Here is a 57,671-nt window from a genome sequence, read left to right as displayed (position 1 = left end):
CGCCAGCACCCGCTCAGGCCGGTGCTGGCCGAGCTCGGCCGGCTGGACGGGGTCCTCCGGATGGACCTGCCCCGGCTCACCCTGCCGGAGGTGGCGGCCCAGATGGCCGGCATCCTCGGCACCGTTCCCGACTTCGTCCAGGTGAACAGGGTCTTCCAGCGCAGCGAGGGCATCCCGCTCTTCGTCGAGGCGCTGATGGAGTGCGGCGGCGACTGCGTCTTCCCCGACTCCCTGCACGACCTGATCATCGGCTCCGTCGAGCGGCTCCCCGAGGAGACCCAGCGGGTGTTGCGCATCGCCGCGGCCGGTGGCATCCGGGTGGGCCACGCCCTGCTCGCCGCGGTCAGCGGCCTGTCCGACGTCGACCTCGACGACGCGCTGCGCACCGCGATCGCGGCCAACGTGCTGCAGGTCACCGACGACCACGCCTATGTCTTCCGGCACGCGCTGATCCGCGAGGCCGTGCACGACGAGCTCCTGCCGGGTGAGCACGTACGGCTGCACGCCCGCTTCGCCGAGGAGATCGGCGGCGACCGCACGCTCGTCCCGCCCGGCCGGGCCGCCATCGAGATCGCCCACCACTGGCACTCCGCCAGAAACGACCTCTGGGCCCTCATCTCCGCCTGGGAGGCCGCGGGCAAGGCCGCGAAGACCTTCGCCTACAACGAGATGATGCAGCTGCTCGAGCGGGTGCTCACGCTGTGGAGCAAGGTCCCCGACGCCGCCGAGCGCATCGGTGTCGACCACACCACGGTCCTGGAACGCGCCGCGGAGGCCGCCGGCGCGTGCGGTGAGGTCGGCAGGGGCGGCAAGTTCGTCAAGGCCGCACTGGACGAACTCGACGAGCGGGCCGAGCCGGCCCGGGTGGCGAACCTGCTCGTACGCGGGTCGCAGTTCAAGAAGGCCAAGCGGGCGCCGGGAGTGCTCAGCGACCTTCGCTACGCCGAGCGGCTGGTCCCCGAACCTGGGCTGGACCGCGCCGGGGTGCTGTCCCAGCTCGGTTCGTACCTGATGTTCAGCGGCGAGTTGGACGAGGGGACGGCGCTCACCGAGGAGGCGGTGCGGATCGTGCGCGAGCACGGCGAGGAGCCGCTGGAGGCCGATCTGCTGCTCAACCTCGCGCTGGGCGACTCGCTCGCGGGACGCATCGACGCCACGGTCCGGCTCAACACGAGAGCGCAGGCGATCGGCGAGCGCGTCGGTTCCGGCGACATCGTGCTGCGCGCCCTCGCCAACAACGTGGACGCGCTGAACAACATGGGCCGCTCCACCGAGGCGATCGAGCTGGCGCTCGAAGGGGAGCGGCTGGCCAGGAAGTACGGCCTCTACCGGGTCCAGGGCACGTTCATCGCCAACAACCGGGCCGAGGCGCTGGACGCGCTGGGCAGGTTCGAGGAGGCGGCCCAGCTGGCCGAGCAGGCCCTGGGCATGGGTCCCATCCTGCGCACCCGCCACCACCTGCGGCGGACCCGCGCCGACGTGGCGGTCGCCCGGGGCGAGACGGACGTGCTCAGGTCCGTCCTGAACGAGGTGGGCGCCTTCGACGCCACCTCGGAGGAGTTCACCCAGGAACTGACCGCCAACTCCCGGCTCCTGATCGGCCTGCACCTGCTCGACGGGGAGCCGCCGGCCGCGCTGGAGGTCGCCGAGCGGGTCGTCCTGGAGACACGGATCATGGGCAAGCCCATGCTGGGCTGGCGGATGCTCGACCTGCTCGGAGGGGTCTGCGAGACGATCGGGGCGTTCGCCCCCGAACGGGTGGCGGCACTGCGCGCCCGCGTCGAGGAGGCGGCGGCCACGATGACCGTGGACAGCCCCGTCTCCGAGGCCTACCGGCTCGGTGTCGCCCGCGACCACGACGCCGCGGCCGCGGTCTGGGAACGGCTGGGCCGCCCTCTCCCGCAGGCGAGGTCACTGCTGCACGCCGGACGGGCGGCGGCCGGCGCGGGCGATCGCGACGGTGCCGCCGACCGGCTGCGCGCCGCCCATCCGATCGCCGTGGCGATCTCCGCCCGGCCGCTGGCGGGCGAGATCTCCTCGCTCGCCCGCCGGGTGGGGATCTCCCTCACCGACCGGACGGGGAGCGAGGAGCAGTTGCTGACCCCGCGCGAACTGGAGGTGCTCCGGCTGGTCGCCCAGGGGAGGTCCAACCGCGAGGTCGCCGCCGAGCTGTTCATCTCGGCCAAGACGGTGAGCGTGCACGTCTCCAACATCCTCGGCAAGCTGGGCGTCTCCAGCCGGGGCGAGGCCACCGCGGCCGCCCACCGCCTCGCCCTGATCGGCTGACCGCCCCGTTCCCGATCGCCGCCCCCGCCGCGGCGGCTTCCGGCCGAGGCCAGGAGATCGCCGGCAGGTGAGCGGCGCCGGACCCGCTCACCACCACGTGTGGCCTCGATCAGGTCAGCAGGGGTTCGAGCAGCAGGATCACGCCGAAGACGGCGAACGCGGCGGCGGCGCCGTACCTGATGATCTTCTCCGGCAGGTGCTTGCCGAGCATCCGCCCGACCAGGATGGCCAGGGCGTCGGCGGCGACCATGCCGACGGTCGAACCGACCCAGGTGCCGAACCAGCCGTGCTGGGTGGCGAGGGTGATGGTGGCCAGCATGGTCTTGTCGCCCAGCTCGGCGAGGAAGAAGGCGACGGTCACGGCGATGATCGCCGATCGGGTGGTGCGCTGCGCCTTCTGGGCCTCCTCGTCCGTCAGCTCGTCCCCGCGCAACGTCCACAGGGCGAAGCCGAGGAAGGCGATACCGGCGATGATCGTGATCGCCGTGGTGGGGAGGAGGTCACCGGCCAGCCCGCCGAGGCCGACACTGACCAGGTGGACCACCGCGGTGGCCAGGGTGATTCCGGCGAGGACCGGCCACGGCTTGAACCGGGTGGCGAAGGTCATGGCCATGAGCTGGCTCTTGTCGCCCAACTCGGCGACGAAGATCACAACAAGGCTGATCCAGAACGCTTCCAACGGAGGGTGCCCTTCCCGCACGTGCGGCCGGGCTGAAGGGGGCACCCGGGGAGTCTCGGGCACGACTTCGGCCCGGCGGCATCGATGATTGCCTGCCAGGCCGAAGGTCTCGTCCGCCCCGGAGCCGTGTGAGAACGGCCGGATCCGAGGCCCGCGCGACCGGGCGCCCTGGGGCGCCAGTATGTCGATCACGCGATTGGGACTACTCCCCTTCGGGTGTTTCCATCAGACCATAGCAGCCGGGGCGGGATGCTCGCCCCGCACCTCCGCCCCGCCTCAGGGGCCGATGTCCCCGCAGGTCAGAACCCCGGATGGGTCGGCCAGGCAAGGATGCGCGTCCCCTTCTCGTGGCCGGGCCCGCCTCCCGAACCGGCCGCCCGGCCCCGGGCGGAGACGGACCTCCGGCTCAGAGGCGGGTGCCGACCATCACGGGCTCGTTGACGAGGGTGACGCCGAACTTCTCGAAGACCCCGTCCCTGACCTCGCGGGCGAGATCGAGAAGCTCCTCGGTCGAGGCCGATATTTCTGGATTTGTCATTGCAAGGGTGTGCTTGGTGGAGATGCGTGCCGGGCCGCGCCGGTATCCCTTCGGGAACCCGGCGTTCTCGATCAACCACGCCGCCGGGACCTTGACCGTCCCGTCCGGCATGTCCCAGCGGGGGAACCCCGGCGCCCGCAGCTCCAGCTCGGCGGCCTGTCCGCCGGTCAGGATCGGGTTGGTGAAGAACGACCCCGCGCTGCGGGTGTCCGGGTCGCCGGCGTCCAGGACCATGCCCTTGCCCGCGCGCAACTCCAGCACCGCCGCGCGGGCCCGCGCCAGCGGCACCCGGTCCCCCAGGGCCACCCCCAGCCGCAGGGCCAGCTCCCGGTAGGCGATCGGGCCGGACAGCGCGTCGCCGGCCGGCCCGCCGGCCGCCAGCTCGTAGGTGACCGCGAGCACCACGTGCCGCCCGAGTTCCTCCTTGAACGCGCTGTGCCGGTAGGCGAACCCGCACTCCCGCGCGGTCAGGTCCCGCACCTCGCCGCTCCGGCGGTCGTAGACCCGGACAGCGGTGATCGTCTGTGAGACGTCCTGCCCGTAGGCGCCGACGTTCTGGATCGGCGTGGATCCGACCAGTCCGGGGATGCCGGACAGGCACTCCACTCCCGAACGGCCCTCCGCCACCACACGCTCGACCAGTGCGTCCCAGTCCTCGCCCGCCTGCGCGGTGACCCGGTCCCCGTCGATCTCGACGCCCCGGGAGGCGACCCGCACGACCAGGCCGTCGAACCCCTCGTCGGAGACGACCAGGTTGCTGCCGCCGCCGAGCACGAGCACCGGCTCACCCACCCGGTCGGCCTCGGCCACCAGCTCGACGATCTCCTCGGCCGATCCGGCCGCCACGAACGCCCTGGCCTCTCCGCCCAGCCCAAGCGTCGTGTACGGCGCCAGCCGTACCCCTGCCACCCGCTCCGTCATACGCTTCCCCACACCCGGCAGAAATCCGCGACCAGCCTACGGGGAGCGCAGCAGGCTCAGCACCCGGTCGTAGGTCCGCCGCGACTCCCTGTCGCGATATTCGGGGTCGACCTCGTCCTGGCCGCGGCGCCGCTCCCGGCGGACCGGGAGGTCCCTGCCCAGGCCGACCAGGGTGCCGGGGAGCCCGAGCGAGAACTCCAGGTCGGCGTTGCGGTAGTAACGGGCCTCGGTGGGGAAGCCGCCCGCGGCGAGCACCGTGTCGCGCCTGACCGCGATCAGGTGGCCGAGCAGTGCCCGGACCTCGCCCGGCTCGGCCTCCAGCCACTCCTGACCGTCCTCGCGAGGGTTCACGCCCTTCCAGCCCGCCGCGGTGACGTCGTCGTCCAGCGCCTTGACCAGCGGGGTGATGGCGTCACCCTCCAGGATCATCGAGGTGTCCATGACGACGTGCACGTCAGAGGTGTCGAGGCGCAGCAACTTGTCACGGCTCTCCCCCCACCCGGCGGAGCCGCCCCTCCAGTGCGGGAGCTCGGCCACATGCCATGCCGTCACCCGGTGGGGGAACTCCTGCGCCAACTCCTGCAGGACGGCTCCGGCGCCGTCCAGGTTCCCCAGGTCGAGGGCGAGGATCCTGGCCTCCGTACGGGCGACCAGGGCGCGTACGCACTCGCGCAGCTCTTCTGGCCGGCCGTCGACCAGCAGCGCGACGGTCACCGTCGAGTGCGCCGCCCTCGGCTCCTCGACCTCGGCGGGGGCGACGATGCTCTCGTCGAGCCGGGAGACCGACAGGCTGGCGTCCCAGAGCAACTGGGAGGAGACCATCCGGTCGGGGTGGCCGTGGAGATCGTCCGACCGGCCGACCAGCTCGGCGCCCTCGGGGCTCGGCCGAGGTGCCGCCTCGGTCTCGGCGACCCGCTCCGCGTCCAGGGTTTCGAGCCGCCCGGGGTGACGCCCCGGATCCGCGGCCTCGGCGACCTGTCCGGCATCGGCGGATTCGTCCCGCCCCCGGGCCGCGTCTTCGGTGCCGGTGTCCGCGGCGGTGCCCGGCCGGTCACCGGAACCCGCGCCGGAACCCTCGCGCCTCCCGGCAGCCGAGGCGTCCTCGGGCAGGGAACGGAGCGTGGGCCACACTTCGAAGGGAGGTACGGGAATGAGTTCGAAGCCGACCGCGGTGTCCTGGACGAGCCAGCCCTCGGCTCTGATCTCGTCGCGGAGCGCGTCGGCCGCGGCATGGTCGTGCCCGGCTCGCGCCCTGGCCCACCGCTCGGCCAGGTTGGTCACGTCAGGTGGTACTTCGCTCATGCCGGGGACGCTACCCACGGACCGGGAGAAGATTCGGCCCGCGAGCACGCCCTCGCCCGACGACCGCTAAGCCCTGTCCTGTGGATCTCGCCGTGGCGAGGATCGGTCAGGTGGTGTCTCGCAAGGCGGAGGAGGGAGCCGCGGCGTGCCGCGGTGACCGCCGCAGTGACCGACGACAACGCGGCGAGGCGCCGCCTGACCGACCGCAGTGGGCAAAGGATCGCAGGACAGGGCTTAGGACAGCTGGACCACCGCGCGGGCCTTGGACAGGACCCGGGAGTCGTTGGACCTGGCGGTCAGGGCGACCACCACGCGCTTGTCCTCAAGCTTCTCCTCGATGATCCCGCTCACGGTGATGACGGCGCCCTGTTCGTCGTCCGGTACGACGACCATGGAGGAGAAGCGCACCCCGTAGTCGACGACCGCGCCCGGGTCGCCCGCCCAGTCGGTGACGAACCGTCCTCCCTGGGCCATGGTGAACATGCCGTGGGCGATGACGTCCGGCAGCCCGACGGTCTTGGCGAAGCGCTCGTTCCAGTGGATGGGGTTGAAGTCACCGGACGCCCCGGCGTACATCACCAGGTTGGCGCGGCGCACCGGGTAGTCGGCGGGCGGGATCTCCTGCCCCGTCTCGACCTCGTCGTACTTGACAGTCGCAGCCATCTCAGCCCGCCCCTCCACGCTCGACGATGGTGTTGTAGGTCGTGCACACGGGCTCGCCGCCGACGGTGCTGACCTCGCTCCTGACGGTGATCAGCTCATTGCGGCCGACGTTGCGGATGTCGGTCACGGTGGAGACGCTGACCAGCTCGTCCCCGGCGTGGATCGGCCGCCGGTACTCGAAACGCTGCTCACCGTGGACCACCATGGCGAAGTTCAGCCCGAGCTCGGGGTCGGCCAGGATCGTCCCCCCGGCCAGGCTGAACACGATGGGAAAGGTCGGCGGGGCGATCACGTCGGGATGTCCGGCCGCCTGGGCGGCCGCCCTGTCCCGGTAGATCGGGTTGTCGTCGCCGATCGCGGCGGCGAACTCTTTGATCTTCACCCGGCTGACCTCGTACGGCGAGGAGGGCGCGGACGCCCGCCCGATGAAGTCACGGTTCAAGGCCATCGTGCTCCTTTGCGGATACCGAGCCGGCGAGGCCGGAACCGGTGGGTCGGGCAGACAGTAACAGCACAGGATTCCAGGGTGTGCCCTCGGGGCCACCAGGAAACCGTAGCCTGAGACCACTACGGCTCCGCCTGTCCGCCGCGATCAACACCCGAGCGGAAAAGCTGTACGGATACGACAAACCGGCGCCCGCCTGAGGACGCCGGTTTTCGTGGAGTATGTGCGTGCCCGTCAGACACTCATCTCCCACCGGAGCGGGAGGCTTCGCGGACTAGCGAGTCTCGCGGTGCGCCTGGTGCGTCTTGCAGTTCGGGCAGTACTTCTTCAGCTCAAGCCGATCCGGGTCGTTGCGCCGGTTCTTCCGCGTGATGTAGTTGCGGTGCTTGCACTCCTGGCAGGCCAGCGTGATCTTCGGCCTAACGTCGGTGGCAGCCACTTGGGAGTGCCTTTCTACGTTCGGGACAGTGGACAACCCACGGCAGAGCCCCTCTTGCGGGAGGGGACCCCGGTGGGTAGTAGCGGAGGCCGGACTTGAACCGGCGACACAACGATTATGAGCCGTTTGCTCTGCCTGACTGAGCTACTCCGCCTTGAGGCCGATGGAATCGACCGACCTCGCAAGGATACCCGACCCGTAGAGTGCCTGCGTACTTGTGCAGGTCAGGGCGACCTCTTCTGGGTTACCCCAGTATGCCCGTTCATGCGTCGGGAACCTTGAGTGTTTTCTGGCCGACTCAAAGGTCGACCAAGCCGAAAGCCCCAACCCGGAGGTCAGGGCTTTTAGGCTGTTGAGCCCCTTTACGGAATCGAACCGTAGACCTTCTCCTTACCATGGAGACGCTCTGCCGACTGAGCTAAAGGGGCCTGTCCGTGTCGCTCTCGCTTGCGGACAGGTGTAACCATACACGGCTCCGGAGCGGGATGCGAAATCAATCGAGGACCGTCCGGATCACCACACGTCCTCCCCCGGGGATCCCCTGGAATCGCCGCCCGCACCCCGGATCCGGGCCTCCGCCCGGGAGCCCCCGGCGGCCACCACGACGGGCCCCGGCGGCGGCGGAGGCGCGTCCGCGCCAAGTCCCCCGTCGGGGCCGGACGACCACCAAGTAGCCGCCAAGTAGCTCATAAGAGGGTTGCCGCACCGTGGTGGGTAAGCGTCCGCACCGCCTAAAGGAGTACCCGAGATGACCCCCGAACTGCTGGGATTCCAGATCACCCACCGCGCCATGCGCGCCGACACCCGCCGCCTCGCCGAACTCGCGGCCCAGCTGGCCGAGGGACGGCAGGTGGCCGATCCGGCCCGCTCCCGCGCCATCGCCGAATTCATCACGACCCTGAACCAGGGCATCCACCATCACCACACGATGGAGGACGAGGTCCTCTGGCCCGTCCTCGAACGGTCCGCCGGAGCCGAGGTGGACCTGCGCGACCTCAGTGACGACCACGCCGACCTCGACCCGCTGCTGACCGAGATCAACGCCCAGGCCGCCGCGTTCGCCTCGACCGGCGACGCCGCCGCGCTCGCCAAGTCCCTCACCCGGCTGGCCGACATGCTCGACGAGCACATCGTCGAGGAGGAGCGGCTGCTCTTCCCGATCATCAAGAAGTACGTGTCCGTCGCCGACTGGGAGATGGTCGAGACGGCGGTGCGCAAGGGCGGGAACGTCAAGCTCGATCTGCCGAGGATCGAGCAGTACGCCAAGCCCGACGAGCTGGCCCGGCTGCGCAAGCTCGCCGGCCCCATGCTGACGCTGATGATCTCCCTGTTCCGGCGCGGCCACCGGCGCCGTCAGCGGCTCGTCTTCGGCCCCCTCGCCGACCTCTGACCCGGGCCGCACCGCCACGCCGTCCCGGGGCGTCCGCCCGCACGGCATGATCCTGCGCTGGGCCCGGTGCCGCCCGCTCCCGCGACGGGCCGCCTACACCCGGTTCGAGCCTCCCGTGGGGGGCCGGCCCCCGCTTTCCGCGAGTGCCTCCGTCGCCCTGCGTGTCCAGTGCGGCGAGCCGACCCGCTCGGCGATCCGCACCGCCTGCTCGTAGTGGGCACTCGCGTCGCGTCCGAGGAAGGCCGCCAGGTCGCCCAGGATCAGGGCGACCGGACCCAGTGTGATCGACCCGGAGTGCATCCCGGCCAGCTCGCCGTCCCAGGGCAGGAGCGTCCGGTAGCAGCGTTCGGCCACCGTCCGGTCGCCCAGCGCGACCGCGCTCTCCCCGCGCATTCCCTGCCAGAGGAGCCAGAAGTAGTCCAGGTTGGGCTCCAGGTCGGGTCTCCAGTAGGAGCGCGCCTCCTCCACCCTGCCCTCGGCGACCAGCGCCCGGACGACGACGTCCGCCAGCCCCTCGGGAACGAAGGAGTACAGCGTCAGCAGCTCCGTCATGTCGTGCGGCAGACCGCCCGCCAGCCGGGCCACGAACCTGCCCAGGGCGCCGATGATGTGGGCGACGGCCCCGCCCGCGGCCACCATCCGCTCGCCGATCGCCAGGTAGGACCGCTCCGCGCCCTCGAAGTCGCCCTTGACCAGCATGACCAGGGTGTCGAGCATGGACAGCACGCTCAGCGCCAGCCCGAGCTGGCCGGTGGTGGAGTGCTCCAGGGCCCGGTCCGCGTGCCGCCTGGCCGCGGCCAGGTCGCAGCGGCCCAGGCTGACCATGGACAGGGCGTGGTGCCCCTGCATGGCGTACCCGGGCATCCCGTCGCGGTCGCCCAGCTCGACCAGTTCCCGGCCCAGTACCTCCAGCTCGTCACGGCGGTCCGGGGTCAGCAGCACGAAGTAGCGGGCGTTCAGGGCCAGGCCGAGGAGGTCGCTGCGGCCCAGCCGCCGGGCGATCGCGATCGCCTCGGCGCTGTAGGCCACGCAGCGCTCGTCGTCGTGCCCCTCCAACTCGAAGACGAGCGTGGCCAGCAGCCGGCAGCGGGTCTCGTCGTCGGCCTCCTCCAGCGCCTTCATCAGCGCGTCGACGAGCGGCTGGTCCACGTTCCTGTCCGGCTGGATCGACCAGGTCACCGGGGCGTCGTAGGCGGTCAGCGCCCGGTTCAGACCGTCGCCCAGCCGTCGCGCGAGGGCTATGGCCCGCTCGCGGTTCTCCCTGGCGGCCAGCACGTTGCCCTCGTGCGCCTGCACCTGTACCAGCGAGCAGAGCAGGTCGAGCCGGAGCTCGTCGTCGGCGGTGAGGTGCAGCGCCCCCCGGTAGAACGTCCCGGCCTCCCGGTAGGAGTGCATGCCGCGCGCCTGCTCGGCCGCCGCCCTGGCATAGGACACCACCCGCTCCGCTGGGACCGTGGTGGCCGCGGCGAGCGCGTGGTGGGCCAGCGCGGTGACCTCTCCCGGCCGGACCCGTTCCAGCGCGCCGACGACCCTGCCGTGCAGGCGAACCCGGCGCAGTCCCGGCGTGTCCTCGTACAGCGTCTCCCTGACGAGGACGTGGGCGAAGCGCACCCGGCCCGGCGCGGGCTCGGTCAGCAGCCCGGTCAGCACGCCCGCCTCCAGCGCTTCGAGCACGATGTCCTCGTCGGAGCCGTCCAGGGCGAGCAGCACGTCGACGTCGACGTCCCGCCCGATGATGGCCGCGTCCCGCAGGGTCCTCTGGGCCGCGGCGGGCAGCCTGGCGATCCTGCGCCTGATCAGGTCGCGCACGCCCGGCGGCAGCGCACGGGCGGCCGAGGTGCCGTCCGTGGTGATCAGCCGCGCGGTCTCGCAGACGAACAGCGGGTTGCCGCCGGTGCGCTCGGCCACGGTCCGCGCGGTCGCCGCGTCCACCTCCAGGCCCGAGCGCTCACGCAGCAGCAGCGCCACGTCCTCGTCGCCGAGTCCGTGCAGGTCGAGCCGGTGGGTGTCGTGCCCGGCCAGGGCCGCCCAGGTCGTCCCCAGGTGGTCGACGGCCTCGGTGGGCCGGTAGGTCGCGACGATCATGATGTCGGCCTCGGCGACGCCCGTCGCGAGGTGGCGCAGGAGCTGGAGCGTCTCGCTGTCGGCCCGGTGCACGTCCTCCAGGACCACCAGCAGCCGGGTGCCCTGTCCGACGATCCGGGACAGGTAGTCGCCCACCGCCCGGGCCAGCAGGAACGGCCCCGCCGGCGGGGCGCTGTCGTCCAGCAGCGGCGCCAGCCGGGCGGCCAGGTCGTCCTGGGGCGGCCGGTCCGCGGCCAGTGCGCGCAGCACCTCGCTCCACGCCCAGGCGGGCGGCGCCCCGCCGTCGGTCTCCGGGCACTGCCCGGTCGCGGTCAGCCAGCCGCGTGCCGTCTGCCGCCTGGCGAAGGCCGTGGCCAGCGCGCTCTTGCCCGCTCCGGGGTCTCCGCCCAGCCAGACCGTGCGCAGCCCGCTCCGGTCGGCGATCGCCTGCAGCGTCGCCATCTCCCCGGTACGCCCCACGAGCTCGGGTACCGGGACGGCGGCGGGATCCGGCGTGTCCAGGTCCCGTCCGGGCCCGTTCCGCTCAGGCTCCTCCGCGGCCCCCCTGTCGGCACCGGGCGCGAGCGTGGCCCGGCGGTTCAGGGAGTCGGCGTGGGCGAGGATGTCGCCTTCCAGCGCGCGCAGCGCGGGACCGGGGTCCACCCCCAGCTCGTCCGCGAGGGTCTCGCGGGCCTTCCTGATCGTGGCCAGGGCATCGGCCTGCCGACCGGCCCGGTAGTAGGCCAGGGCGAGCAGCCGGACGGCGTTCTCCCTGAGCGGATGGGCTCGGACGTGCTGCTCAAGCTCGATCTCGGCGTTGCGGCCGAGCACCAGCAGCGCCTCCGCCCGGTGCTCCACGGCGACCAGCCGCAACTCGCCCAGCCGTACGGCCTCGGGCTCCGCCCACTCGTCGTCGGCGAACTCCGCGTAGGCGGGCCCCTGCCAGAGCGCGAGTGCCCGGTCCACCGCCTCCAGGGCCCGCGCCCCGTCTCCTACGGCGAGCGCGGCCCCGGCGGCGTCGACCAGGCGGGGGAACAGCCAGGCGTCCACCCGCTCGGGCTCCAGCCGGAGGCGGTAACCGGGTGCGGCACTTACCAGTACCGTGGCGGGCGTGCGCGGCAGCCGTCCGGGTTCGAGCACCCGTCGCAGGTTGGACACGTAGACCTGGAGGGCGGCCAGCGCCTTGGGAGGGGGTTGCCCGCGCCACAGGTCATCGATGAAACGATCGGTGGAGACCACGTGCCCACCCGCCGCGACGAGCCTGGCCACCACGGCCCGCTGCCGGGAGGTGCCCAGGTCGACCGTACGGCCGTTGATCTCCGCCTGAAGCGGACCAAGAACTCGCAACATAGCAAAGGGCAGGATAAGCGCCCTCGGACTGCTTTTGGTGAACATTAGGAGCAGAATGCTGCAAGACCGTCGCAAGGAAACGATCCGGGCGCTCGACGAGAGCGACCGGCCGCACCTGTACTGGCACGGGGTGGACGGCGACGGCCACGTGTGGCTGTTCGAGACCGTCATCGACAGCGGCGGGGAGTACTGGCCCGTGCGTCACGCCGAGCTGGGCTCGGACGGCGTGGCCCGCACGTACTCGTGGAACCATATCGAGGACGAGCACGGCTTCCTGGCCGAGGGCCCGATCTATCCCGGCGACTTCGGCCTGAACTCCTTGACCTCCGAGGAGTTCGAGACCCTGTGGGCGGCGCTCAGCGGGCGGTGAGGTCCTGCCCCTGGGCTCCTCCCGCCGCCTGGGCGGGTCCTCGGGGTGACCGGAGCCGCCGGACAAGCTCAAATCCGGACATTTACCGACTACGCATGAAGCTAACGGTCAAAAAGCGCACACAATATCCCTTTCTATTGATTTTCGAATGTTTTCGATCACTACTCGGCGGTAGTTCCGGTCCCGCCGCAAGTCCGGCACATTGAGATGACAAAGCGGGTTATTTCGCATATAGGCATGGGGGTAGGTTGCTCGCATGAGCGGAACGCCCGGCCTGAGGATGGCAGCCTCGGACATGACCGCGCTGAGCCTGTGGACCGCCGACGCGGTGGTGCTGTTCGACTGGCTCATCAACGTGGACCTTGATCAGATCCCCGTCCGGCACATGGCACAGAAGCAGGCTCTGATGGACCTTCTCCAGCAGCTCGACCGGAGCATCCCCGGCCACACCCACGCCGACATCGAGCGGGCACATCTGCTGCTGACCCGCGAGATGGGCCTGTAGTCCCGCCCGCTCCCCACCTCCGGCCGCCGCGACGAGCGGGACCACGTGCCGCCGCCCGCGGCGCCGGACGCCCGTCCCGTAGCGGCCCGCCGGGTGTGCCTGGTGAACTCCAGCGGATTTTTCCGTACGAATGTCCGGCAGAATGTCGAAAACGACCGGGCCTGCTTCTACCTGTGAGGGAGAACGGCGCCCGAACATGAAATACATGATGCCGATGCGGTTCGGCGGGCAACCGTAGGACGAGGTCCCGCCGATGCGCACCTGGCCCGTCGAGGCCCATATCGAGTTCACGCACGACACGGACAGGAAGCTCGCCGAGGCCGCGCCGGCCCCGGCGGCAAGCCGCCGAACATGCCGATCGAGGCGCGCGAGGTGATGTCGGCGGCCCCGCCCGAGGAGCTGTGACCGCTGGACGGCCCGGCCTTTCCACATGTGCGGCCCGGACATGGCCGCCACCGAAGGTAAGAGGGCGAATACCCAAAGTTTGCGGGCCTGGCCGGTTGTCCGATAAATCCGCCGGTAGATACATCGCATGGTCAACAAGCGAACGGCCGGGAAACCCACAACGGAGGGAGCGGCGGAGGCGCTGCTACGGGTGGGGCGGTTTTTCAGCCGGGGCACCTACTCCGGTGACCTACGGGATGTCTCCTACCGGGGTGGCCGGAACTCCGACACCTTCTACCGGGACCGGTGGTCACACGACAAGATCGTGCGGTCCACCCACGGGGTGAACTGCACCGGATCGTGCAGCTGGCGGGTGTACGTCAAGAACGGGATCATCACCTGGGAGACGCAGGAGGTCGACTACCCGACGGCCGGTCCCGACCGGCCCGAGTACGAGCCGCGAGGGTGCCCTCGGGGGGCGGCGTTCTCCTGGTACACCTACTCGCCGACCCGGGTGCGGTACCCGTACGCGCGCGGGGTGCTCGTGGAGATGTACCGCCAGGCCAAGGAGCGGCTCGGGGACCCGTTGCTGGCCTGGGCGGACGTGGTGGGCGACCCGGAGCGGCGGCGACGCTACCAACAGGCGCGCGGCAAGGGCGGGCTGGTGCGCGTCACCTGGCCCGAGGCGCTGGAGATGATCGCCGCCGCCCACATCTACACCATCAAGAGGTACGGTCCGGACCGGATCGCCGGATTCACCCCCATCCCGGGCCAGTCGGTCCTCTCCCACGCGATCGGCACCCGGTTCCTGGCGCTGATCGGCGGCCAGGCGCTGTCGTTCTACGACTGGTACGCCGACCTGCCGGTGGCCTCCCCCCAGGTGTTCGGCGACCAGACCGACGTGCCGGTGTCCGGCGACTGGTGGGACGCGGCCTATCTGATCATGTGGGGTTCCAACGTTCCGGTCACCCGGACACCGGACGCGCACTGGATGGCCGAGGCCCGCTACAACGGCCAGAAGGTGGTGGTGGTCTCCCCCGACTTCGCCGACAACACCAAGTTCGCCGACGACTGGCTCCATCCCCATCCGGGCACCGACGGCGCGCTGGCCGCCGCGATGGGGCACGTGATCCTGCGGGAGTGGTTCGTCGAGCGGCAGGTGCCGTACTTCGTCGACTACGTCCGCCGCTTCACCGACCTGCCGTTCCTGGTGACGCTGGAGGAGCGGGACGGCGCGTACATCCCCGGGCGGTTCCTGCGCGCCACCGACCTCGGCGGCGAGCCGGCCACGCTGGAACACGCCGCCTGGCGCACCGTGCTGCTGGACGACGCCACCGGCACCCCGATCATCCCGAACGGCACGGTCGCCGACCGCTGGTCACAGGAGGAGGGGCGGTGGAACCTGAGGCTGGGCGACGTGGTCCCCCGGCTCACCCTGTACGGCGACGCGGAGGCCACCGGCGTCGAGGTGCTGCTGCCCCGGTTCGACACCGCCGACGGCTCGGGCGCGGTACTGCGGCGCGGCGTGCCCGCGGGGCGGGTGACACCCGGCGGGCCGCTGGTCACCACCGTCTTCGACCTGCTGCTGGCCCGCTACGGGGTGGGCCGGGACGGGCTTGCCGGCGACTGGCCGACCGGCTACGACGACGCGGCGGCACCCGGCACCCCGGCCTGGCAGGAGACGATCACCTCGGTGCCGGCCGCCGCCGCCACCCGGATCGCCAGGGAGTTCGCCCGGACCGCCGAGCGCACCGACGGCCGCTGCATGATCCTCATGGGGGCGGGCACCAACCACTGGTTCCATTCGGAGACCACCTACCGCAACTTCATCACCCTGCTGCTGCTCACCGGCTGCGTGGGACGCAACGGCGGCGGCTGGGCGCACTACGTCGGCCAGGAGAAGTGCCGCCCGCTCACCGGCTGGACCACGCTGGCCACCGCCGCCGACTGGCAGCGGCCCAGCCGGCAGATGATCGGCACCGGGTTCTTCTTCCTGCACACCGACCAGTGGCGCTACGACCACTTCCGCGCCGACGCCCTGGCCTCGCCGCTCGGCGCGGGCCGCTTCGCCGGAATGACCGCGGTGGACGTCCTGGCCCAGTCCTCCCGGCTCGGCTGGATGCCCACCTACCCCACCTTCGACCGCAACCCGCTGGACCTGGCCGACGAGGCGCGCGCCTCCGGCCGGGACCCGAACGAGCACATCGCCGCCGAGCTGGCCGCCGGTCGGCTCGGCTTCGCCATCGACGACCCCGACCATCCGGACAACTGGCCGCGCATCCTGCTCACCTGGCGGGCCAACCTGCTGGGCGCGTCCGGCAAGGGCGCCGAGTACTTCCAGCGCCACCTGCTCGGCACGCACGACAACCTGCGGGCCACCGAGGCCCCCGAGGAGACCCGGCCACGGGACGTGCGGTGGCGTGATCCGGCCCCCGAGGGCAAGCTCGACCTGCTGCTCTCCCTGGACTTCCGGATGACCTCCACGACCCTGCTGGCGGACATCACCCTGCCCGCCGCGACCTGGTACGAGAAGCACGACCTGAACGCCACCGACATGCACCCGTTCGTGCACTCGTTCAACCCCGCCGTGGAACCGCCCTGGCAGGCGCGCACCGACTTCGAGACCTTCAACGACATCGCCAGGGTCTTCTCCGAGATGGCCGTCCGGTACCTGGGAACCCGGTACGACCTGGTGGCCACCCCGTTCAACCACGACACGCCCGGCGACATCGGCAACCCGCTGGGCGCCGCCCAGGACTGGCGGGCCGACTCCTCGACGCCGGTGCCGGGTAGGACGATGCCGGCGCTGACCATCGTCGAGCGGGACTACACGGCGGTCTTCGACCAGATGCGCACGCTCGGCCCGCTCGCCGACTCCAAGGGGTTGCCCTGCAAGGGCGTCGTCTACCAGGTGGGCTCCGAGCTCGCCGAGCTCGCCGCCGCGAACGGAACCGCACGCGGCGGCCCGGCCGGCGGACGGCCGCTGATCGACACCGGGGAGAAGGCGTGCGAGGCGATACTCGCGCTGTCCGGCTCCACCAACGGCCGCCTGGCCGACCAGGGCTTCCGCACCCTGGACCGGCGGGTCGGCTCCGCAGGCGGCGGCCTGGCCGGGCTGGGCCGTGCGGACGCGGATCGGCGCATCCGGTTCGCCGACACCCAGGCACAACCGCAGCGCACCCTCACCAGCCCCGAGTGGGCCGGTGACGAGAGCGGCGACCGCCACTACAGCCCTTTCACCATCAACGTCGAGCACGCCAAACCCTGGCACACCCTCACCGGGCGCCAGCACTTCTACCTCGACCACGACTGGATGCGGGAACTCGGCGAGAACCTGCCGACCTACCGGCCGCCGCTGAACATGCACCGCCTGTTCGGCGAGCCCGTCCTCGGTGCCGATGGGACCCGGGAGGTGACGGTCCGCTATCTCACCCCGCACAACAAGTGGTCCATCCACTCGGAGTACCAGGACAACCTGATCATGCTCTCGCTCTCCCGGGGCGGCCAGGTGATCTGGATCAGCCCGCAGGACGCCGAGGCCATCGGCGTCGTCGACAACGACTGGATCGAGGCGGTCAACCGCAACGGCGTCGTGGTCGCCCGGGCCATCGTCTCGCACCGGATGCCGGCCGGGACCGTCTACATGCACCACGCCCAGGACCGGGTCATCGCGGTGCCCAGGAGCGAGGCCACCGGCCGGCGCGGCGGCATCCACAACTCGCTGACCCGCGTACTGCTCAAACCCACCCACCTCATCGGCGGCTACGGGCAACTGACCTTCTTCCCCAACTACTTCGGCCCGGTCGGCACCCAGCGGGACGAGATCACCGTGCTCCGGCGGCGCGCCCAGGAGGTCGAGTACTGATGCGGGTGATGTCGCAGATCGCCATGGTGATGAACCTCGACAAGTGCATCGGCTGCCACACCTGCTCGGTCACCTGCAAGCAGACCTGGACCAGCAGGCCCGGGGTCGAGTACGTGTGGTTCAACAACGTGGAGACCCGTCCCGGGCAGGGGTATCCGCGCCGTTACGAGGACCAGGAGCGGTGGCGCGGCGGCTGGAAGCTGACCCGGCGGGGCCGGCTGGTCCCCCGGGCCGGGGGCCGGGCGCGCCGGCTGGCGAGCATCTTCGCCAACCCGCTGCTGCCCAACATCCGCGACTACTACGAGCCGTGGACGTACGACTACCAGTCGGTCGCCGAGGCGCCCGCCGGCGACGACTTCCCGGTGGCGGCGCCCAGGTCACTGCTCAGCGGCAAGCCGATGAGCACCATCGCCTGGTCGGCGAACTGGGACGACAGCCTGGGCGGCATGCCGCAGCACGGTGCGGACGACGTCGTCCTCAACCGGATCCAGGAGGAGATCAGGCTGGAGTTCGAGCAGACGTTCATGTTCTACCTGCCGCGGATCTGCGAGCACTGCCTCAACCCGTCCTGCGTGGCGTCCTGCCCGTCCGGCGCGCTGTACAAGCGGGTGGAGGACGGGATCGTGCTGGTCGACCAGGACCGCTGCCGGGGGTGGCGGATGTGCGTGACCGGCTGCCCGTACAAGAAGATGTACTTCAACCACAAGACCGGCAAGGCCGAGAAGTGCACCTTCTGCTTCCCGCGGATCGAGGTCGGGCTGCCCACCGTCTGCTCGGAGACCTGTGTGGGGCGGCTGCGGAACATCGGCGTGCTCCTCTACGACGCCGACCGGGTGCCGCAGGCCGCCGCCACCCCGCGCGAGCAGGATCTCTACCCGGCGCAGCTCGGCGTCTTCCTCGATCCGCACGACCCGCGGGTCGGCGTCGAGGCCGAGCGGGCGGGCATCCCGCACGAGTGGATGGAGGCGGCCCGCCGCTCTCCCGTCTACGACCTGATCGCCAGGTACGGGGTGGCGCTGCCCCTGCATCCGGAGTACCGCACGCTGCCGATGGTCTGGTACGTGCCGCCGCTGTCCCCCGTGGTGGAGGCGATCACCGCCGCCGGGCATGACGGGGAGGACCACGAGAACCTGTTCGGCGCCATCGAGAAGCTGCGCATCCCCGTCTCCTATCTCGCCGGGCTGTTCACCGCGGGCGACCCGGCCCCCGTCGAGCTGTCACTGCGGCGGCTGGCCGCGATGCGCGCCCACCGGCGGCGGCTCAACCTCGGTGACGCCGTCGACCCGGCGATCGCCGAGTCGGTCGGCTTCACCGTCGAGCAGCTGGACGACATGTACCGGCTGCTGGCCCTGTCGAAGTACGAGGATCGTTACGTCATCCCGACCGCCGTCGCCGGGGACGTCCGCGCCCTGGAGGAGACGGCGCTGACCGGGTGCAGCCTGGACTACGAGGGTGGTCCCGGGATGGGGGGCGGCACCGCCTCGGGACCGTTCGGCGAGGCGTCCGGACGTCCGGCACCGCTGTCCGTGGAGACCTTCCACATGCTGCGCGACCGCAGCACGGCCGACCTCTCCTCCGACACCTCCGGCCTGCGCGGCCGGGTCAACCTGCTCAACTGGGACGGCCGCGGCCTGCCCGAGGGGATGTTCCCTCCCGGGGCGGGCGACGGCCCGACCGGCCCGCGGGACGGCGAGGCGGCCAGGGGCGCCGGACCGGATGCCGGTCCCGGCGAGATCACCGGGCGGCCTCCCCAGGAAGGCGAGACCACTCGACGGCCTTTCCGGAAAGGGCCGAACCCGTGAGACCGCGCTGGACCTCCCGGAAACGGAGACCGTCCGCGAACGACCGGGCCGTGGTGCGCCGGGCCGCCGGACTGTGCCTGGACTATCCCGACCGGGATCTCTTCGACCGGCTGCCGCTGATCCGGGCCGCGCTCGCCGAGAGCGGCGCGCATCCGACGGTGGCCGCCGTCGCCGGGTTCGTCGACCACCTGACGGCCGAGGAGCCGTTGCGGGCCGAGAAACACTATGTGGCGACCTTCGACACCCGTAACCGCCGCTCGCTCCACCTGACCTGGTGGAGTGACGGCGACACCCGCCGCCGGGGGTTCTCACTGGCCGCGCTCAAGTCCCGCTACCGGGCCCGCGGGCTCCTCCCCCCGGACGGCACCGAACTGCCGGACTACCTGCCGGCCGTCCTGGAGTACGCGGCGCTGGAACCCGAGGACGGGACGGCGCTGCTCCAGGAGCACCGGACCGGCCTGGAGCTGCTGCGGTTCGCCCTGCTGGAGGCCGGCACGCCGTACGCGCTGCTGCTGGAGGCGGTGTGCGGCACGCTGCCCGGCCCCTCTCCCCGCACCCGCGAGGAGGCCCGCGCACTGGGGGGTCGCCCGCTCGACGCCGGCCCGGAACCGGTCGGTCTGAACGCCACCGGCCTCCTCCCCTGGAATTCCATCGGCAACCCCGGAGGCACCGGATGACCTCGTGCACATCAGACCGGAACCGGCAGGCGCGTCTGGAGGCCCGCGATGCCCTCGCCCGCTGACATCTTCCTGTGGGGGGCGCTGCCCTACGCGGCCGTCGCCCTGCTCGTCACCGGCCTCATCTGGCGGTGGCGCTACGACAAGTTCGGCTGGACCACGCGCTCATCGGAACTGTACGAGTCACGGCTGCTCCGGCTCGGCAGCCCGATCTTCCACGTGGGACTGCTGTTCGTGCTGGCAGGCCACCTGATCGGCCTGTTCGTCCCGCAGGGCTGGACCGACGCCATCGGCTTCGACGAGAACGACTACCACACGATGGCGCTCTGGGTCGGCATAACCGCCGGGGTGCTCACCTTCGGCGGCCTCATGCTGCTGATCTGGCGGCGCCGCACCACCGGACCTGTCTTCCTCGCCACCACCGTCAACGACAAGATCATGTACATCTTCCTGGTCGGCGCGCTGGGTCTCGGGCTGTCCACCACGCTGATCAACGCCTCCGGGCCCGGCTACAACTACCGGACGGACATCGCTCCCTGGGTGCGCAGCCTGTTCGTCTTCCAGCCGGAGGTATCGCTCATGGCGAACACGCCGGTGGAGTACCGCCTCCACGCGGTGTCCGGGCTGCTGCTGTTCGCGATCCTGCCGTTCACCCGGCTGGTGCACTCGTTCACCGCACCGGTGCCGTACCTGTTCCGCCCCTACATCGTCTACCGGGCCCGCGACCCGCAGGTCATCGGCACCACCGCCCCCCGGCGCGGCTGGGAGCGGAGCGACATTTGAACGACCGGCCCCGTCACGGGATCGCCGCGCTCCAGTTCGACGAACTGGTGCGGCGTTACCCGGAACGAGCGGTGCGCGCCGTGTACAGCGGTCTCAACAGCTTCATCTCGCTGGGACTCATGGCGATGATCGCCTACACCACCAACGCCCCGTTCGTCTTCCCGTCCCTGGGGCCCACCGCGTTCCTGCTCTTCTACACGCCGCGCAGCGCTTCGGCCTCGCCGCACAACAGCCTGATCGGGCACCTGATCGGCGTGCTGGCCGGCTGGTTCGCGCTGGCGGTCACCGGGCTGCTGAACACCCCGCCCGACCTGGAGAGCATCGGCCCCAACCGGATTCTGGCCTCCGCCATCGCGCTCGGCCTGACCTGCGGGCTGATGCCGGTGTTCAACGCCGCGCACCCGCCGGCCGGCGCCACCACCCTGATCGTCGCGCTGGGCCTGCTGCGGACGCCCCCTCAACTGGGCATCATGATGCTCGCGGTGCTGGTCATCGTCATCCAGGGGTTCGTGATCAACCGGATGGCGGGCATCCCCTACCCGCTGTGGCACCGGCCGCCCAAGGACAACGAAACCACCTGATCCGCCGCCCGCCGAAGCCCGCACCACGTTGCCCCGCCCCGCCCCGTCGGCGTCGGCGGAGAGGCAGGGCGGGGGGGCGGGGACGTCAGTGTCAGGAGCGTCGGGGTGCCGGCGTCGGCATCAGGGACGTCGGGGGCGAGCGGCCCGGCGGGCCTGAGCCACAATGGAGCCATGTCCCCGCGCACGCCACGCCCGCGACCGGTCCGCGCCACCCCTGCGGCCTGCCCCTGCGGGCTGCCCTCGGCCTACGACGACTGCTGCGGCCGACTGCACCGCGGGGAGGCCAAGGCGAGCACCGCGGAGCAGCTGATGCGCTCCCGCTTCAGCGCGTTCACCGTGCACGACGAGGCGTACCTGCTCCGCAGCTGGCACCCCACGACCAGGCCACCCGGTGTCGACTTCGACCCCGCGCTGCGCTGGACGCGCCTGGAGATCCTCGGCGGCACCGAGGGCGGCCCGTTCTCCACAGCGGGCACCGTCGAGTTCCGCGCCCACTACACCGAACGCGGCCGTCCTGGCGAGCTCCAGGAGAACAGCCGTTTCGTCCGCCACGACTACGCCTGGGTCTACCTCGACGGCGACGTCAGTAAGTAACCAGGCATCTTCCGCCCTCCTGCTCCAGCCGACGCTTCTCTTCGGGCTCGTTCGCCTCGTTCTCCGAGGAGTGCGCTTCCTCTTCCGTACCTCCGCCCACGCGCGTACCTCCGTGCGACGTGCGCCGACGCCGGGATCGTAGGAGTCCCCCGTTCACCGAAGAGCGTCCATGGGCACGTCCGGCGGAGGCTCTACGGAGAGGCCGCCGACCAAGATTGCCTATCTGGCACATCGATCTCCAAGCGGAAAAAGCTGCAACTAATTCGGTTGACAGGAATCCGAAATAAGCACCTATACAGAAAGTTGCAGGACTTGCCCCCTTACCGAGAGGGGCCCATCTTCCCCATTTCTCCTGTCACGCTCCAATAGCCTCAGCTAAGGTCACTGTTCACTCAGGAACGACGCCGGCTTCACAGGCCGCCCCCCTACATTCCCTCGTGGAGCCAGACAATGCCCAAAGCGGTGATCCGCAGGCCAAAAACCATCACCATAATTCGAAACCTTGTTCTGTGGACGATGACGGCGGGCGGTACGGCCGTATCGGTCATCTTCGGACCACTCGCAGGACAGGGAGGCGAGGATCAGACAAGGAATCTGATTCTCACCACCGTTGGAGCATTGGGGCCAGTAATTGCAGCGGCAATTAGTCAGGTACGTGCGTATCGTGCGAAACGAGGACAAGAGGAGATCGAGGGGCGATCCATCCTCGCAGTAAGGACAGCACTTTCGACCGCTGTGCACTTCTTACGAGAGATAGCGGCAGAAGAAGCCAAAGACAAGAAGCAGGAGCTCATGGGAAGCTTCATGCAGAGCGTGGTAACAGCGGCCGTCACGCTCAGCGGTGCCCCCAAAAGCCGCTGCGGCTTCTTTCGGATCAACGGAGACACCATGAAGTGCACGGTCTTCAACGGCACGGACGGGCGAGCCGACCGATCCGACACGGTCTTCACCAAGTCCAGCACGGACAAAGCCGGCGAAGCCATGTTCCGCCTTGTTAAGTCCGGCGAATTCGCTCATTTTCCGGATATACGGGAGAACGCACCCCCGGGGCTTGAGGTAGGACGCAGCTATCGAGCTTTCATCGCGGCAGCCGTTATCGCAGGTGAGAAGCCATACGGCGCTCTAACGATCGACTCTCCCGAGGCGAACTCCTTCGGAGAGCGGGACATCCAGATCATGAGGATGCTGGCAATTCTCATGGCGGCCGGCCTGGCTCTTCTACCAGAAAGCGCTTGAGATGGCCTTGGCACGGGAACGTATCGGAGTGAGTTCCGACTCTAGGGAGGGCCGGATGAAGCCACGAGTGGAGAAGGTAGTCGATCAAGAATCTGTTCGTTGGATCGAGCAGGGTGCCCGACTCGATGCGCAGTTTTTCCGGACCGCGCACCGGGATGCTCTCACAGAAGCTCAAGATGATCTGGCCAGACGCCAGGTCCAACAGGTGAGTCGGCATTCACGCGAGGTCTTCGTCTGGCTGGGCATAGCCCTGGCGCTTCTTGTCTCCCTACCATTCGCCGGTGTCACCGACTCTCCCGTCCTCGCCTCCCTGGGGATCTCAGCTCTGGTGATCGTCCTCGGCCGCCTGGGGATCCTGTTCACGGAGCCCTCAGAGCGGCATCGTTGATCCGCCGAGTAAAACCTGGCCGCAAGGTCGTCTCCACCCGATGTGCGCGCTCAGGAGCAGGGCGACGGACATGTGAGATGCCGTGCGCATTCGCGGTGGACAGATGCCGTGTCGGTCTGTCACCATTCCGGACATGATCGTGAGAAAGGACGACGCCACCCTCATCCGGTGAGCGTTCTCGTGCGGCGGGAAGCCGCTGAAATCCGTGAAGAATGGCTGGGCCGGGCGTTGTCGACGCTGCCCGCCGACCGTCCGGCCGCAGAGGCCGCCATCTCCGGGCTCTACCACCTGATCGGGCTCGCTCCACCACGTTTCCACTGGGTCCCCTCACCGGTCACGGCCCTGACAACCGTCCCGCCGGGTGTGCGTCCACGGCCTTCGGAAACCGTCGACCGCATCTCCGCATGGCCACTGCCATCCCGGTTCTCCTCGCTGATGAGACAGCTGTGCATAGCACTCGACGCCCAGGTCAGATGGGGCCATCAGTCGATGGACCAGCTGATCCGCCAGAGGGTTCGCAGCCCGCTCACGCGATCCGCCGAAGGTTCGCTCTGCATGCCGCTGCTGGCGGCGCACGACGTGCGACACCGCTTTCGGAGCACCTGGTACGACACACAGTGCGTCTCCTGGATCGCCCACTACGACACTCTCCGCCGGGCGGCCGGCGTGCTCTTCACCCCCGAGCAGAACCGGCAGCTCGATCTGTGGGCGGCGGTGGCCCGGTCAGGTGGCTGGTGGTGGCCCCGTGAAGGCGCGTGCGTCATCTCCGAGCGTCCCGTCACCATGCGCACGGAGGTGTGCGGCGGCGACGGCGAGGTAAGGCTGCACAGCGCGGACGGCCCCGCGGTGCGGTACGCCGACGGGTGGGACGTGCACGCCTGGCACGGGGCGCGGGTGCCCCCATGGGTGATCACCGATCCGAGCGTCCAGCGGATCGAGCGGGAGGCCAACGTCGAGGTCAGGCGGTGCGCGATCGAGCGCATCGGCTGGGCGTCCTACATCGACCGGGCCGGGCTGCGACTGGTCGCCTCCGCTCCGGACCCCGGCAACCCCGGTTCGGAGCTGCGGCTCTACGACATGCGCAGAGAGACCAGGGTGCTCCTCGCGGTCAACGGGTCCGTCGAACGCGACGGGCAGCGCCGCCGGTACGGGCTGACCGTGCCCGGTTTCCTCGACGATCCCGTCGCCGCCGCCGGCTGGACCTACGGGCTCTCCGCCGAGCAGTACTCCCTTCTTCTCCGCCGAACCTGAGGTGATCTCCATGACCGTGACTCTCGCTTCGCTCTCCCGGCAGACCGGACTCGCCGTGCTCGACCACCTTGAGCGGTCGGCGAGCATCCCCGTCGTCCACGGCCTCCAGGCCCAGGGCGACCTCATCGTCATCCCGCTCCCCGTCATCGCCTCCTCCGTGAAGGTCTGGCCCGACTCCCAGTGGAAGGACGTGCCCGGCGAGGGGGTCGAGTTGCTTCGCGGCGCGGCCGGGGGCAACCCGCACACCCTCGTCGCCGACCCGGGCACCTGCCGCTGGACGACCCACGTGCTGGACTCCGACCGGCTGGCGATCGGCGTCTTCGAGACCTCGGCCGTCGCCTACCTGCTCCACCCCGAGCACGGCGCCACCGGCTGCCCACCGGGCACCTACGTCATCCGGCGCCAACGCGAACACGAGGGCCAGCGGGCCCGCCTCGTCGCGGACTGAGTCACCCAGCTAGAAGACACGGCGCCCCAGTGGGGCCGCCGTGCCTGTTCACGAGCGGCTGGTCCCGGCGGTCGTCCGGTGTTGGGTGATCGCGGTCATCTCAGCCTCGCGCATCTGTGCCTTGAGGCCGTCGACGGTGCGGTCGCAGAGGAGTAGCGGCTCCGGGGTGGGCCAGGTCGCGATGGCGTGAAAGAGTCGGCTGCCGGTGCCGTAGAGGACGGACCAGCCGGGACAGGTGATCTCCAGGATGGCGGCCTCAGAGCGGGCCTCGTGGTCCCAGGTGTAGTGGGGCACGGGGGCAGCGGTCAGGCCGTCGCAATGGCGTCCCCGGGAACGGACGGGTCGTCGTCGGATCATGAGATCACCTGCCCGAGGGCCTGCTCCCACGTCTGCCCGGCGGCGGTCTCCGTGACGACAGCCTCCTGGGTGTTGGCCTCCTCGGCGATGGCCTCCTGTCGGTCGGTCTCGGCCTGGAGCGCCTCCAGACTGTCGGCGTCGACGGTCCCTTCGGCTCCGGCGTGGAAGGCGGCCAGGGAGAAGGGCTCCTCCCGGCTGGCCCACAGCCGTCCGGCGTCACTGAGGATGAGCCGCCAGCCGGGGATGGCGGACTCGGGGTTGGTGGACCTACCATCACTCATTGATTGGATCTCCATCTGATCAAGGGCCCGTCTGTTCGTTCGCAGCGGAGGACGGGCCCGCCTCATGGGTTGGGGAAAGGCGTGGAGGGGGTGTGCCGTACGGGCCGGGCGGCCGGTACGAAGACGGAGTGACCGCCACGCGGTGTAAGGCGCAGGCGGCTGTTCGCCCAGAGCGGGCCGGCCTGGTGGGGGCGGACCTGCACGGGAACGCCGGGCGACGACGACAACGCACCCGCCGGAGCGGCGCCGCTACGACAGGCTCCGCATTCTGAACCTGCTCAGGACGGTGTTGGATCTCGCCGAAGACCTGGTCACCAGGGAGCTGAACGGGCACCGATGTCCTCGTCCCAACCAAGGTCTGCTCACCGGACCGCTGAGCGGGCACCGCCGCGAGCGTCTCGGTCGAGGCCGTAGCGAAGCAGGGCAGGGACAGGTCTCCGGTGCGGCGGGCCTCCAGACGTATGGACATCAACGCACCGGACGGCTGCGCGTACTCATGATCGGACGCGGTGTCACCGCAGCCGTGGGCATAGGGCGGGTGGCCACAGCGAGCACACCCCATCGGCATCGGCGGAGCATCGACAAAGCAACCGCAACGGCTCTTCACCGGCCGATCAAGAACCAGAACAGCATGGTTGATCACGGGCCAGAGAACCTTCCTGATCAATGGCCTGCCCGGTGTTCCAGCACCGGCCGGGTCTGCCATAGAGTGTCGTACGACACTTGACGCTAGAGGGCACCAAGAGTGGCCGTCAAGAAAATGGCCTACGACACTTTGGGGATGGTGAAGTACGTGCACATAGATCCGGATTCGCCTGCGCGGCGTATAGCGGCCGATCTGCGGGCTGACATCGCGTCAGGACAGCTGCCACCGGGCGGAAAGCTGCCCTCGGTCCGGGATCTCGCCGAGCGCTACGAGGTGTCCCGCACCACGGCGGGCAAGGCGTTGATCCTGCTCAAGACGGATGGGCTGGTGACCACCCGGCACGGGTCGGGCGCCTACGTACGCGAGTCGCACCCGATCCGGCGGCTTGGCCCTGAGCGATACGCGCGGCACCACTGGGAACAGACCACTGTCCGGGCGTTCGCCACCGAGGCCCCGGAGAGCGAGGGCGCTCAGCAGCAGGGACACCAGACGCAGGAGGTATCCCTGGTCCCCGCCGACGAACCCGTCGCCACCGCGCTCGGCGTCGAGACCGGGTCACCGGTGTACGAGCGAGCACGCGTCGTGACCCGCGAAGGCAACCCCACCCACACGATGACCTCGTACTACCGCTCCGCCGACGTCGAGGGGACGCCCCTGGTCGATCCCTCACCGGGAATCGCCGGGCAGGGCGGCGGGTTCCGGGTCCTGGCCGACAAAGGGCTCTCCCCTCACGAGATCACCGAAGACCTCTGCGCCCGGATGCCGACCGCCGAAGAGACCCTGCTCCTCGATCTCCCGCCCGGCGAACCCGTCGTCGAGCTGCGCCGCGTCACCCGTACAGCCGACGGCCAGGTGATCGAATACGCCCGAGGCGTACACGCGGCGAGCCGATTCGTCTGGTCCTACACCTTCGCCATCCCCGACTGAGCGGGAGTGACCGCGATACCGGACGACGCGAGGCCGGGGACCATCACCACAAAACTCGGGGTAGTTCATGACACGTCTTAAGCCGCTTGCGCAGTTTCGCGAACGGACGCGATGCCTGGCGATCACCCCCTGCCCCGGGTGGGTGTCTTGGCCGGCGAGCATGTTCCTCAATGGGCCGAGGGTGAGAAATGAAGTCCCGGACCTTCGATTCCCCGGTCCTACACGAAATCAGCGGACGCGCTGGTGAGCCGTACCTGAAGATTGTGCCCCGGCTGGCGGGAAGGGGCGATGACGCCAGAGGCCACCAGGCGTCTTCGCTACCGCGTGGAAAATCCCGTTTACCCGGACTCATATGGCAGGTAACACTGCAGCGTGGGCTCCTATGGGCAAACCGAGTATGAGCGAACCGAACGGATCGTCGACGAGTTGAGCAAGCGCATCTACACGGCGTTGCGCGACGGTGGCCTCGAAGCCGAACCCCTCATCGAGCTCGCCTGCCTGCTGGCGGAATGGGGCGCCTCCCTTCCTGTCACGCGCGAGCTCCTCGAACGCCCCACCGCCGATCTGACGGCGGCCGACCTGCCCCGGCTGGGCAAGGCTCTTCTCGACGAGACCGGCTTCCGGCCGACCTTCGCTCTCGAACCGAGCTTGTTGGTGCCGCTGGAGCAAAAGCTGAAAATCGTGGAGCGTGACGTTCGCACCACGGGAATCACCGGGACGCTTCGGATGGTCGTCCCTGACTGGGACAGCATGGGTGGGGCCTGGGTGGAGTTCCAGGACATCTGCCAGGGCAACAGCATCGGGCCCGGAGAAGGTCTGGCCCGTCTGCTCGACGCACGATCGGGGCCTGCGTGCCGAGATGGAAGATGAAATCGCCGTTTGGCGATGCACAGCTGCCGGAACGCATATCGTCGCACCAGTCGGTGAACTTCCTCCCGGATGCCGTTAGCAGTCTGCTGGTCGATCTGTCTGAAATCTCTGAAACATCTCATCCAGTCCCCTGGAAAGCTGGGCAACATGAGCGACGTCAACGCGGAGCAGATCGCGCGGCTGTTGAGGGAGCGTAACTCTTCTCATCGATTATCCAGCGCCCTGTGGCCTCCGGCCATCTGGGCAAGTGGATCGCGGCGCAGGTCTACCGCGTCCAGTGTTCGAGCCTCGCAGTGGGCAGCAGCCGAGATCTACCCGCGTGCCGGCAACCCGGCACTTCCCGTACGCCCCGAACAAGCGGAGTTGCTGCGGCTCTTCGCCCCCTAGAAGCCCAGGTCAGAGGTTCGTCCCGGCCTGGGCTTCTCGTCGTCCGTACCGCCTACCCGCCCGCCATGGCCCCCACGACCATGAACGGTTCGGCACCCGTCGCGACCGGCTCGGGCAACGGGGTGTCCGGCGGTTCGTGGGACAGATCCTGTTCGCAGGCGAAGAACCTCACGAACGGCCGGCGCCGCTGCGTGACGTGATCACGGATCGTCCCGCGCAACATCGGATAGCGGGCCTCAAGCGCGTCGAGGACCGAGCGCTGGGTGACCTGCCCCTGAACGTGGATCCTCACCTCGCTTTCGGCACGTGCGAGGTTCCGCAGATGCGCCGGGAGCACGACACGGATCATGACAGTGTTTGGACTTCGACCGACAACACGGGCGGAAGGTCTCGGGCGATGGGCGCCCAGCTGTCGCCGGCATCGGCCGAGGCGTACACCTGCCCGCCGGTCGTACCGAAGTACACGCCGCACGAATCCAGCGAGTCGACGGCCATCGCGTCCCGTAGCACGTTGACGTAGCAGTGGCTCTGTGGCAACCCCTTTGTGAGCGGCTCCCACTCGTTTCCGCCCGTCCGGCTGCGGTACACACGTAGCTTTCCCTCGGGCGGGTAATGTTCCGAGTCGCTCTTGATCGGAACGACATAGACGGTGTCCGGCTCGTGCGCGTGGACGGCGATCGGGAATCCGAAGTCGCTGGGCAGGTCGCCGCTGATCTCGTACCACGACTCACCGGCGTCGTCACTGCGCATGACGTCCCAGTGTTTCTGCATGAAGAGCACCTCCGGACGCGACCGGTGCATCGCGATGTGGTGGACGCAGTGACCGACCTCGGCATCCGGGTCAGGGATGCCTCCGGACTGCAGGCCGCGATTCATCGGCTGCCAGCTCTTGCCGGCGTCGTCCGTTCTGAACACACCCGCCGCCGAGATCGCCACGACGATACGCCCGGGATCGCGCGGATCCGGAATGATCGTGTGCAGGCACATCCCACCGGCGCCCGGCTGCCAGGAAGGCCCTGAGCGATGGTCGCGCAGCCCAGGCAGTTCCTGCCAGGTCTGCCCGCCGTCCACCGAGCGGAACAGGGCGGCGTCTTCAACCCCGGCGTAAACCGTGTCCGGATCGGTCAGCGAGGGTTCGAGATGCCAGACCCGTGCGAACTCCCATGGATGCGGCGTGCCGTCGTACCACTGGTGAGTGCCGGGGACACCCTCGTACTGGAACCGGTTACCGACGGCTTCCCACGTCGCACCGCCGTCGTCGGAGCGCTGGATCAACTGTCCGAACCAGCCACCGGACTGCGACATGTACAGCCGAGACGGATCGGCGGGAGATCCCGTGAGGTGGTAGATCTCCCAGCCCCCGAAATGGGGGCCACTGATGTCCCACCGCTCGCGCCTGCCGTCCGACGTCAGGATGAACGCGCCCTTGCGCGTGCCAACCAGTACTCGTACACCACTCATCGGCGTTCCTTCCTTGGTGCCGAGCTGTGTCGGCACTGCGGCCACGCTCCGGATCGTCCGGCCGGGCTCGGAGTCGCCCCCATTTGCGACATGCCCGCCACGGTCGTGGCCACGACGCTACGGCAGCCCCCCGACAAAATCGCCGCACGCCGCAGCGACGGACCGGCGGCGTGCCGGTAAAGGTTCCCGTGTTCACCGGCCCAGGACCACGCCCCGCGGCTGATCACCCCGACCGGAAGGAGCAGCCTGCGGGCACCACGGCCGGCCTTGCCGTCAAGGGCGGCAAGGAGCCCCGTGCACGCCGCCCATGGGATGCGACACGGATATCACGCCATCCAGCACCTAGCGCGACAGATCAAATACAGAGAGTAGCTTCATCGTGAAGTCGATCTACGAAGACGCCCCTAAGACAGACTGGGAGTTCAGCGTTGATGTCACAACGATCCGGATCCGCGCTCACCGCGCTGGCCTGTGCCCTGCTGACGCTACTGGCCACATCGGGAACGCAGGTGGCGGCCGGTGCCGACGCGTACGCCGCCGCCACCGTCGCACGGCAGGCTGTCACGCGAGCCACCGCGCCCTGTATCCGGCCAGGGCAGACGACCTACCCTGTGGACTACTACTGGAAGAACGCGTTCGGCATGAGGCTGGGCAGCGGGTCGGTCTCGGTCGACACCTCCCCATCCCTGTGGGGCGGGCAGATCACACCGGGCGGCACCTTCACCCTCACTCTGGCGCACCGCACGACCCAGTGGCCACTGCTGGTCAGGAGCTACACCACCACGTGGGACCTGTCGTCGCTGCTGGCAGGCGCCGATGTCATCAGCCAGTCGGGGACCGGCACCATCAGCGGCAACACCCTGTCGATCACCTCCTCGGGTAGCAAGACCGACCCACCCGCGAAGGTCATCACCTTCCGGGTCAAGCAAGGCACCATCGGGGGCAGCATGACCATCCGGCCGACCGGGATCAGCAGCGTCATCGCCGCTCCGGGCCAGCTCGGCGGCAACACACCCGCCCTCCCGATCCGGATCGTCGACGGGCAGTCCATCTCGCCCACCAGGGCCGCCGACGACACCGCCACCACCACCGTCATGCGGGGCACACCCGTCAGCGTGTCCGTCCTGGCCAACGACACCGCCGCCGCACCGACGATCAGCAGCGTCACCAAGCCCGGCAACGGCACCGCGACGGTCTCCGGCAGCAACGTGATCTACACCCCCGCCGCGGGCTTCAGCGGCACCGACACCTTCACCTACACCATCACCACCGCCTGCGGAACCAGCACCGCCACGGTCACCGTCACCGTCATCTGCGACTACACGCCGGTCAACCTGGTCAACGGCAGCTTCGAGACGCCACCGGTGGCCACGATCGACTGGTCCATCTCCGACGCCTCCGTCAACCCGAGCGTCGGCTGGCACACCACCGCCACCGACAACAAGCTGGAGTTCTGGCGGGGCGGCGCGAGCGGGGTCCCGGCAGCCGACGGCCAGCAGTTCGCCGAGCTCAACGCCACCCAGGTCTCCACGCTCTACCAGGATCTGCCCACCGTTCCGGGAACACCGATGACCTGGTCGCTGTACCACCGAGGCCGCCTCGGTACCGACGTGATGCGGGTGCTCATCGGCGCACCCGGCGCGACCGTGGCCCAGACTCCCACCGGGGCCTCCTCCCCGGACATCTCCGATGACGACACCGCCTGGCGCCACTACAGCGGGGTGTACGTCGTGCCTCCGGGACAGACCACCACACGATTCGCCTTCGAGTCGGTGGCCGCCGCGGGAGGCACCCCGACGGCCGGCAACTTCCTGGACGGCGTGGTGTTCGAGGCGCCGACCTGTCCCGCGCGAAAGGCCGGCTGACCGCCGGCGCGCGTCCGGCATGGGCATCCGCGGACTCCCGACGACGGCCGCGGACAGCCGAACACACGAGAGGAGCCCCGCCGCCGGCGGGTGAGGCCGAACGGCAACGGAGACACCTTCGGCATGACAACCCAGCACAACGGAAACTGGAGCCGGCCGTCCGTCTCCTGTCGCGTGGGCTGACCTCCGCGCCGAATCTCCGAACAGCGACCGATGACAGGATCGGGTGCTGTGGCGATCCCTTGATCGCCACAGCACCCGACTTCGGCGATCCCCTCGGACGAACGCGACCGCCAGGACGGTCCGGTGACGACCGACCGCGTGGTGGCCCGAGGCCGGACCTCGCCAACGCCGAAGGGCACTGTGCCCACCACCTTGAAAACCGCCCCGGCCCCGGCTGACCGGCTCGGCCGTGGGCCGACACGCTGCGAGACACGTTCGTGATCAAGGTCCGGCAGGATTTCCCTTCCCGTACCGGGCTGAGAGGAAATCACCGTGAAGCAAGCGATCGCGGGCGTCGCCGCGGCCATGGTCACCACGCTCGTGGCCGCGACACCTGTCCAGGCCGCCGCCGCGGATCCGGTCAGGGCGTTGAAGAGCCAGTTCGTCGCGGGCAAGGGGGTGAAGTTCACCGATGTCGTCACCCTGGTCGACTTCGCCGGGAACACGCCCTACCTCAAGCGCACCGGTTCCTTCCAGTTCGGCAGGTCCGGGATCGTCGCCTCCGACGTCAGCGCGAAGCGTGCCACCGACGATCCTGGGATACCCAGCGGCATCGTGCGGAGTCTGGACAGACCAGAGCGGACGATCAGGATCGGCACCACCAGCTACTACTCCGGCGGCCCCTGGGCGCCGTCAAAGGGCAGGACCTGGCTCAAGCACCCGAACGGCATGAACGCCGGCTTCAGCGGCTGGTACTGCCAGTTGGTGAACGTGGCCGAGCCGGCGACCCTGAAGGCCCTGATCACGAAGGGGAAGCGAACGGGGCGCACCTACTCGGGCACGATCAGCTTCGGCGCGCTTGAGAAGATCTCCCCCTGGCTGCAGAACGTCAGCCTGACCAGGCTGTCCAAGAACACAAAGCCCGCGGTGCTGCGTTTCAGGCTCACCCTGGGCTCCGATCAACTCCCCCGGCGACTGATCACTGTTTATCCGGGGAGCACCCACGTCAGTGCGGCGGTGGGAGAGGACAGGCAGCTCAGCGTTGAGACCCGTTACACCGGGTGGGGCAGCCGGGTGACCGTCAAGGCGCCTCCGGCGAGCAAGGTGGAGAACGTGGGAAGGCGCGAACCGACCGTCCGGGGCGGCAGCCGGGGGTAGGTCCGGGAACTCGGCGCCGGACCGGAATCACCGGGGTGCGGAGATCCTTCCGGCAACGCACCCCGCCGAGGACGCGTGACGATCAGACGTCGATGCCCTTGCGCAGGAGCAGCCAGGCGCGGTCGGCGGTCTCACGCCGGGTGTCCGCCGGTATCTTGGCCAGCAGCGCCGCGATCATGCCGATGGCCGTGACCAGGTCATCGGCGGTGACGTGCTCGCGTACCCGGCCGGCCTCCCGTTCCCCGGAGAGCAGGCCCTCCAGCAACTCCGACACCCGGTCGCGCACATGGGTGAGGCGCGCGTCGGCCGAGGCGCTGACCACGTCGATGAACGCGGTCGAGGTGATGGCCCGCTCGGTCATCAGAGCCAGCATGTCGTCGAGGGTGGTGCCGGGCTCCGCGGCGAGCGCCTCGATCTCCCTGACGCCGTCCTCGAACACAGCCAGCGCGAGACTGACGCGATCGGGGAAATGCCGGTACAGGCTGCCCTGGCCGACTCCGGCCGCACGGGCGATCGAGGTGAGCGGCGCGTCGTATCCATCGGCGGCGAACACCTCGCGGGCCGCCGCGATCAGCGCCGCCCGGTTCTCCGCCGCGGCGCTGGGGCCTCTGTTGGGTCGCCGTGCGCTGAACATGACACCTACCGTAGCAACCGGACTGTATCATCCGGTTTGTTGACTCCAGATTTCCACACCACTCGACACATGTCGATGACAGGGTCTACGGTAGCAACCGGACGACTCAGTCCGGTTGCGGCGGCACGTCGCCGCAACCGTCCGCTTCGATCGAAAGGAACCGCACTTGACCGGCGCTGAGAGCGTTCTGATCGTGGGCGCTTCGGCAGGCGGCCTTGCCGTGGCGGAGGCACTGCGGCGGAAGGGCTACCGCGGCGAGCTCTCCGTCGTGGGCGCTGAACGGCACCCTCCCTATGACCGGCCGCCGCTGTCGAAGCAGGTGCTGGCGGGCACCTGGGAGAGCGAGAGGGCGTACCTGCGCTCCCGGGACGACCTCGCCAAGCTGGAGGCGGAGTTCGTGCTCGGCGATCCGGCGACCGGACTGGACGCCGCCGCCCGCGAGGTCCGAACCGCCTCCGGCCGCGTCCTGCGCGCGCAGACCGTGATTCTGGCCACCGGCCTGGTCTCCCACCGGCTCCCCGGTCAGGACGACCTGGCGGGCGTGCACGTCCTGCGCACCCTCGACGACGCCCTCGCCCTGCGCCGGAGCCTGACCGCGGTGAACAGGCTCGTCGTCATCGGCGAAGGCGTGCTGGGCGCGGAGATCGCCGCCACCGCCTGCGGTATGGGGCTCGACGTCACCCTCGCCGGCCTCGGCCGCGCCGTCATGGCCGACCAGCTCGGCGGCCTGGTCGGCGCGACGCTCACATCGCTGCACGCCAGGCGCGGCGTCCGGCTCCGGCTCGGCGTGGCCGCCGAGGCCCTCACGGGCGCCGACGGCCGCGTCACCGGGGTGCGGCTGGCCTCCGGCGAATCGTTGCCCGCCGACGCCGTCGTGGTGGCGATCGGATCCCGCCCGGCCACGGACTGGCTCGACGGCAGCGGGCTGGCCATCGGCGACGGCGTCGAGTGCGACTCACGCTGCCGCGCCGCCCCGGACGTCTACGCCGTCGGCGACATGGCCTCCTGGCACCACGAAGGGCTGGGCAGGCGGTTGCGGCTGGAGAACCGTACCAACGCCGTCGAGCAGGCACAGATCGTGGCGGCCAACATCCTGGGCGAGGACCGCCCGTACGTTCCCATCCCCTACTTCTGGACCGACCAGTACGACGTCAAGATCCAGGCACACGGCTTCCTCACCCCCGAGGCCCAGGTGAACGTGATCGAAGGCGCCCCCGAGGACAACCGATTCGTCGCCCACTACAGCGTCGACGGCCACGTCACCGGAGTACTCGGCTGGAACATGGCCAAGGCCGCCCGGGTGCACCGCCAGAGCGTGGTCGAGACCCTCGCGCGACCGTGAGCGTCCGCACCCCGTCAACGACAACAGGAACGCCCCTTCCGAGGAGGAGTCGAATGAGCCAGAACGAGCAGGTCCTGAGCTATCCCATCCCGAGCGAGGCGGCGTTGGAGCCGCCGGCGGAGTGGGCCGAGCTGCGCCGTCAGTGCCCGGTCGCGCGGATCACGTTGCCCAGCGGTGACGAGGCGAAGCTGCTGACCCGTTACGAGGACGTCAAGCAGGTGCTGGCCGACCCGCGCTTCACCCGCCTGCTGAACGCACCCGACGCGGCCCGGCTGTCGGACAACGAATCCGGCGGGGTGTTCAACACCGAGATGGCCCAGATCATCCCCGACAGCGGCGAGGGTCACCAGCGGTGGCGGCGCCTGGTCGGCAAGTACTTCACCGCCAAGCGGATGGCCGCGCTGCGGCCCGTCATGGCGGAGATCGCCGAGCGGCTCATCGACGACATGGTCAAGCGCGGCGGGCCCGGCGACCTCAAGGCGTCCCTGGGTTTCCCGCTGCCCGTGTACGTGATCTGCGACCTGCTCGGAGTTCCCGCCGCCGACCGGGACCGCTTCGCCCACTGGTCCGACGCACTGCTCAACCTCACCCGTTACAGCCAGGCGGAAACGGACGCGGCGCAGGCCGAGTTCGTCCAGTACATGTCCGACCATGTCGCCGCCAAGCGGGAACAGCCGGGCGACGACCTGCTCAGCGCGCTGATCAAGGAGAGCGCCGCCGAGGGGCAAGGTCTGACCGACGTCGAACTGCTGGTCACCGGGATGGCGCTGCTGGTGGCCGGGCACGAGACCACCGCGAACATGATCGGCAAGATGGTCTCCATGCTGCTGGTCGACCGCACCCGCTGGGAACGGCTGCTGGCCGACCCGTCGCTGGTGCGTTCGGCAGTGGAGGAGTCGCTACGGTTCGACGCCAACTCCGGCTTCGGCCTGCCGCGCTACCTGAAGGAGGAGACCGAGGTCGACGGGACGGTGCTGCCGCGCGGCACCACGGTGATCTGTAGCATGGCCGCGGCCAACCGCGACGAGAGCGTCTTCGACGGCGCCGACGACATGGACCTGAGCCGCAGCCCGAACCCCCATCTGGCCTTCGGCTCCGGCGCGCACTCCTGCCTGGGCCAGTCGCTGGCCCGCACCGAACTGCAGGTCGTGCTCGAGGTGCTGCTGCGCAAGCTGCCGTCCCTGCGACTGGCCGTCCCGGTGGAGGAACTGCGGCGGGTGGACGGCCTGGTGGTCGGCGGCCTGCGCGAAGTCCCGGTGCACTGGTGACGCGGCCCCCGCGGACCGACACGACGCGCGTACGAACGCCGGTGACACCCGGCCAACCAGGAAGGAATCCCGCATGAAAGTCACCGTGGACGAGGCCAAGTGCTGCGGCGCGGGCCAGTGCGTGCTGATCGCACCAGAGGTGTTCGACCAGCGCGAGGACGACGGCATCGTCATCCTGCTGGAGTCGGAACCGGCCGAAAACCTGCACGTCACGGTGCGTGAGGCCGCCGCCGTCTGCCCCGCGGCCGCCATCGAGGTAAGCGAGAGTGCGTCAGCTTCTCGGCCGTAAACGACCCTCACCTGAAGGGGGGCTTGAGGTGCGGTGATGCGCTTTACGAGCCCCGCGCCGACCAGCCCTGGTCATCGGTTCGAGGAGGTGCGTTTCAATGGCCACGTTGAACACGAGATCGCAGACCCAGCGGCGGGCACCTCCTCGGCCTGCCGCTCTGGAATCCGTGGGAGCGGACACGCCCGAGGGTGGGTGCGAAACGGCTCACGGCGGTACCCGGTGTTCGACCTGGAGGAGGGGAGATCGAGCGGATCGGCACCGGTCCCTGGCGGCTCCGGCCAGGTTCCCGCCCAGGTCAGCTGTCCGCCGTGGCCGGCCGTACCGATGCGAAGGTCGCCTGACCGGCGCGGCGGAAGCACCAGAGGCGACGGCCGAGTGCGACCGCCCCGAGCACGCAGCAGGTGAGGCAGAAGAGCGCCAGCAGCGGCAGCAGCCAGGCGGTGACGATCCAGTACTGGAAGCTGAACGCCCCCCAGATCAGCGTCGGCAGCACCACGCCCAGCACCATCACCAGGGCAAGGGGCACGAGCCGAAGAACCAGCCTCGGCCGGCGCGCCGCGCGGCGTCGCGAGGCCCAGCGGCGCGCTCGGACGACCGCGGTGACCAGCAGTGCGGTCATCCCCACCGTGAGCCCGAGCAGGACCGCGTTCACGACGGTGAGCGGGTTGCTCATCGGCGTCGCCGGTGCCCCGATCCGTTCGGCGATGAGGTTGGTCGAGAGCAGGCTGGGACCGCCGCCGCTGTTGGTGAGGACGAGGGCGGCCACACCGGTCTTGGGCGAGAAGACCATGTCCCCGGTCCACGTCGCCAGTGTTCCGCCGTGGCCGATCACCGACGGCGGGGCGTCTGCCGCGACGGGGCGGGACCGCCAGCCGAGGGCGTAGTCGCCGGCCTTCGGCTGGACGGTGTGCAACTCGGCCAGGGAGCCGGCGCTCAGCAAGTCCGCCCCGAAGGTTCCCTGGTTGAACCGCAGCCACCGCACCATGTCGTCCAGGGTCGAGATCACCCCGCCGTTGCCGACGCAGAACCCCGGCATCTCCGGTGCCGCGACGGCGACCCCGAGAACGACCTCGTACCCGGACGGCAGGCCCTCGGCACGATCGGAGCACCCCAGTGTCGAGCTGGTGCCGGTCATGCCCAGCGGCGTGAACAACTCGGTGTGGAGGAAGTCGCCGAAGGACTTCCCCGACACCACTTCGACGATCCTCGCCGCGATCGAGTAGTTGGTGTTGTGGTACTCCGAGCGGGTGCCCGGATCGGCGGCCAGGGTCTTGTCGGCCAGCCCGGCCACGATTTCCTGCGCGCCACGCGGAGGCGGGAACACGTACTCGTTGTTCGTGCTGTTCGACAGCCCCGAGGTGTGGCTGAGGACCTGGCGCACGGTGATCCCGGTGAAGCGCGGATCGGCCATCCTGAAGTCGGGCAGGACCTTGATGACCGGGTCGTCCAGGGAGACGCGGTCACGGTCGACCAGCAGCATGATCGCCGCAGCCGTCATCGACTTGCTCATCGACGCGATCCGGAACCGGGTCCGCGCCGTCACCGCGTCGCCGTCCCCGTCCCGGCCGCGGACGATCGTCTCGACCGACGACCCGTCGATCACGGCCGCTGCGACACCCGGCGTACCGTAGACGGAGCGGTAGTCGTCGACCAGTCGTTCGCCGGTGGCATGGGCCGGTGCCGCCCAGCCGAGCAGCACGGCGACGAGCACACCGCCGAGGACGAGGAGGAAGGTCACACGAGGAGGGCGCAGACGTAGGAGATGCACGACGTCGAACCTAGGCCGGGCGTCACCGGCCGACATCACCCCAAGGGGTGAGACGGGTACCACCCGGCAGGATGGAATCTCGGTCAGGCAGATCGTCGCGACCCACAAGCCCGTTCTCGTACGCGTGGATCACCGCGTGCACGCGGTCGCGCAGGTTCAGTTTCTGCAGGATGGCCCGGACGTGCGACTTCACCGTGTTCTCGCTCAGCACCAGTTCCGCGCGGATCTCGCTGTTGGACCTGCCGCGGGCGAGCAGGCCGAAGATCTCGACCTCGCGCGGGGTGAGGCCGTCCAGGGCCGCCGTCCTCCGCATCGGCACCTGACGTACGAGGTCGAGGATCGTCGCGGCCACCCCCGGGGCCAGCGCCGACGTCCCGGAGGCGACGTCACACACGGCCTGGGCCAGGGCTGCGGGCCGGACGTCCTTGGTCAGGTAGCCGCTCGCGCCGGCCCGGATGGCGGCCACGACCAGTTCGTCGTCATCGAACGTCGTCAGCATGAGCACCCGGGTCGCCGGTGCGATCCTGACGATCTCCGCCGTGGCGGCGACCCCGTCCATGCGCGGCATGCGGATGTCCATCAGCACCACGTCGAGGCGGTGCCGCCGGACGACCTCGATCGCGTCGCTGCCGTTCGCGACGTCGTGGGTGACCTCGATGCGCTCGTCGGCCGACAGCACCGTACGGAGCGAGGCCCGCAGCAACTCCTGATCGTCGACGAGCATGACATGGATCCCGGTCACGAGACCTCCTTCGTCGGCCTCATGACCAAGGTGCTGTGCTTACTGATTCCCTCACTTCGTTCGGTCATTCCCCTCCTTCGTGGGGAGCCGCGCCCGCAGCACCCATCCGTCGCCCCCGTCGTCGATCGACAGGGTGCCGCCTGCGGTACGCACACGTTCCTCGATCCCTATCAAGCCGCTCCCCTGGCCGCCGACGTCGCGAAGCGCCTTGCCGCCGTCGTCACGCACCTCCACCACCACCTCGGCCGGGGTCCAGCGCAGGCGAACGGTTACCTCGACCGGTGGTTCGAGGTGGCGCAGCGCGTTGGTGATGCCCTCCTGCACGGTCCGGACCGCCGCGACCTCGGCACTCAGGCTCAGTGGCCGTCGCTCACCCACCTCCGCGAACGTCACCTCATGGAGCGGGCTCGCCGCCGAGGCCACGAGGTCGGGGAGGGCATCGAGCGAGATCGGGATCTCTCTGGGCCGGGAACCGGCGCGCGGCGCCGCGGTGGCCGGGCCCAAGGTGGCCAGCATCGCTCGCAGACCTTGGTGGGCGTCCCGGCCGGCCTCGGCGATGTCGCCGAGTTCTCGGCGGGTCGCCGGATCCGCCGTCGTCACCGCCGCGGCCTCGATCCGCGCGACCATGACGGTGACCGTGTGGGCGATCACGTCGTGCAGGTCGCGGCGGATGCTGGCCCGTTCGTCCGCGACCGCCGCGGCCAGTCGTTCGCTCTCGGCTCGCCGGCCGGCCTTGTGCCTGCGGCGTACCAGCAGGGCCGCAAGCCACACACCGCCGACCACGAGCGTCAGCAGCCCGCCCTCGGCCAGGCGGGTCCACCCAGGGATGTCGGGGGGCATCCGGGCCCACGTCACCAGCTCGGTGAGGACGATCCCGAACGCGGCGACGGCCAACGCGACCACCGAGGACCTGACCGAGACCAGGCTGGTCAGCCGCCACAACGTGAGGGGGAAGCACACAGCCGAGGGCAGCATGTTCGGTGACCAACCCAGGGAGGGCGTCATCACCAGGACGAGCATCGCCAGCGCGCCGATCGCGTACCCCGCCCACGGCCGTCGATGGGCCACCACCGCTCCCACATGGAGCAGGACGACAGCACCCGCCTCGGCGAAGATCTGCCACAGGTCCGCGCCGAGGTGCCAGACGCCCGCCAGGATGATCGCCGTCAGGAGAGCCAGGACCACGTGCGCCGCCACCGTCGCCGCCGGCCATGTGCTCCGGCGCTGGGAGGCTGTCACGGTCGTCGCCTTCCGGTGGGCTCGTGGTGGGGAGCCGTGCCTGGCTCGACGTGCCACAGGATAGCCAGCAGCGGGCAGGCCGATCTGGCCCCCCGCCACGGGCCCGCCGGCGAAGCCCGTCGACGAGCCGCCTCATCGAACGCCGAGCCGTCGAAGCGGTCGGCGTCCCGGAAGACCGCGCGCGCGGGCAGGCGCTGTCCTGAGCCGTGGTCAAGCGGCGTGGTGGTATTCGCTTGATCACGCTTGTGACGACAGGTCTTCGGCCGTCACCAGGTCGCGGACCTGCACCGTCCTGGGTTCGCGGTCACTCCGGCGCGCTGCGCGACACCGTCGGCCGGATGTCCGGCTGCCTGCACCACTGCCCGCGGAACCACAAGATCCATGGTGAGTCCGCCGCCGGTTCAGTTGCCGCCCCCGTTCAGCGCGTAGCACTCCACCTCGGAGCGGCGGTAGGTGAGGCCGCTCCGCACGGAGTCCTGCACGCACTGCCTCTGGCTCTTGCTCAGCTTGAGCACGCCGCACACGGTGATGCCGGCGTACGTCCGGCAGTCGAGGCCGGGGTTTCTCTCCCCGATGGTGTAGGTCCGCCGGACCTCCGCGCGGCACTCCCGCCGGGCGGCGCCGGTATCGGCGTACCCGCACTGGTTGAGGAGGATCCGATATTGCTCCCGGCTGACCTGTTCTTTGCCCACGCCGTCCATCGGGTGTCCGGCGCCGGCGGTGGCGAGCGTGGTCATCGCAGCAAGCGCCGCAACACAGATGATCTTATTCATAGCGCACCCCCACTGCTACCTAACGTTACATTCCACCCATATCGCGCGACCAGGTGGGATGCCGGATCACCTCACGGCGTGCCGTGCCGTACGGACCGCCAGGGCGGCGCACACCAGGAGCAGGGCGAGGCCGCCCACGGCCAGCGGCGACGGCCCGGCCGGAAGCCCTCCCGACCTGACCACTCCCATGTAGTCCAGCGCCGCGACACCGTTGACGGCCAGGTACCACAGGCCGAGGTAGACGACCTGGAAGACCCGGTGGGTACGGCAGGCCACGCCGAGAGCCAACGCGAGCGCGGGAACCAGGAGCGCGCCCCCCGCCCAGGCACCCGCCCCGGCCCAGTCGGCCGTGGCCGCCATCCGTACCGCGGGCGCGATCCCGGTCACGACGGTGAGCGCCACCCCGGCCGCCCACTCCGCCAGAAGCCCGCGCCGCATCGTCGGGTAGGCGCCGAGCAGCCCCTCCAGGCCGTGTTCGACTCGTTGGGTGCCCAGGCGGGACCAGATCAACACCGGCCATATCCAGGCCAGAGGGAGCAGCGTCGCGGGCTCCGGAGTGGCGAAACCGGCCACGGTCACGGCCGCGACCACGAGCCACCACCACGGCGAGACGCCCCGAAGGAGGACGCGCAGCTCACCCGCGAGGAGCCGCCAGAAGGCCCGGCCACGTACCGGCGCCGTCATCGTCACCGGGAGCCCGGGACGGCCGACGGGTCCGCCCATGCCTGGCTCTCCCCGGACACCGCGCGGGAGGTCCCCGAGGATCTCGTCCTGATCCCCCTCCCGGGCCTTGCCCGGCCTGGACGGCACGGCGGCGGATCCGCTGCCGGGACCGCGCGCGGGATCGAACCTGCCGAACCAGAGCGCGGGCAGCAGCGCCACGGCGATCCCCACCGCGAGAAGAACCAGTCGACCACCGAGGAAAGCCGCGTCGGGGATGAAGCCATCCCATTGGAAAGTGCGCAAAGGCTCGGTCACGGACGTCAGGCCGAGGCTGAACTCCCGGTCGGTGACGTCGATCCCTTGTTCGACCAGGGCGGTGCGCATCGACTCGGCCGCCTGGCGCACCCCGATGCCCCCGAGAGGAGCGTTCCGCGTCTGTCCTCCCATCAGCAGAACCATCGAGACGACGAACCAGACGACGTTCCCCACGCCGCCCCGCAGCAGCGGCACGGTCTCGAACAGCACCGCCGCCGCGGCCGTCAGCACCAGCGGGGGCAGCGTGATCAGCGCGAAGGGAAGCAGCAGCGCGATCGGATCGAACGTGCCGGACTCGCCCCGCGCGAACTGCATCAGCGGCGCCGCCACCGCGAGCACGCCCGCCATCGACGCGAGCACCAGGAAGTTGCTGAGGAACTTCCCGATCAGATATGTCGACGTGCGGAGCGGCGAGGCGGCGAGGATGTGCCCCACACGGGTGCGCTCGTCGCGGGCGATCGCGTCGCGTACGACGTAGAACCCGCCCATCGTGAGCCACAACGCGCCGGCGAGGGCGGTGACCGTTCCGATCCATGCGCTGGTGTAGACGCCTCGGTACCCTCCGACATCCATGAGCACCCAGTGGGAGCCCGCGTCCGGCACGGCCAGGCAGGCGAGGCCGACCGCCGCCAGCAGGGTCACCGCGTACGCGGGACGCCGTACCCGCTCCCGGAAGTCGGCGACGGCGAGCGCGATCGGCGCCCGGGCGGTCACCGGGTCACCGCCCGTGCGGCGGGACCGTTGATGACGGCGAGATACACGTCCTCCAGATCGGGCGCCACCCGTACGGCGTCGCCTCCCGGCGGCGTGGGCGACAGGAACCGGAGGCGCGTCCCGCCCGCCGTACGGATCATGCGGCTGATCACGTACCGCTCCCGCATGGCGACGGCGTCGGACGGCCCGGCGACCGTCTCCCACACCTGGCCGTCCACCTCTCTCAGGAGCTCCTCCGGGCTGCCGCGTCGCAGCAGCCGTCCCCGGGCCACGATCGCGATGTCGGACGCCACGGACTCGATGTCGGAGACGATGTGCGTCGACAGCAGCACCACCCGGTCCGCAGCCAGGTCGCTGAGCATGGTGCGGAACCGTACCCGCTCCTCCGGGTCGAGCCCGGCCGTCGGCTCGTCCACGATCAGCACCCGGGGATCGCCCAGCAGTGCCTGGGCGATCCCGACCCGGCGCAACATGCCGCCGGAGTACGCGCCCAGGGGCCGCCGACCGGCCTCGGTGAGGTTGACCAGTTCGAGCAGTTCGCCGACGCGCACCCGCGCCGAGCGGGCCGACAACCCCTTGACGGCGGCCAGGTAGGAGAGGAACTCCCTGGCCGTCAGGTGGGGATAGACGCCGAAGTCCTGCGGCAGATAGCCGAGGGCCGCGCGGAGCGCGTCCGGCCGGGACACGACGTCCGTCCCCTCGAAAAGGACCTTTCCGCGAGTCGGGCGGGTGACCGTCGCGGCGACCCGCATCAGCGACGACTTCCCCGCCCCGTTGGGGCCGAGGAGACCGAGCAGTCCCGCGCCGAGACGCATGGAGATGCCGTCCACGGCCCGTTTACCTCCCTTGTAGACCTTGGAGACATCCACCAGTTCGAGCATCGGTGTTCCCGTCGTCGCCACGTGATGTGATGTGCCGTTCACCCGTTTTGTTCCATTTCGTCGGTGCAGTTCGGGGTCATCCGGGGTCATTCCGCGTCCGTGCCAGCCGAGGGCGTACCGCGCAGGTCCGTCTTGCGGCCGTCGCGCAGGACCTTGACCTCGCGCGGCACCTCGACCCTGAACCGGGCCGAGCAGTCGGCCCACCCGGAGCAGTCGGCCCGCAGGTTGAGCGTTTTCCCGTCCAAGGACCAGCTCGACGACGGATTGGTGCCCTTCACGTCGAACCAGAGGGTGACCTTGATGTCCTTCCTGTCCGCCGCGACCAGGTCAGTCGGGGTTTCGTGCGCCCGCACGTCCAGCGTCCTGCCGCTGAACGGGAAGGTCGTCTGGTGCGGTGTCGCTTTCGAGGCGTCCGCGCAGCCGGTGAGGGCCGCCGCGGCCACGAACGCCACCAGGGCACACGTCATCGTCTTGCGCGTAATCATCAGATCCTCCGATGCGTGGGGATTGGGCATCCCGAGCAGGATCCGGCCTCTCGGCGCTCGGTGACATCTGCCGTTCGGCAGATATCCGGCGCCTTCCCCGTGCCCGTGCCGCTGGAGGCGCGGCACGCGTTTCTGCGGGTCCCCGCCCCCCTGATCGGACCTGAAGCGTCACAGCGCGCGGAGGCGCGGGACATGTTTCGGCGACGGACCGCCTCCGGTGGCCCGGCGAGTCCCCGTACCCCTGGTCGGACCTACGGCGTCACGGCGCGCGAAGGGGAGTCAGGGCCGACGGTCGTTCCCGTCCGGGCGTTCGGCACCGGTAGAACCGCTCTGACCTGCCACCCCTTCCCATGGCGGCCGGTGGTGAGCGTGCCTCCGATCGCCTCGACCCGCTCGGCCAGGCCGATCAGGCCGGTACCCCCGCCAGGCCGGTCTTCCCCCGTCAACGCCTGCGGACGATCGCGCCGATCGCCGCCCGCCCCTCCCCGCCAAACCGCGAGGACGCCCGCACCGGCCACGCCGTCGTCGACGACGGACACCTCCAGTGCGGGATCGGCGGTACGGACGGTCGAGACGAGCACCCGGGTCGCCGAGGACGCGTGTCTCCGCACGTTGGTCAGCGCCTCCAGCACCACGGCGTAGGCGGTGCTTTCGATCTCTCGCGGCAGCGTTCCGGCCGACTTCTCCGGCCGTTCGCCGTTCGGATCATCGGCCGGTTCTTCGGCCCGCTGGAGTTCGGCCGGGATCCCTCCCGTCGCGGAGAACCGGCCGACCAGGTCGGGCAGGTCCGCCAAGCCGTACACCCTGGTCGGGGGCGGCTCCGCCGAGGCTCGCTCGTCCGGGTCGCGCAGCGCGCTCACCATGTGGTCCATCGACGCGAGCGCCCGCAGCCCGGCCTCCTCGATGCGTACGGCGAGGGCCCGCGCCCCCTCCGGATCCTGGTCGGCGAGTTGCGCCGCCTGGGCCTCCAGCACGATGCCTGTGACCTCGTGGGCGACGAAGTCGTGCAGGTCCCGGGCCACGTCGAGCCGCTGGGCCCGGCGTGCCCGGGCCACCGCGCGCACCCGCCGGTCGTCCAGAGACCTGAGATACAGCGCGATACCGGCCACCCCCGCCACGAGGAAGAAGGACATGAAACAGAGGAGGATCGACGTCTCCGCCGTCGGATTGGGCATGCGCAGCGTGAGGCGCAGGGGCAGTTCGAACGTGATCGCGACGCCCAGGGATGCCCCGATCACCGCCGCCTGCCATCCCGGCAGCCGCCGTACCACCCTCCCGAGAAGGAGCAGCAACGCGCACATCTCGACGGGAAGCCAGAGCCCGACGAACTGGTGCCGTCCCTGGTAGACGAATGCGACGGCGAAGGAGAGCACCGCGACCGCGACCGCCGCCCCGGCGAGCGTGATCCCCCGGTACGGCCAGCGCGACAGCGCGGCGGCCATGGCCAGCGTGGCCGAGCAGGCGACGACGAGCGCGCTCGGAGGCGCGAGTACGGCCGGGATCGGCACCATCACGACGACCATGGCGCACAGGAGGAAGCGGATCCGGCTGCGAGTCATGAATGTGAGCGTACGCAGCGCCACGGGCCGGCATTGTCTTGATATTCACCGTCCCGGCTGGGGACCCGGCCATCCCGTATCGTCTCGACGCCCCGCATCGCCTTGCATCCAGGGCCCTGTCATCGGGGACGGGCGTAGCCCATCTCCCAGGCGCGTACGGCGATGCCGACCCGGTTCCGCACGCCGAGTTTGCGCTGGACGCTCGCCACATGGGTCTTGACGGTGCCGGGCGAGATGAACAGCTCGGCGGCGATGTCGGCATTGGTCTTGCCCTCGGCCACCTGACCGGCGATCTCGATCTCCCGCTCGGTCAGCGGCTCGGTCAGCGGCTCGTGCCCCGGTCCGGATCCGGTGACGTGCTTCAGCAGTCGCACCGTCACGGACGGGCTGATCAGGCTGTCCCCCGCCACGGCGGCCCGGACCGCCTCGATCAGGAGGGCGGGACCCGACCGTTTGAGCAGGAACCCGGACGCGCCGTGGCGCAGCGCCGGATAGACGTACTCGTCGAGGTCGAAGGTCGTCACAACGACGACACGGACCGGAGTGGCCACGTCGGGACCGGCGAGCAGCCTGGTCACCTCCAACCCGTCCATTCTCGGCATCCGGATGTCGACCAGCGCCACGTCCGGCTGGAACCTCCGGGCCATCTCGACCGCGGTCACCCCGTCGGCGGCCTCGCAGACGACCGCCATGTCCGGCTGGCTCTCCAGGATACGGCGCAGGCCGCGCCGCACCATCTCCTGGTCGTCGGCGATCAGAACACGTATGGTCATCCGCTCATCCTCCCAGCCCCCTCTCACCGCGCCGCCGTACGAGGCGCCGGGACACGCGCGAGCCGTGGCCCGTCCGGCCCTCTCCGTCGGCCCTCCCTGACGCCCGGGTGCGTACGGTGACGCTTCGGGGCGTCGATCTCGTCGAGAAGTCGGCCTGGGAGATGCGGCCGGCCGCGTCGGCCGGGGCCGTGGTCGAAGTCCCCCGCCGGGCAGCTCGGATGCCTCCGGCCCGCGCCGTACGACCGGCGGATCTCGCAGATGAACGTCAGGCCGGCGGCCCCAGCATTGATCACTGTTCTGCGATAATGCCTGATCTTTACCTTTGGGGAAGGTTAGAGCCTACATGATGTCAATTGTCGTATCCGTCGCAGATCATCCATATCCGTTGATCCGCGGAGGCGGCCTCTTCCTCGTCTTCGTCGGCCTGGGCTTCCTGGGAAGCTGGGCGTTCAACAAGTACTGGATCCAGTTCCTCATCGGCGGTTTCATCACGGGATTCGCCGCGAGCGGCCTCAGCGCGCTGCTTCCGAGCCTCGGCAGCCCGTCGTTCGCGCACATCGCCGGGCTCGTCGGATCCTTCGTCATCGAGGCGGGCCTGATCTACCTGGTCCTCACGAAGAACAAGGACGCGGACGAGCGGACGCTGATCCTCAGCATCCTTTTCGTCGTCGGCCTGCACTTCCTGCCGATGGGCCTCGCCCACGGCCCGCTGATCACGATCCTGGGCGTCCTGACGGCGATCAACGCGTTCGTCGGACTGCGGCTGGCGCGCGAGGTGCCCACCCCCGTGTTCGGGGTCGTCGACGCGATGCTCAAGCTCGGCTTCGGCGCCGTGATGCTCTTCGCCTACCCGGCCCTGACCTTCGGCTGACGTCACCCGCGGGTACGGGGATCCCGGCCATGACAGGGATCACATGACCTGGAGCCGACGCGCGTACCGGCCAGGCGGGACATCGTCTTCCCGTCCGGCCCGGGTGCCGGATCCCCGGTCCCGCTCGATCGTCCGGTAGACGCTGTTCCGCCTCGGTGACGCGCCGGTCGGCTGAGGTGTTTCACCATACGAAAAGGGTCCCGGAAGCCATCCGGGACCCTTGGGCGTTCCCCGGGTCGCCTTCCGTTCGCGTACCGCCCGGAAAGCCCGGAACGACCCGGGAAAACCCCTTAAAGATCATTGCACGATATCGGTGGAGTGGTGACATATGGCTACTTCCGGCCATCTGCGGACCTCAGGCCCGAACAGCGATCATCCCGTAGCCGGAGCGCCCCCGCCGGAGGCGGAATCGTTGGAGGGTCCCACCTTCCTGCGTGCGGTGTTCATCAGACGGCCTGAGAGAATCGGCCGGTGGTTTCGCTGACGACTGAGCGGCTTCTCCTGCGTGGCTCGAACGAGGACGATATCGATCCGCTCGCCGCGATGAATGCCGACCCGGAGGTCATGCGTTACATAGGCGATGGGGCAGTGTTGCCATCGGATCGCGACCGGACCGCGGCTGGAATCGCCCGTGCGCAACGAGAATGGGAGGAACGCGGCTTCGGCATGCTCTCCGTGGTCGTGCGGGAGACCGGGCAGTTCGCCGGGTGGGTGGCGCTGACGGAGCCGACCTTCCTTCCCGAGATCCTTCCGGCGGTGGAGATCGGGTGGCGTCTGAGTCGCCGACACTGGGGGGTCGGCTACGCCACGGAGGCCGCTGGGGCGCTGCTGCGATTCGGGCTCATCGACTGCGGTCTCGATCGCGTGGTCAGCATCCGGCATGTCGACAACCTTCGCTCCAAGCGGGTCATGGACAAGATCGGTATGCGGTTTGGGCTCGAAACCGTCGTACCTGCGCACGGTCGGCCTGTCGCGGTCCACGAGATGACCCGTGCCGATTTCGATGCCTCCGAGATGACGACGGCCTACTAGTGTCCTGCGCCTGAGATTCGGCAGAAGTGGGCGGCCGCGCCAATCTTGACAAACATACGTTCCAGATCCGACGGGGATCGTCAGCGGGCGGGCGGCGGCATCAGTCCGCCGAACCCGGGCCGGCGCCAGTTGATCAGGCGGCCTCGTGCCGTCGTGGTAGCGGTATCGCTATTCCCTCGAAGGGAAACTCAGGTCGATGAGGGCGCTGGGGCGAGGCAACGTTCCGGTCAGGGAGGATGCAGCGGCGACCAAGGCGGGGCGCGGGGCCGAGACATGGCCGGCATGGTCAGCGGCGTGCGAATACTGGCTGAGGACAGCGGCGAGTCGGCCGCCAGAGAGTGGCCAGTTGGTGTGGAGCATGAGGGCCTGGCCGAGGTCGTCGAGGCGAAACTTCCAGCTGATCTTCGTGTTGCCGGCGGCTGCCAGAGATCGGCCGCCGACCACAGCACGAAAGGTGGGTGACACGGCGTGGAGCTGGTTGAACGTGATCGTACCCTGGTAGTAGGTGGCTTTCTTTCGCGGGCCGTACTTGGAGGGGCGCTTGGTGGTCGCTTTGGCCAGCAGCGTCTTCAGTGTGGTGGGCTCGAACAGATTGATCGGCTGATCCCCGTAGGCGGCCGTCGCGGCGCTCCGCGCGCCTGCCTCCGCCCACGTCTTACCTTCCGGTATAACCGGTTCGTACAGCTTGCCGGACCGGTAGAGCCGCCCGTTGACCGTGATCGAACGGTTGGGCTGTGCCTCCGCGGCCACCTTCTCCGCGTTCCAACGGCCTTCCGCCATCTGGTCCCGCATCCGGCGATGGGGGCGGAGGGTGCGGGTCATGTCGGCAGCACCCACTCCGACGCCACCGAGGCGGACGGTGCCTCGCTGTTCCACGGCGAAGATCTCCAGATTGTCGGCCAGCAGGCCGCCCAGTTCCACCACCCGCACCGCGTGCCGCTTGGCGATCTGCCCTTTGAGAGATACGAGCGGGTCAACGGCGGCCTGGGCGGGCGCGGACAGAGTGAGCGGTAAGACGACAATCGAGCTTGCGGTGACAAGGGCTATCCAGAGTCTCCTGCGCGTCTTCGTCATGATCGGGAAGTATCGCAGTCCTCACCGACATCGGCGGTACCTCTTGGCCCCGTGATACCGACCGCTGACGACGCTTCATCCGCGCTGGGCCCGTGTGAAATCGGGACAGGGCGGCTGGCCGGACGGGGGTCCGCACAGGCATCTCCCTGCCACTCGTCGCCCGCGCGGTGCCGACGCGCACACCAGTGCGTCGGGCCGTACCGCGTTGTTGTTCTGCGGCCCGGCGCGTCGGCTCTGGTCTCGGCCGAGCACATCAAGACGGTTCGGCTTTTCGCGACCTGGCGCGTACAGATCGAATATGCGACCGCCTTCCTTGTGGCTCGCTGTGGCTCGCTACCCGCGAGGCAGGGTACGACGTGGCCTGCTGCTTCTTCCCCTGGGGAACGCGATGCCAGATCGTCGACCCACCTGTCGTGACCGTCCGGCACAGCGCGAAAACGCATTGCCGCACACCCCCTCGATCCGTATGGTTTTGCGCTCGTGATCGCAGTGGTGGAGAGGGTCCTGCCTGGCCGGCTGGGGACAGGGTTCAGGTGGTTGCTGGCGTCGAGCTGGCTGACGAATCTCGGTGACGGGGTCGCGGCCGCCGCGGGCCCGCTGCTGATCGCGACGTTGACTCGCGATCCACTGATGATCTCGCTGTCGGCCCTGGTGGGTTGGGCGCCGCCGCTACTGTTCGGCCTGCATGCGGGCGTGCTGTCGGATCGGTACAACCGGCGTTGGATCGTCCTCGTCGCGAACGCGGTGCGAGCCGTGGTGCTGGCGGCGCTCGTCGCGCTCATGATGACCGGCACGGTGACCGTGGTGACGGCGCTGGTGGCGCTCACGCTCCGGTCCATCGCTGAGGTGTTCGCCGACAGCGCGACGACCACGCTGACGCCCATGATGGTCAGCAAGGACGATCTCGTCATCGCCAATGCCCGCCTGGGCACGGGGTTCATCACACTCAATCAGCTCGCCGGGCCGCCGATCGGCGCTGCGCTGTTCGGCCTGGGCTTCACCTGGCCGTTCGCGGGCCAGCTGCTCCTGGTGGTGGCGGGGATCGTCCTGGTCTCCCGGATCACCTTGCCGCCGCACGGCCAACAGGCCAACGATCCCAAGCCCGACACTGTACGGGAACTCATCGCCGGGTTCAGCTGGACCATCCGGCACGCGGCGGTCCGCACGCTGGCGCTGACGATCCTGATCTTCAACTTCACCTTCGGTGCGGCCTGGTCGGTTCTCGTCCTCTACACCCGGGAGCAGCTCGGCCTCGGCGCCATGGGTTTCGGCCTGATGACCACCATCGGCGGGATCGGCGGCCTGATCGGCACCGGCCTGTACGGGGCCATCACCCGCAGGGTGAGCCTCGGCGCCCTGATGCGGATCGGGCTCATCATCGAAACGTTCACCCACCTGGGCCTGGCCCTGACCCATTCGCCGTGGGTCGCTGGAGGCATCTTCCTGGCCTTCGGCGCGCACGCGTTCATCTGGGGCACGACTTCGGTCACCGTCCGCCAGCGCGCAGTCCCGAGCGAACTGCAGGGCCGGGTGGGCAGCGTCAACACCATCTGCGTCTACGCCGGTCTGGTGGTCGGCTCGCTGATCGGCGGTTTCCTGGCCACCCACTTCGGTGTCGCGGCGCCGTTCTGGTTCGCCTTCGCCGGCTCCGCGGTGTTCGTGGTGCTGCTGTGGCGGCAGCTCATGCTCATCGCCCACCACGACTGAGGCCTTGGAGGCGCGACCAGCCGGCATCACTCTTGGCTGCCCCGGATGTCCGTGCCGTTGGCATTACCGCTACCGCCCCGACGATGCTCGGCCACCTTAACCTGCGGACCACCCAGGGCTAAGTCAACCCTTCCGACTCCGGCTTCCGCGACGAAGTCGAATCCGAGGAGGCTCTCGCCCGCGGTGAGAGACTCGGGAACCTGATCATCAACCATTACTACCACCGGCTCACCGGCCCTGCCGCCGCGCAGACCAAGACCCGCCTGGCGGAGTTCGAGAGGAAAGTCCAGTTCAACGACCCTAAGCGCTATATGGATTGGCACGACCCGCACGTTTGTCTTGGACTGATGTACCCCTACCCCACCGAACCCGGGTCGATTCAAGGCAGATGCGTCCTGAGATCCATCCAGCGTTCGATCCGCGTCCGCACCGGTCCCGCCGTCAACCGATCAGCGACCAGCTCCATGGGCTTGATCAGGTTCTTGCAGGTGCGCAGAGCCTGCATCTCATGCCGCGGCGCGGCCCAGTCCGTCGCCCACTCACGCGCCTGCTCCAGGCTCAACGGCGGAGCCTCCAGAACGTCCACGGCCAGCCGATCCGGGCTCCACCACGGATCACCGTTGGGCCCAAGGCCGGCGATGAGCAACGCCCGGAGGTTGAAGCGCCGCACGTTCAAATCCTGCGTGGGGCAGCCGGCCCTTTCGAGCCCGTCGAGTGCGGCGAAGGCGACCCGCGCCCAGATCCGTCGCTCCTCCCCTCTATCGCGCTCCTGCGCGTAGAACAGGTTGGCCTGGTACACGCTCAGCCACTGGTTGATACGGTCCTCGGCGAACTCGGCACCGCCATCGCTCTCCATGTTCTACTATCCGGCCTCCGACATGAAAGGTGGTACGTAGTAACCCGGGCCGGCGACCAGGACGTTGTCGAAACAGGTATAGCGCTCGCGCTCTTCTTCGTCAGCGTCCTGACCCGGAACGATGGGACGCCCCAGGCCGATCGACAATTCCGGGACGGTACAGCTGCAGCCGTCCTCCTCGATTTCGAAGCGCTCCCGCCAGCAGTTTTTTCAAGGGGGCTGTGTTCCAAGCGGAGACAGGGCCTCTCACCAGGGTCGCCGCATCTTCCAGTATCTCGACCGCCGAAGATCATCTGCGCATATCCCGCAACGACTATTCATCGACCTTGGCGTGCCTGGCGCGCTCTCGCAGTCTGCGTAGGCGGCGGTCGTACTGACCGGCGTATGACCTCTCGGCCTTGTTGACCAACCGGTTCTGCGGGGAGGAACCTGCGGGTACGCCCAAGGCATGGCTCACCAGCCGTCACTGCCAGGCCCGCTCCACGGCCAGCAGGCGTGCGGCCTCCGTCTCGGTCGCGTCCCGGACCGTCAGCAGTTCGCCGTCCTCGTCGAGCACGGTCACAATCGCGGAGACCAGCACCTCGTTGTGGGAGCCGTCCTCACTCTCGATCCGCCGGTCGACGCTGAGGACACCAGGCTCGTTCTCCCTCACCGACCGCCAGAGCCGGGCCCGGCAGGTCGCGCCGGTGTTGGCTCTCAAGGGGCTCCGAGGATCTTCCGCGTGCCGCCTGAGGATCGTGAAGGTGGGTGCAGTGTCGGGATTGAGCTGCCTGGCGATCCGGGCACGGGTCCGCCTGAGGGCGGCGGCCTCCCTGTCCTCGTTGTTGGGATCGTCGGCCGTGTTGGGCTCTGGCAGGTCGGGCTGACGGCGCAGGGCCAGCCAGTCTGTGGCGGGAACGTATGCGGACGGCCGGGGCGCCGCCGTCGTCCTCTCCGGCCGGGCATGCAGGACGGGGTCGAAGACGTCCCGGATCGGCCAGAACCGTAGCAGCACATGCTCGGTCCGCGGATCCTCATAGAACTCGTGGCCTTTGCCCCAGACGGACGGGACCCGGTAGGTGCGCAGGCCGTACAGGAAGTACGAAGGCCCCAGCAGCAGCCGGTCAGGCCACGCCTCACTTCCCACACTGACGATTCCCGAACCGGTGAGGTAAGCGTTCTCACAGGTCAGCACCCAAGGAGCGTCAGCCGCCGGTGGTTCGGCGTCCCAGACCTCCACGCGTACATCAGCTCTACCGTGAGTGATGTCGCATTCGATGTCCAGGTAATTCGACACCCTCAGGTGTGGATGGGAGATCGCGAAACCGTCCAGATGCGGCCCAAAGTCGCCCATATAGAAGTGTCCATACTCGACGTCGTCCTCATAGTTGATCTTCCGCAGCACCTCTGCCATCGGTCGTCCTCCTGACAAGTGCAAGCCCATAGGAGGACCGACGGTAATCCTCAGGACCGACAGACCTGAGAGACTTTCGGGACCGGAGCATGACTACTAACGGCCTGGACCCGGTTCAAGACGTAGAAGGGCTGGGTTGGAGACCTGCAGAGAGCCGACAGCGCTACCGTGATCTGCACTTCGATCTGCGAGAACATGCCAAGATCCATCCCGCGCGTATCCAGTGAGCGGCGATACACGCCTGCTCAGGGCGGCATCCCGCTGGCATGGACCGGAAACCCAAAGAGGCCTCTCGCGGGGCCTCTGAGCTGCTGTAACAGCTGGTAGCAGATGATGGGTAAACCCATCATAGGCTGAGCCGACGGTTTTACAGACCTACCGCGAAAGCCCGCTGATCAGCAGAAACGTGTTTCCCGGTAGGAGTTTCGGCATGTATTCGGCACCAGGCCTAGGGCGCGGGGCCATCTGGCCCGCTTCAGCGAAGGAGGGGCCCCGCCGCACCCGCCCGGGTGCGGCGGGCGCGGCAGTGTACGGCGGCCGTCTATGCGATGGAGCCGGTCCAGAGCTTGACGGCGGCGGCGTAGACCCCTGCCACTGCGCCGAGTTAATACGTCAGCGTTGCCGGCTGACCGGGAGTTTCGTCGAGCCTAGTCGCTCCAGTAGATCCGCAGCCAGAGTTAGAGAATCTACCGCCGCGAACTCCCTCTGCATTGACTCGGCTGCAATGGCATAGCTCGGGGCGGTGGTCAGGGCCACCACGTCTCGTTTCAGGCAGGCTACGGTGAGGGAGTCGGTCTCCGCGACCACACCGATGCCTGCGGCCAAACATCGCGCCGCGATATCCGTGGTTCCGCTTCCATTTGGTAGTAGCAAGAGTGGGACCCCATGGAGGATGGCGGAAAGCACTGCAGTGGAATGACCGGTCGTAATAACCGCTCCGCACCGGGGAAGGACGACGCTGCTGCAGATCTTCGGGCGGACGAAGAAGTTCTCCGGCCACATCTGAGGTATGGCGCCGTCCATGTTGGCAATGTCCATGACCACACGTGTCGCCGTCCCTGAGAAGGCTTCGACCACGATATCCAGAAATCTTGGGGAGTCGAAAGTTCTACCCTCTTGAACGTAGAGACACGCGTCAGACTCTATCTCGACGAGCCACTCCTCAAGATCAGGTTGCGACTGAGATAGCGGTTCGACAGCGGCGCCAATGGCGTGTACCCGCGATGGCAGATCCTCTATATTTCCCTCCAGCACCGGTAGGCTCCTTAGCAGGAACAGATCGCCCTGGAGTGGCGTCTCCTCCGCGCCCGGATCGAGCGGAGGGAGTGTGAGCCTTTCGCGAACTGCGTTGAGCCGTGCGACGATCTCTCCGTGTCGCCAGCGACTCTCGTTCCTGTACACCCAAGGGCCTGCCCCCTGGCGATTCGGGTACATCCACGCCGCCAGACCGATGACAGCGAGTGGGATCGCCATGACTTCGCCCATGACGTAGGGGCCGATAGTGAGTTGATGCCCTATCAGGACGTCTGGTTCAAAATGCTGCACCGCATCCCGTATGTAGGCGCACTGCAGGATGGCCCTATCGGGCTCCGCCCATGTCCTGACCCCGAAGCCAGTGGGTCGGTCCGCCGCCACCGGGATATAGGCGAGCCCCTCCTGCTCCAGCCATGCAGCCGCAGACGGCTCGGACACGAACGAAATTACGTGCCCGCGAGCGTCGAGTTCTCGCGCGATGGCGATACTGGGTCCGACCGAGCCGGGGTTACCGTGCGTGCAAAAGAGGTATCTCATATCAAGGAGCGCGCCTCGTCCTCGACTTGTTAGGTTCCGCGCCGCGCGGAACAGCCCGAGCACGCCGAACGGATAGTCATGGAAAAAGCGTGCTCTTGCATGCTTGGGGTAAAGATATCACCACTCTCCCCGTAGTTCACGGCAAAGCACCCGCCTCTAAACTCGTCGGCGACCCCACGCTCGGCGCACGCGGATTCGAGTTTCTCGCAGCCCACGATGTCCATGCGGTTTCGGATGTGCGTCAGCCCGTTCCAGACATCCCCCAGCTTCGAGACGAGCCTCGTACTGCTGAAGCCCATAATCTTGGAGCACGGCGATATCTCGCCATCCACCGTCACAGCAATGCTGCTCCGTCCAGCCTGGCATCCGAAGAACGCGTCGGTTTCCTCTTCATCAAACTCCTGGATCACCAGATCGTCACGGCCACCGTCCTTGTACCACAGGTAGAGCCTGCTGAGTTGCGCTCCGTACTCACTGATCTGCTCGTCAGACCAGGGCACACCCGTGGCGTGACCGATGAGAAACTGATTCACTCCCAGTTCGTAGAGGCCAACGGCGTCCTCGAAAAGCGTCCCGACGTTCTCAGGCATGATTGTCATCTTGACCCCGATCCACGGCTGGAACGTCTTGAGAAGACGCATTGCCTTCAGTGACCGATCAAAGGTACCGCGACCTCGTCGGTCAAGGCGGAAGCGGTCATGTGCTCCCCGTAAACCGTCGATGCTCAGCAGCACCATGATTTCGTGTTCGGCGCAGTACCCAGCGATCTCTTCGTTGATGCGGACGCCGTTCGTAGTCATGTCGAACTTGACCGTCTTACCCGCTTGTGCCGCCTTGGATTCGGCGTACTGCGTGGCGTAGCGAACGCCTGCAAAATTTAGGGTCGGTTCCCCGCCGAAGTGGGTGACCTGCAGCACTTTCTCATCACCGGAGTAGTCCAGGAGGAGATCTATAGCCGCAACCGCCACGTCCGGAGGCATCTTACGATACCCCAGCATATCTTTCTCGAAGCAGTACTCACAGGCAAGATTGCAACCCTCGGTGTGCACCAGTTCGAGTTGATTTAGCGGAGGGAAACTTTGCGAATTTATATTCAGCACCGATTCATAGATGAAGCCGGTGGCAGCTTGTACCGAAAGCCCTAGGCTCTCACAGAGAGCATCGCGGAGCATCCCAACGTCTGGATCACTGCTCAGCAAGACCGACCGTGCATACTCCAGCGGATTGACCGGACAGTGATCGGTTGGTGAGTCCATGAGTAATCGTCCCATCGAGGAGTAGGTTGCTGGCCAACTACTGGAGCATTCATCGACTCAACCGCAAAACCATTTTTCGTATGGCCTAACCGTTAGCCGCCACTCACACCCTAAACGCGCGGACTACTCGTCTTGAAGGCGGAGGTCGTGCACCGGAATTTACTGCAAGTAAATTCTCCCCCCGTGCACTCGTAGTCTCCACATTTGAATCTCTGAGAAACCCCAAGGCTGACCGAAAGACCAATTTCGTTCGCAATCATATCGCTAAGCTCACCGATCTTTTCGGCGATGCGAGGATCCATGTCTGCCATTTCTACTCCCGGCGAGTCGAGATCAGCATGCAGAACAAACAGCACCCGAATGGATATTCGGAAATACAGGTGCGTCCCGCATCCGCAAACTCTTGATACCCACTTTACGGCAGACCTAGCCCACTAGAGCACTGGTCGTGTACGATTACTTGAACGACGCTATAGCATTTCTTAACTAATTCCGCGAAATTAGGGTTTTTCGATGAATAAGCCACAGCTTCCGGGTTTCCCATTTGTTGCTGTGGCATGGGTATGACGCAGGAGACGGTGGGCCTCTGGCGGCGAAGTTTCAGGTGATCTTCCCGCATCTGGATGAGCGACAGCGTCGGCTGCTGATGGGGGCCGAGGTCCAGGCTTCTACAGGGCAGTGGCCAGTTCTTCCATACTCGTCACAACCACGTCAGCACCAGCCGCCACGAGCTGATCCGCCTTATCCGGCTTGTTGGCGTAGCCCACGGCGGTGATGCCCGCGCTCTTGGACGCCTGCATGTCGGTTACCGAGTCACCGACCAGGAGCGAGAGCGCTGCATCCGCGCCGAGCTGGTCGAGTGCTTGCCGGACGAGATGAGTGTTCGGCTTCATGAACCCCGGGTCAGGGTCCACCCGGGCCGAGATGAGATCAACGGCCGTTAGAAGGCCGTGTGCCTCCAAGAATACGGTGACAGCGGCTACCGAGTTGTTGCTACTGAGGTTGAACTCGTGGTGTCGTAGGTTCTGACGTGCCTTGATTGCCGGGTACACCGACATCATGAGATACGCACAAGGCGGAGGACTGTCCGCCGAGCGAAGAGCGTTCCGCGAACGACTGCGGCTTCAGGCGTCCGAGAGATTCGCCCGCAACGAATCCAGCACGGCCATCG

The 57,671-nt window shown here is 68.7% G+C and carries 52 protein-coding genes and 2 tRNA genes (1 of these 54 running past the window's edge); 24 read left to right on the top strand and 30 right to left on the bottom strand.

What is annotated here, in order from left to right; genetic code table 11:
* Positions 1 to 2,286 carry the 3' portion of an AAA family ATPase gene (locus AB0J58_RS13620; RefSeq protein ID WP_364214597.1) on the top strand. 573 nt of this gene lie to the left of the window's left edge, so only the last 2,286 of its 2,859 coding nucleotides appear in the window; its start codon lies off the left edge, out of view; the stop codon is at positions 2,284 to 2,286.
* A gap of 109 nt (positions 2,287 to 2,395) precedes the next feature.
* Here the strand turns inward: AB0J58_RS13620 and AB0J58_RS13615 are convergent, their stop codons facing one another.
* The 8 genes from AB0J58_RS13615 to AB0J58_RS13580 all read right to left on the bottom strand — a co-directional run bounded on the left by AB0J58_RS13615 (position 2,396) and on the right by AB0J58_RS13580 (position 7,701).
* On the bottom strand, positions 2,396 to 2,965 hold the full coding sequence (locus AB0J58_RS13615) for a TMEM165/GDT1 family protein (protein ID WP_364214594.1): 570 nt from the start codon (positions 2,963 to 2,965) through the stop codon (positions 2,396 to 2,398).
* 406 nt (positions 2,966 to 3,371) lie between these two features.
* Positions 3,372 to 4,424, bottom strand: a complete 1,053-nt coding sequence (locus tag AB0J58_RS13610; RefSeq protein ID WP_364214591.1) for a UDP-N-acetylmuramate dehydrogenase — start codon at positions 4,422 to 4,424, stop codon at positions 3,372 to 3,374.
* Between the two features lie 36 nt (positions 4,425 to 4,460).
* Complete coding sequence (locus tag AB0J58_RS13605) at positions 4,461 to 5,726, bottom strand: hypothetical protein (RefSeq protein ID WP_364214588.1); 1,266 nt, start codon at positions 5,724 to 5,726, stop codon at positions 4,461 to 4,463.
* 234 nt (positions 5,727 to 5,960) lie between these two features.
* Positions 5,961 to 6,389: a MaoC family dehydratase gene (locus AB0J58_RS13600; RefSeq protein ID WP_364214586.1), complete on the bottom strand. Its 429-nt coding sequence runs from the start codon at positions 6,387 to 6,389 to the stop codon at positions 5,961 to 5,963.
* Position 6,390: 1 nt separating this feature from the next.
* Entirely contained in the window at positions 6,391 to 6,837 is a 447-nt protein-coding gene (locus tag AB0J58_RS13595) for a MaoC family dehydratase N-terminal domain-containing protein (protein ID WP_364214583.1), read from the bottom strand.
* 271 nt (positions 6,838 to 7,108) lie between these two features.
* Positions 7,109 to 7,273, bottom strand: a complete 165-nt coding sequence (gene rpmG, locus AB0J58_RS13590) for a 50S ribosomal protein L33 (RefSeq protein ID WP_030921771.1) — start codon at positions 7,271 to 7,273, stop codon at positions 7,109 to 7,111.
* An 80-nt stretch (positions 7,274 to 7,353) separates the two neighbouring features.
* A tRNA-Met gene (locus AB0J58_RS13585) sits at positions 7,354 to 7,427 on the bottom strand.
* A gap of 201 nt (positions 7,428 to 7,628) precedes the next feature.
* A tRNA-Thr gene (locus AB0J58_RS13580) sits at positions 7,629 to 7,701 on the bottom strand.
* A gap of 320 nt (positions 7,702 to 8,021) precedes the next feature.
* Between AB0J58_RS13580 and AB0J58_RS13575 the strand changes: the two genes are divergently transcribed.
* The gene (locus tag AB0J58_RS13575) at positions 8,022 to 8,663 is read left to right on the top strand and encodes a hemerythrin domain-containing protein (protein WP_364214580.1); all 642 of its coding nucleotides are present in this window, start codon (positions 8,022 to 8,024) and stop codon (positions 8,661 to 8,663) included.
* Between the two features lie 93 nt (positions 8,664 to 8,756).
* Here AB0J58_RS13575 and AB0J58_RS13570 read toward each other — a convergent pair whose 3' ends face one another.
* A complete protein-coding gene (locus tag AB0J58_RS13570) occupies positions 8,757 to 12,077 on the bottom strand; it encodes a BTAD domain-containing putative transcriptional regulator (protein WP_364214577.1) in 3,321 nt (1,106 codons plus the stop codon).
* 55 nt (positions 12,078 to 12,132) lie between these two features.
* On the opposite strand from AB0J58_RS13570, the gene AB0J58_RS13565 reads away from it, so the two are divergent.
* From AB0J58_RS13565 to AB0J58_RS13510, 12 genes are all read left to right on the top strand, one after another.
* Positions 12,133 to 12,447, top strand: a complete 315-nt coding sequence (locus tag AB0J58_RS13565) for a hypothetical protein (protein ID WP_343964889.1) — start codon at positions 12,133 to 12,135, stop codon at positions 12,445 to 12,447.
* Between the two features lie 256 nt (positions 12,448 to 12,703).
* Complete coding sequence (locus AB0J58_RS13560; protein WP_364214574.1) at positions 12,704 to 12,952, top strand: hypothetical protein; 249 nt, start codon at positions 12,704 to 12,706, stop codon at positions 12,950 to 12,952.
* A 532-nt stretch (positions 12,953 to 13,484) separates the two neighbouring features.
* Positions 13,485 to 17,201 carry a nitrate reductase subunit alpha gene (locus tag AB0J58_RS13555; protein ID WP_364214571.1) on the top strand — a complete coding sequence of 1,239 codons (3,717 nt, stop codon included), beginning with the start codon at positions 13,485 to 13,487 and terminating at the stop codon, positions 17,199 to 17,201.
* Positions 17,201 to 19,003, top strand: a complete 1,803-nt coding sequence (gene narH / locus AB0J58_RS13550) for a nitrate reductase subunit beta (protein WP_364214568.1) — start codon at positions 17,201 to 17,203, stop codon at positions 19,001 to 19,003. Before AB0J58_RS13555 ends, narH begins: the two co-directional genes overlap by 1 nt.
* A complete protein-coding gene (gene narJ / locus AB0J58_RS13545) occupies positions 19,000 to 19,680 on the top strand; it encodes a nitrate reductase molybdenum cofactor assembly chaperone (RefSeq protein ID WP_364214565.1) in 681 nt (226 codons plus the stop codon). The genes narH and narJ overlap by 4 nt, the downstream gene beginning before the upstream one ends.
* A gap of 48 nt (positions 19,681 to 19,728) precedes the next feature.
* The gene (gene narI / locus AB0J58_RS13540; RefSeq protein ID WP_364214562.1) at positions 19,729 to 20,463 is read left to right on the top strand and encodes a respiratory nitrate reductase subunit gamma; all 735 of its coding nucleotides are present in this window, start codon (positions 19,729 to 19,731) and stop codon (positions 20,461 to 20,463) included.
* Positions 20,460 to 21,044, top strand: a complete 585-nt coding sequence (locus AB0J58_RS13535) for an HPP family protein (protein WP_364214559.1) — start codon at positions 20,460 to 20,462, stop codon at positions 21,042 to 21,044. Before narI ends, AB0J58_RS13535 begins: the two co-directional genes overlap by 4 nt.
* A 171-nt stretch (positions 21,045 to 21,215) precedes the next feature.
* Entirely contained in the window at positions 21,216 to 21,638 is a 423-nt protein-coding gene (locus AB0J58_RS13530) for a YchJ family metal-binding protein (protein WP_364214556.1), read from the top strand.
* 450 nt (positions 21,639 to 22,088) lie between these two features.
* Complete coding sequence (locus tag AB0J58_RS13525) at positions 22,089 to 22,874, top strand: GAF domain-containing protein (protein WP_364214553.1); 786 nt, start codon at positions 22,089 to 22,091, stop codon at positions 22,872 to 22,874.
* Positions 22,875 to 22,929: 55 nt separating this feature from the next.
* Entirely contained in the window at positions 22,930 to 23,262 is a 333-nt protein-coding gene (locus AB0J58_RS13520; RefSeq protein WP_364214550.1) for a hypothetical protein, read from the top strand.
* A gap of 168 nt (positions 23,263 to 23,430) precedes the next feature.
* A complete protein-coding gene (locus tag AB0J58_RS13515; protein WP_364214547.1) occupies positions 23,431 to 24,513 on the top strand; it encodes a DUF6745 domain-containing protein in 1,083 nt (360 codons plus the stop codon).
* A 10-nt stretch (positions 24,514 to 24,523) separates the two neighbouring features.
* Positions 24,524 to 24,961, top strand: coding sequence for a hypothetical protein (locus AB0J58_RS13510; RefSeq protein ID WP_364214544.1), 438 nt, complete (start codon positions 24,524 to 24,526; stop codon positions 24,959 to 24,961).
* Between the two features lie 48 nt (positions 24,962 to 25,009).
* Here AB0J58_RS13510 and AB0J58_RS13505 read toward each other — a convergent pair whose 3' ends face one another.
* Together AB0J58_RS13505 and AB0J58_RS13500 are read right to left on the bottom strand one after the other, a co-directional pair.
* Positions 25,010 to 25,318, bottom strand: coding sequence for a hypothetical protein (locus AB0J58_RS13505; RefSeq protein WP_364214541.1), 309 nt, complete (start codon positions 25,316 to 25,318; stop codon positions 25,010 to 25,012).
* On the bottom strand, positions 25,315 to 25,599 hold the full coding sequence (locus tag AB0J58_RS13500; protein ID WP_364214538.1) for a hypothetical protein: 285 nt from the start codon (positions 25,597 to 25,599) through the stop codon (positions 25,315 to 25,317). The genes AB0J58_RS13505 and AB0J58_RS13500 overlap by 4 nt, the downstream gene beginning before the upstream one ends.
* Positions 25,600 to 26,344: 745 nt before the next feature.
* Between AB0J58_RS13500 and AB0J58_RS13495 the strand changes: the two genes are divergently transcribed.
* Together AB0J58_RS13495 and AB0J58_RS13490 are read left to right on the top strand one after the other, a co-directional pair.
* Complete coding sequence (locus tag AB0J58_RS13495; protein ID WP_364214535.1) at positions 26,345 to 27,172, top strand: GntR family transcriptional regulator; 828 nt, start codon at positions 26,345 to 26,347, stop codon at positions 27,170 to 27,172.
* 372 nt (positions 27,173 to 27,544) lie between these two features.
* On the top strand, positions 27,545 to 28,042 hold the full coding sequence (locus tag AB0J58_RS13490) for a hypothetical protein (protein WP_364214532.1): 498 nt from the start codon (positions 27,545 to 27,547) through the stop codon (positions 28,040 to 28,042).
* Positions 28,043 to 28,481: 439 nt separating this feature from the next.
* On the opposite strand, the gene AB0J58_RS13485 is transcribed toward AB0J58_RS13490, so the two are convergent.
* Positions 28,482 to 28,766: a MoaD/ThiS family protein gene (locus AB0J58_RS13485; protein ID WP_364214529.1), complete on the bottom strand. Its 285-nt coding sequence runs from the start codon at positions 28,764 to 28,766 to the stop codon at positions 28,482 to 28,484.
* A gap of 8 nt (positions 28,767 to 28,774) precedes the next feature.
* On the bottom strand, positions 28,775 to 29,890 hold the full coding sequence (locus AB0J58_RS13480) for an exo-alpha-sialidase (RefSeq protein ID WP_364214526.1): 1,116 nt from the start codon (positions 29,888 to 29,890) through the stop codon (positions 28,775 to 28,777).
* A gap of 431 nt (positions 29,891 to 30,321) precedes the next feature.
* Between AB0J58_RS13480 and AB0J58_RS13475 the strand changes: the two genes are divergently transcribed.
* Both AB0J58_RS13475 and AB0J58_RS13470 read left to right on the top strand, forming a co-directional pair.
* The gene (locus tag AB0J58_RS13475) at positions 30,322 to 31,755 is read left to right on the top strand and encodes an Ig-like domain-containing protein (protein ID WP_364214523.1); all 1,434 of its coding nucleotides are present in this window, start codon (positions 30,322 to 30,324) and stop codon (positions 31,753 to 31,755) included.
* A 495-nt stretch (positions 31,756 to 32,250) separates the two neighbouring features.
* The gene (locus tag AB0J58_RS13470) at positions 32,251 to 33,075 is read left to right on the top strand and encodes a hypothetical protein (RefSeq protein WP_364214520.1); all 825 of its coding nucleotides are present in this window, start codon (positions 32,251 to 32,253) and stop codon (positions 33,073 to 33,075) included.
* A gap of 82 nt (positions 33,076 to 33,157) precedes the next feature.
* On the opposite strand, the gene AB0J58_RS13465 is transcribed toward AB0J58_RS13470, so the two are convergent.
* The gene (locus AB0J58_RS13465) at positions 33,158 to 33,709 is read right to left on the bottom strand and encodes a helix-turn-helix domain-containing protein (RefSeq protein ID WP_364214517.1); all 552 of its coding nucleotides are present in this window, start codon (positions 33,707 to 33,709) and stop codon (positions 33,158 to 33,160) included.
* Between the two features lie 166 nt (positions 33,710 to 33,875).
* On the opposite strand from AB0J58_RS13465, the gene AB0J58_RS13460 reads away from it, so the two are divergent.
* The 3 genes from AB0J58_RS13460 to AB0J58_RS13450 all read left to right on the top strand — a co-directional run bounded on the left by AB0J58_RS13460 (position 33,876) and on the right by AB0J58_RS13450 (position 36,608).
* On the top strand, positions 33,876 to 35,051 hold the full coding sequence (locus AB0J58_RS13460; protein WP_364214514.1) for an FAD-dependent oxidoreductase: 1,176 nt from the start codon (positions 33,876 to 33,878) through the stop codon (positions 35,049 to 35,051).
* A 53-nt stretch (positions 35,052 to 35,104) separates the two neighbouring features.
* A complete protein-coding gene (locus tag AB0J58_RS13455) occupies positions 35,105 to 36,319 on the top strand; it encodes a cytochrome P450 (RefSeq protein WP_364214511.1) in 1,215 nt (404 codons plus the stop codon).
* A gap of 73 nt (positions 36,320 to 36,392) precedes the next feature.
* On the top strand, positions 36,393 to 36,608 hold the full coding sequence (locus AB0J58_RS13450) for a ferredoxin (RefSeq protein WP_364214508.1): 216 nt from the start codon (positions 36,393 to 36,395) through the stop codon (positions 36,606 to 36,608).
* Between the two features lie 295 nt (positions 36,609 to 36,903).
* Here the strand turns inward: AB0J58_RS13450 and AB0J58_RS13445 are convergent, their stop codons facing one another.
* The 9 genes from AB0J58_RS13445 to AB0J58_RS13405 form a co-directional block, all read right to left on the bottom strand.
* Entirely contained in the window at positions 36,904 to 38,346 is a 1,443-nt protein-coding gene (locus tag AB0J58_RS13445) for a serine hydrolase domain-containing protein (protein ID WP_364214505.1), read from the bottom strand.
* Between the two features lie 52 nt (positions 38,347 to 38,398).
* On the bottom strand, positions 38,399 to 39,118 hold the full coding sequence (locus AB0J58_RS13440) for a response regulator transcription factor (protein WP_364214502.1): 720 nt from the start codon (positions 39,116 to 39,118) through the stop codon (positions 38,399 to 38,401).
* A gap of 51 nt (positions 39,119 to 39,169) precedes the next feature.
* Complete coding sequence (locus AB0J58_RS13435) at positions 39,170 to 40,357, bottom strand: histidine kinase (RefSeq protein WP_364214499.1); 1,188 nt, start codon at positions 40,355 to 40,357, stop codon at positions 39,170 to 39,172.
* A gap of 401 nt (positions 40,358 to 40,758) precedes the next feature.
* Positions 40,759 to 41,094, bottom strand: a complete 336-nt coding sequence (locus tag AB0J58_RS13430; RefSeq protein WP_364214496.1) for a hypothetical protein — start codon at positions 41,092 to 41,094, stop codon at positions 40,759 to 40,761.
* Positions 41,095 to 41,196: 102 nt separating this feature from the next.
* Positions 41,197 to 42,822 carry a hypothetical protein gene (locus AB0J58_RS13425; RefSeq protein ID WP_364214493.1) on the bottom strand — a complete coding sequence of 542 codons (1,626 nt, stop codon included), beginning with the start codon at positions 42,820 to 42,822 and terminating at the stop codon, positions 41,197 to 41,199.
* On the bottom strand, positions 42,819 to 43,745 hold the full coding sequence (locus AB0J58_RS13420; protein ID WP_364214490.1) for an ATP-binding cassette domain-containing protein: 927 nt from the start codon (positions 43,743 to 43,745) through the stop codon (positions 42,819 to 42,821). The genes AB0J58_RS13425 and AB0J58_RS13420 overlap by 4 nt, the downstream gene beginning before the upstream one ends.
* A 44-nt stretch (positions 43,746 to 43,789) precedes the next feature.
* Positions 43,790 to 44,188, bottom strand: coding sequence for a hypothetical protein (locus AB0J58_RS13415; protein ID WP_364214487.1), 399 nt, complete (start codon positions 44,186 to 44,188; stop codon positions 43,790 to 43,792).
* Between the two features lie 251 nt (positions 44,189 to 44,439).
* Entirely contained in the window at positions 44,440 to 45,747 is a 1,308-nt protein-coding gene (locus tag AB0J58_RS13410; protein WP_364214484.1) for a histidine kinase, read from the bottom strand.
* Between the two features lie 119 nt (positions 45,748 to 45,866).
* Positions 45,867 to 46,520, bottom strand: coding sequence for a response regulator transcription factor (locus AB0J58_RS13405; RefSeq protein ID WP_364214481.1), 654 nt, complete (start codon positions 46,518 to 46,520; stop codon positions 45,867 to 45,869).
* Positions 46,521 to 46,905: 385 nt separating this feature from the next.
* On the opposite strand from AB0J58_RS13405, the gene AB0J58_RS13400 reads away from it, so the two are divergent.
* Both AB0J58_RS13400 and AB0J58_RS13395 read left to right on the top strand, forming a co-directional pair.
* Entirely contained in the window at positions 46,906 to 47,391 is a 486-nt protein-coding gene (locus AB0J58_RS13400) for a DUF6609 family protein (protein ID WP_364214478.1), read from the top strand.
* Between the two features lie 471 nt (positions 47,392 to 47,862).
* The gene (locus AB0J58_RS13395) at positions 47,863 to 48,423 is read left to right on the top strand and encodes a GNAT family N-acetyltransferase (protein WP_364214475.1); all 561 of its coding nucleotides are present in this window, start codon (positions 47,863 to 47,865) and stop codon (positions 48,421 to 48,423) included.
* A 168-nt stretch (positions 48,424 to 48,591) separates the two neighbouring features.
* On the opposite strand, the gene AB0J58_RS13390 is transcribed toward AB0J58_RS13395, so the two are convergent.
* The gene (locus AB0J58_RS13390; RefSeq protein WP_364214472.1) at positions 48,592 to 49,497 is read right to left on the bottom strand and encodes a hypothetical protein; all 906 of its coding nucleotides are present in this window, start codon (positions 49,495 to 49,497) and stop codon (positions 48,592 to 48,594) included.
* Positions 49,498 to 49,977: 480 nt separating this feature from the next.
* On the opposite strand from AB0J58_RS13390, the gene AB0J58_RS13385 reads away from it, so the two are divergent.
* Positions 49,978 to 51,204, top strand: a complete 1,227-nt coding sequence (locus AB0J58_RS13385) for an MFS transporter (protein ID WP_364214469.1) — start codon at positions 49,978 to 49,980, stop codon at positions 51,202 to 51,204.
* 26 nt (positions 51,205 to 51,230) lie between these two features.
* Here the strand turns inward: AB0J58_RS13385 and AB0J58_RS13380 are convergent, their stop codons facing one another.
* The 6 genes from AB0J58_RS13380 to AB0J58_RS13355 all read right to left on the bottom strand — a co-directional run bounded on the left by AB0J58_RS13380 (position 51,231) and on the right by AB0J58_RS13355 (position 57,552).
* Entirely contained in the window at positions 51,231 to 51,527 is a 297-nt protein-coding gene (locus tag AB0J58_RS13380) for a hypothetical protein (RefSeq protein ID WP_364214466.1), read from the bottom strand.
* Between the two features lie 56 nt (positions 51,528 to 51,583).
* Complete coding sequence (locus tag AB0J58_RS13375; RefSeq protein ID WP_364214464.1) at positions 51,584 to 52,060, bottom strand: hypothetical protein; 477 nt, start codon at positions 52,058 to 52,060, stop codon at positions 51,584 to 51,586.
* Between the two features lie 463 nt (positions 52,061 to 52,523).
* Positions 52,524 to 53,453 (bottom strand): hypothetical protein, encoded by a 930-nt coding sequence (locus tag AB0J58_RS13370; RefSeq protein WP_364214461.1) that lies wholly within the window; start codon positions 53,451 to 53,453, stop codon positions 52,524 to 52,526.
* A 612-nt stretch (positions 53,454 to 54,065) separates the two neighbouring features.
* On the bottom strand, positions 54,066 to 55,145 hold the full coding sequence (locus AB0J58_RS13365; protein WP_364214458.1) for a nucleotide disphospho-sugar-binding domain-containing protein: 1,080 nt from the start codon (positions 55,143 to 55,145) through the stop codon (positions 54,066 to 54,068).
* A 128-nt stretch (positions 55,146 to 55,273) separates the two neighbouring features.
* Positions 55,274 to 56,500, bottom strand: a complete 1,227-nt coding sequence (locus tag AB0J58_RS13360; RefSeq protein WP_364214455.1) for a radical SAM protein — start codon at positions 56,498 to 56,500, stop codon at positions 55,274 to 55,276.
* A 668-nt stretch (positions 56,501 to 57,168) separates the two neighbouring features.
* Positions 57,169 to 57,552: an HAD-IA family hydrolase gene (locus AB0J58_RS13355; protein WP_364214452.1), complete on the bottom strand. Its 384-nt coding sequence runs from the start codon at positions 57,550 to 57,552 to the stop codon at positions 57,169 to 57,171.
* Between the last annotated feature and the right edge of the window lie 119 nt (positions 57,553 to 57,671).

Source organism: Streptosporangium sp. NPDC049644 (genome assembly GCF_040675205.1).
In the GTDB taxonomy this organism is placed as follows: Bacteria; Actinomycetota; Actinomycetes; order Streptosporangiales; family Streptosporangiaceae; genus Streptosporangium; species Streptosporangium fukuiense.
This window is presented reverse-complemented; position numbering and strand designations above follow the sequence as displayed.

Bases quoted from the DNA above. Each gene is read 5' to 3' on its own strand.
- AB0J58_RS13610 (WP_364214591.1), bottom strand. From the start codon at position 4,424: ATGACGGAGCGGGTGGCAGGGGTACGGCTGGCGCCGTACACGACGCTT.
- AB0J58_RS13605 (WP_364214588.1), bottom strand. From the start codon at position 5,726: ATGAGCGAAGTACCACCTGACGTGACCAACCTGGCCGAGCGGTGGGCC.
- AB0J58_RS13600 (WP_364214586.1), bottom strand. From the start codon at position 6,389: ATGGCTGCGACTGTCAAGTACGACGAGGTCGAGACGGGGCAGGAGATC.
- AB0J58_RS13595 (WP_364214583.1), bottom strand. From the start codon at position 6,837: ATGGCCTTGAACCGTGACTTCATCGGGCGGGCGTCCGCGCCCTCCTCG.
- AB0J58_RS13575 (WP_364214580.1), top strand. From the start codon at position 8,022: ATGACCCCCGAACTGCTGGGATTCCAGATCACCCACCGCGCCATGCGC.
- AB0J58_RS13570 (WP_364214577.1), bottom strand. From the start codon at position 12,077: ATGTTGCGAGTTCTTGGTCCGCTTCAGGCGGAGATCAACGGCCGTACG.
- AB0J58_RS13565 (WP_343964889.1), top strand. From the start codon at position 12,133: ATGCTGCAAGACCGTCGCAAGGAAACGATCCGGGCGCTCGACGAGAGC.
- AB0J58_RS13560 (WP_364214574.1), top strand. From the start codon at position 12,704: ATGAGCGGAACGCCCGGCCTGAGGATGGCAGCCTCGGACATGACCGCG.
- AB0J58_RS13555 (WP_364214571.1), top strand. From the start codon at position 13,485: ATGGTCAACAAGCGAACGGCCGGGAAACCCACAACGGAGGGAGCGGCG.
- narH (WP_364214568.1), top strand. From the start codon at position 17,201: ATGCGGGTGATGTCGCAGATCGCCATGGTGATGAACCTCGACAAGTGC.
- narI (WP_364214562.1), top strand. From the start codon at position 19,729: ATGCCCTCGCCCGCTGACATCTTCCTGTGGGGGGCGCTGCCCTACGCG.
- AB0J58_RS13530 (WP_364214556.1), top strand. From the start codon at position 21,216: ATGTCCCCGCGCACGCCACGCCCGCGACCGGTCCGCGCCACCCCTGCG.
- AB0J58_RS13525 (WP_364214553.1), top strand. From the start codon at position 22,089: ATGCCCAAAGCGGTGATCCGCAGGCCAAAAACCATCACCATAATTCGA.
- AB0J58_RS13520 (WP_364214550.1), top strand. From the start codon at position 22,930: ATGAAGCCACGAGTGGAGAAGGTAGTCGATCAAGAATCTGTTCGTTGG.
- AB0J58_RS13510 (WP_364214544.1), top strand. From the start codon at position 24,524: ATGACCGTGACTCTCGCTTCGCTCTCCCGGCAGACCGGACTCGCCGTG.
- AB0J58_RS13505 (WP_364214541.1), bottom strand. From the start codon at position 25,318: ATGATCCGACGACGACCCGTCCGTTCCCGGGGACGCCATTGCGACGGC.
- AB0J58_RS13500 (WP_364214538.1), bottom strand. From the start codon at position 25,599: ATGAGTGATGGTAGGTCCACCAACCCCGAGTCCGCCATCCCCGGCTGG.
- AB0J58_RS13480 (WP_364214526.1), bottom strand. From the start codon at position 29,890: ATGAGTGGTGTACGAGTACTGGTTGGCACGCGCAAGGGCGCGTTCATC.
- AB0J58_RS13475 (WP_364214523.1), top strand. From the start codon at position 30,322: ATGTCACAACGATCCGGATCCGCGCTCACCGCGCTGGCCTGTGCCCTG.
- AB0J58_RS13465 (WP_364214517.1), bottom strand. From the start codon at position 33,709: ATGTTCAGCGCACGGCGACCCAACAGAGGCCCCAGCGCCGCGGCGGAG.
- AB0J58_RS13455 (WP_364214511.1), top strand. From the start codon at position 35,105: ATGAGCCAGAACGAGCAGGTCCTGAGCTATCCCATCCCGAGCGAGGCG.
- AB0J58_RS13450 (WP_364214508.1), top strand. From the start codon at position 36,393: ATGAAAGTCACCGTGGACGAGGCCAAGTGCTGCGGCGCGGGCCAGTGC.
- AB0J58_RS13430 (WP_364214496.1), bottom strand. From the start codon at position 41,094: ATGACCACGCTCGCCACCGCCGGCGCCGGACACCCGATGGACGGCGTG.
- AB0J58_RS13415 (WP_364214487.1), bottom strand. From the start codon at position 44,188: ATGATTACGCGCAAGACGATGACGTGTGCCCTGGTGGCGTTCGTGGCC.
- AB0J58_RS13410 (WP_364214484.1), bottom strand. From the start codon at position 45,747: ATGACTCGCAGCCGGATCCGCTTCCTCCTGTGCGCCATGGTCGTCGTG.
- AB0J58_RS13405 (WP_364214481.1), bottom strand. From the start codon at position 46,520: ATGACCATACGTGTTCTGATCGCCGACGACCAGGAGATGGTGCGGCGC.
- AB0J58_RS13390 (WP_364214472.1), bottom strand. From the start codon at position 49,497: ATGACGAAGACGCGCAGGAGACTCTGGATAGCCCTTGTCACCGCAAGC.
- AB0J58_RS13375 (WP_364214464.1), bottom strand. From the start codon at position 52,060: ATGGAGAGCGATGGCGGTGCCGAGTTCGCCGAGGACCGTATCAACCAG.
- AB0J58_RS13370 (WP_364214461.1), bottom strand. From the start codon at position 53,453: ATGGCAGAGGTGCTGCGGAAGATCAACTATGAGGACGACGTCGAGTAT.
- AB0J58_RS13360 (WP_364214455.1), bottom strand. From the start codon at position 56,500: ATGGACTCACCAACCGATCACTGTCCGGTCAATCCGCTGGAGTATGCA.